General features: G+C 66.6%; 59 protein-coding genes (2 of these 59 running past the window's edge). 30 read left to right on the top strand and 29 right to left on the bottom strand.

Annotated features, from left to right (window positions below):
- From IB232_RS14310 to IB232_RS14270, 9 genes are all read left to right on the top strand, one after another.
- Positions 1-412: the 3' portion of an SCP2 domain-containing protein gene (locus IB232_RS14310; RefSeq protein WP_192399287.1), read on the top strand. Its footprint begins 203 nt before the window's first position; the window shows 412 of its 615 coding nt (coding positions 204-615); its start codon lies beyond the left edge, outside the window; its stop codon occupies positions 410-412.
- On the top strand, positions 409-2,004 hold the full coding sequence (gene ubiB / locus IB232_RS14305) for a ubiquinone biosynthesis regulatory protein kinase UbiB (protein WP_192399286.1): 1,596 nt from the start codon (positions 409-411) through the stop codon (positions 2,002-2,004). The genes IB232_RS14310 and ubiB overlap by 4 nt, the downstream gene beginning before the upstream one ends.
- A 106-nt stretch (positions 2,005-2,110) precedes the next feature.
- A complete protein-coding gene (gene hisI / locus IB232_RS14300) occupies positions 2,111-2,509 on the top strand; it encodes a phosphoribosyl-AMP cyclohydrolase (RefSeq protein ID WP_137973496.1) in 399 nt (132 codons plus the stop codon).
- Positions 2,502-2,840 (top strand): phosphoribosyl-ATP diphosphatase, encoded by a 339-nt coding sequence (locus IB232_RS14295; protein WP_137973497.1) that lies wholly within the window; start codon positions 2,502-2,504, stop codon positions 2,838-2,840. Before hisI ends, IB232_RS14295 begins: the two co-directional genes overlap by 8 nt.
- Positions 2,841-2,861: 21 nt before the next feature.
- Positions 2,862-3,113 carry a twin-arginine translocase TatA/TatE family subunit gene (locus IB232_RS14290; RefSeq protein WP_192399285.1) on the top strand — a complete coding sequence of 84 codons (252 nt, stop codon included), beginning with the start codon at positions 2,862-2,864 and terminating at the stop codon, positions 3,111-3,113.
- 3 nt (positions 3,114-3,116) lie between these two features.
- The gene (gene tatB / locus IB232_RS14285; RefSeq protein ID WP_192399284.1) at positions 3,117-3,491 is read left to right on the top strand and encodes a Sec-independent protein translocase protein TatB; all 375 of its coding nucleotides are present in this window, start codon (positions 3,117-3,119) and stop codon (positions 3,489-3,491) included.
- Positions 3,488-4,261, top strand: a complete 774-nt coding sequence (tatC, locus tag IB232_RS14280) for a twin-arginine translocase subunit TatC (protein WP_192399283.1) — start codon at positions 3,488-3,490, stop codon at positions 4,259-4,261. The genes tatB and tatC overlap by 4 nt, the downstream gene beginning before the upstream one ends.
- Positions 4,258-4,965: a 16S rRNA (uracil(1498)-N(3))-methyltransferase gene (locus tag IB232_RS14275; protein ID WP_192399282.1), complete on the top strand. Its 708-nt coding sequence runs from the start codon at positions 4,258-4,260 to the stop codon at positions 4,963-4,965. The genes tatC and IB232_RS14275 overlap by 4 nt, the downstream gene beginning before the upstream one ends.
- A 51-nt stretch (positions 4,966-5,016) precedes the next feature.
- Positions 5,017-5,433: a UPF0158 family protein gene (locus IB232_RS14270; protein ID WP_192399281.1), complete on the top strand. Its 417-nt coding sequence runs from the start codon at positions 5,017-5,019 to the stop codon at positions 5,431-5,433.
- Here IB232_RS14270 and IB232_RS14265 read toward each other — a convergent pair.
- Entirely contained in the window at positions 5,430-6,017 is a 588-nt protein-coding gene (locus IB232_RS14265; protein ID WP_192399280.1) for a TetR/AcrR family transcriptional regulator, read from the bottom strand. The two genes, IB232_RS14270 and IB232_RS14265, sit on opposite strands and share 4 nt — an antisense overlap.
- A 65-nt stretch (positions 6,018-6,082) precedes the next feature.
- Between IB232_RS14265 and IB232_RS14260 the strand changes: the two genes are divergently transcribed.
- Complete coding sequence (locus tag IB232_RS14260) at positions 6,083-6,559, top strand: DoxX family protein (protein ID WP_225592295.1); 477 nt, start codon at positions 6,083-6,085, stop codon at positions 6,557-6,559.
- Between the two features lie 2 nt (positions 6,560-6,561).
- On the opposite strand, the gene dtd is transcribed toward IB232_RS14260, so the two are convergent.
- Together dtd and pip are read right to left on the bottom strand one after the other, a co-directional pair.
- The gene (gene dtd / locus IB232_RS14255) at positions 6,562-6,999 is read right to left on the bottom strand and encodes a D-aminoacyl-tRNA deacylase (protein ID WP_192399279.1); all 438 of its coding nucleotides are present in this window, start codon (positions 6,997-6,999) and stop codon (positions 6,562-6,564) included.
- Positions 6,996-7,967, bottom strand: a complete 972-nt coding sequence (pip, locus tag IB232_RS14250; RefSeq protein WP_192399278.1) for a prolyl aminopeptidase — start codon at positions 7,965-7,967, stop codon at positions 6,996-6,998. The genes dtd and pip overlap by 4 nt, the downstream gene beginning before the upstream one ends.
- Positions 7,968-8,058: 91 nt before the next feature.
- Here pip and IB232_RS14245 point away from each other — a divergent pair, with 91 nt between their 5' ends.
- Positions 8,059-8,490 (top strand): hypothetical protein, encoded by a 432-nt coding sequence (locus IB232_RS14245; protein ID WP_192399277.1) that lies wholly within the window; start codon positions 8,059-8,061, stop codon positions 8,488-8,490.
- 43 nt (positions 8,491-8,533) lie between these two features.
- Here the strand turns inward: IB232_RS14245 and IB232_RS14240 are convergent, their stop codons facing one another.
- On the bottom strand, positions 8,534-9,088 hold the full coding sequence (locus IB232_RS14240; RefSeq protein ID WP_192399276.1) for a methyltransferase family protein: 555 nt from the start codon (positions 9,086-9,088) through the stop codon (positions 8,534-8,536).
- Between the two features lie 82 nt (positions 9,089-9,170).
- Between IB232_RS14240 and IB232_RS14235 the strand changes: the two genes are divergently transcribed.
- The 6 genes from IB232_RS14235 to IB232_RS14210 are packed head-to-tail and all read left to right on the top strand — an operon-like array spanning position 9,171 to position 13,532.
- Complete coding sequence (locus IB232_RS14235) at positions 9,171-9,578, top strand: beta-hydroxyacyl-ACP dehydratase (RefSeq protein ID WP_192399275.1); 408 nt, start codon at positions 9,171-9,173, stop codon at positions 9,576-9,578.
- Positions 9,571-10,455 (top strand): ABC transporter ATP-binding protein, encoded by an 885-nt coding sequence (locus tag IB232_RS14230; RefSeq protein WP_192399274.1) that lies wholly within the window; start codon positions 9,571-9,573, stop codon positions 10,453-10,455. Before IB232_RS14235 ends, IB232_RS14230 begins: the two co-directional genes overlap by 8 nt.
- Complete coding sequence (locus IB232_RS14225) at positions 10,452-11,636, top strand: ABC transporter permease (protein ID WP_192399273.1); 1,185 nt, start codon at positions 10,452-10,454, stop codon at positions 11,634-11,636. The genes IB232_RS14230 and IB232_RS14225 overlap by 4 nt, the downstream gene beginning before the upstream one ends.
- Positions 11,621-11,884, top strand: a complete 264-nt coding sequence (locus IB232_RS14220) for an acyl carrier protein (RefSeq protein WP_192312395.1) — start codon at positions 11,621-11,623, stop codon at positions 11,882-11,884. Before IB232_RS14225 ends, IB232_RS14220 begins: the two co-directional genes overlap by 16 nt.
- Positions 11,881-12,978 (top strand): beta-ketoacyl synthase N-terminal-like domain-containing protein, encoded by a 1,098-nt coding sequence (locus tag IB232_RS14215; RefSeq protein WP_192399272.1) that lies wholly within the window; start codon positions 11,881-11,883, stop codon positions 12,976-12,978. The genes IB232_RS14220 and IB232_RS14215 overlap by 4 nt, the downstream gene beginning before the upstream one ends.
- The gene (locus tag IB232_RS14210) at positions 12,975-13,532 is read left to right on the top strand and encodes a hypothetical protein (RefSeq protein ID WP_192399271.1); all 558 of its coding nucleotides are present in this window, start codon (positions 12,975-12,977) and stop codon (positions 13,530-13,532) included. The genes IB232_RS14215 and IB232_RS14210 overlap by 4 nt, the downstream gene beginning before the upstream one ends.
- 83 nt (positions 13,533-13,615) lie before the next feature.
- Here the strand turns inward: IB232_RS14210 and IB232_RS14205 are convergent, their stop codons facing one another.
- From IB232_RS14205 to IB232_RS14190, 4 genes are read right to left on the bottom strand one after another with little or no spacing between them, the layout of a single operon-like run.
- Positions 13,616-14,629 (bottom strand): BtrH N-terminal domain-containing protein, encoded by a 1,014-nt coding sequence (locus IB232_RS14205; protein WP_192399270.1) that lies wholly within the window; start codon positions 14,627-14,629, stop codon positions 13,616-13,618.
- Positions 14,626-15,033: a hypothetical protein gene (locus IB232_RS14200; RefSeq protein WP_043311094.1), complete on the bottom strand. Its 408-nt coding sequence runs from the start codon at positions 15,031-15,033 to the stop codon at positions 14,626-14,628. The genes IB232_RS14205 and IB232_RS14200 overlap by 4 nt, the downstream gene beginning before the upstream one ends.
- Complete coding sequence (locus IB232_RS14195; RefSeq protein ID WP_192399269.1) at positions 15,023-16,180, bottom strand: beta-ketoacyl-ACP synthase III; 1,158 nt, start codon at positions 16,178-16,180, stop codon at positions 15,023-15,025. The genes IB232_RS14200 and IB232_RS14195 overlap by 11 nt, the downstream gene beginning before the upstream one ends.
- 20 nt (positions 16,181-16,200) lie before the next feature.
- On the bottom strand, positions 16,201-17,118 hold the full coding sequence (locus tag IB232_RS14190) for a dialkylrecorsinol condensing enzyme (RefSeq protein ID WP_192399268.1): 918 nt from the start codon (positions 17,116-17,118) through the stop codon (positions 16,201-16,203).
- Between the two features lie 32 nt (positions 17,119-17,150).
- On the opposite strand from IB232_RS14190, the gene IB232_RS14185 reads away from it, so the two are divergent.
- A complete protein-coding gene (locus IB232_RS14185; protein WP_192399267.1) occupies positions 17,151-17,582 on the top strand; it encodes a DUF2141 domain-containing protein in 432 nt (143 codons plus the stop codon).
- On the opposite strand, the gene IB232_RS14180 is transcribed toward IB232_RS14185, so the two are convergent.
- From IB232_RS14180 to bioB, 17 genes are all read right to left on the bottom strand, one after another.
- The gene (locus IB232_RS14180; protein WP_192399266.1) at positions 17,579-18,118 is read right to left on the bottom strand and encodes a lipocalin family protein; all 540 of its coding nucleotides are present in this window, start codon (positions 18,116-18,118) and stop codon (positions 17,579-17,581) included. The two genes, IB232_RS14185 and IB232_RS14180, sit on opposite strands and share 4 nt — an antisense overlap.
- A gap of 73 nt (positions 18,119-18,191) precedes the next feature.
- On the bottom strand, positions 18,192-18,446 hold the full coding sequence (locus IB232_RS14175; RefSeq protein ID WP_192399265.1) for a hypothetical protein: 255 nt from the start codon (positions 18,444-18,446) through the stop codon (positions 18,192-18,194).
- 111 nt (positions 18,447-18,557) lie between these two features.
- Positions 18,558-19,160: a DUF924 family protein gene (locus tag IB232_RS14170; RefSeq protein ID WP_192399264.1), complete on the bottom strand. Its 603-nt coding sequence runs from the start codon at positions 19,158-19,160 to the stop codon at positions 18,558-18,560.
- A 3-nt stretch (positions 19,161-19,163) separates the two neighbouring features.
- Positions 19,164-20,174, bottom strand: a complete 1,011-nt coding sequence (locus IB232_RS14165; protein ID WP_192399263.1) for a class 1 fructose-bisphosphatase — start codon at positions 20,172-20,174, stop codon at positions 19,164-19,166.
- A 149-nt stretch (positions 20,175-20,323) separates the two neighbouring features.
- Entirely contained in the window at positions 20,324-22,180 is a 1,857-nt protein-coding gene (locus IB232_RS14160) for an autotransporter domain-containing SGNH/GDSL hydrolase family protein (protein ID WP_192399262.1), read from the bottom strand.
- 92 nt (positions 22,181-22,272) lie between these two features.
- The gene (locus IB232_RS14155) at positions 22,273-23,616 is read right to left on the bottom strand and encodes a DUF3999 domain-containing protein (RefSeq protein ID WP_192399261.1); all 1,344 of its coding nucleotides are present in this window, start codon (positions 23,614-23,616) and stop codon (positions 22,273-22,275) included.
- A complete protein-coding gene (locus IB232_RS14150) occupies positions 23,613-27,221 on the bottom strand; it encodes a DUF2339 domain-containing protein (protein WP_192399260.1) in 3,609 nt (1,202 codons plus the stop codon). The genes IB232_RS14155 and IB232_RS14150 overlap by 4 nt, the downstream gene beginning before the upstream one ends.
- 420 nt (positions 27,222-27,641) lie before the next feature.
- Entirely contained in the window at positions 27,642-29,420 is a 1,779-nt protein-coding gene (locus IB232_RS14145; protein WP_192399259.1) for an acyl-CoA dehydrogenase C-terminal domain-containing protein, read from the bottom strand.
- A gap of 124 nt (positions 29,421-29,544) precedes the next feature.
- Positions 29,545-30,837 carry a sensor domain-containing diguanylate cyclase gene (locus IB232_RS14140; protein ID WP_192399258.1) on the bottom strand — a complete coding sequence of 431 codons (1,293 nt, stop codon included), beginning with the start codon at positions 30,835-30,837 and terminating at the stop codon, positions 29,545-29,547.
- A 165-nt stretch (positions 30,838-31,002) separates the two neighbouring features.
- On the bottom strand, positions 31,003-32,808 hold the full coding sequence (locus IB232_RS14135) for a phenylacyl-CoA dehydrogenase (protein WP_192399257.1): 1,806 nt from the start codon (positions 32,806-32,808) through the stop codon (positions 31,003-31,005).
- Positions 32,809-32,975: 167 nt separating this feature from the next.
- Positions 32,976-33,713: a putative metalloprotease CJM1_0395 family protein gene (locus tag IB232_RS14130; protein ID WP_192399256.1), complete on the bottom strand. Its 738-nt coding sequence runs from the start codon at positions 33,711-33,713 to the stop codon at positions 32,976-32,978.
- 59 nt (positions 33,714-33,772) lie between these two features.
- Positions 33,773-34,069: a hypothetical protein gene (locus IB232_RS14125; protein ID WP_192399255.1), complete on the bottom strand. Its 297-nt coding sequence runs from the start codon at positions 34,067-34,069 to the stop codon at positions 33,773-33,775.
- A gap of 96 nt (positions 34,070-34,165) precedes the next feature.
- Entirely contained in the window at positions 34,166-34,852 is a 687-nt protein-coding gene (gene bioD, locus IB232_RS14120; protein WP_192399254.1) for a dethiobiotin synthase, read from the bottom strand.
- A 1-nt stretch (position 34,853) separates the two neighbouring features.
- Entirely contained in the window at positions 34,854-35,651 is a 798-nt protein-coding gene (gene bioC, locus IB232_RS14115; RefSeq protein WP_192399253.1) for a malonyl-ACP O-methyltransferase BioC, read from the bottom strand.
- On the bottom strand, positions 35,644-36,375 hold the full coding sequence (locus IB232_RS14110; protein WP_192399252.1) for an alpha/beta fold hydrolase: 732 nt from the start codon (positions 36,373-36,375) through the stop codon (positions 35,644-35,646). The genes bioC and IB232_RS14110 overlap by 8 nt, the downstream gene beginning before the upstream one ends.
- Positions 36,368-37,537 (bottom strand): 8-amino-7-oxononanoate synthase, encoded by a 1,170-nt coding sequence (gene bioF / locus IB232_RS14105; RefSeq protein ID WP_192399251.1) that lies wholly within the window; start codon positions 37,535-37,537, stop codon positions 36,368-36,370. Before bioF ends, IB232_RS14110 begins: the two co-directional genes overlap by 8 nt.
- Positions 37,538-37,651: 114 nt before the next feature.
- Positions 37,652-38,710, bottom strand: a complete 1,059-nt coding sequence (gene bioB, locus IB232_RS14100; RefSeq protein WP_192399250.1) for a biotin synthase BioB — start codon at positions 38,708-38,710, stop codon at positions 37,652-37,654.
- Positions 38,711-38,770: 60 nt separating this feature from the next.
- Here bioB and IB232_RS14095 point away from each other — a divergent pair, with 60 nt between their 5' ends.
- The 6 genes from IB232_RS14095 (at position 38,771) to rarD (ending at position 43,826) form a co-directional block, all read left to right on the top strand.
- Positions 38,771-39,505 (top strand): ComF family protein, encoded by a 735-nt coding sequence (locus tag IB232_RS14095; protein ID WP_192399249.1) that lies wholly within the window; start codon positions 38,771-38,773, stop codon positions 39,503-39,505.
- Between the two features lie 61 nt (positions 39,506-39,566).
- Positions 39,567-40,322 (top strand): TOBE domain-containing protein, encoded by a 756-nt coding sequence (locus tag IB232_RS14090; RefSeq protein WP_192399248.1) that lies wholly within the window; start codon positions 39,567-39,569, stop codon positions 40,320-40,322.
- Positions 40,323-40,338: 16 nt separating this feature from the next.
- The gene (gene modA / locus IB232_RS14085) at positions 40,339-41,076 is read left to right on the top strand and encodes a molybdate ABC transporter substrate-binding protein (protein ID WP_192399247.1); all 738 of its coding nucleotides are present in this window, start codon (positions 40,339-40,341) and stop codon (positions 41,074-41,076) included.
- Positions 41,063-41,752: a molybdate ABC transporter permease subunit gene (gene modB / locus IB232_RS14080; protein WP_192399246.1), complete on the top strand. Its 690-nt coding sequence runs from the start codon at positions 41,063-41,065 to the stop codon at positions 41,750-41,752. Before modA ends, modB begins: the two co-directional genes overlap by 14 nt.
- 45 nt (positions 41,753-41,797) lie before the next feature.
- Positions 41,798-42,772: a serine/threonine protein kinase gene (locus IB232_RS14075; protein WP_192399245.1), complete on the top strand. Its 975-nt coding sequence runs from the start codon at positions 41,798-41,800 to the stop codon at positions 42,770-42,772.
- Positions 42,773-42,929: 157 nt separating this feature from the next.
- Positions 42,930-43,826 carry an EamA family transporter RarD gene (rarD, locus tag IB232_RS14070; RefSeq protein ID WP_192399244.1) on the top strand — a complete coding sequence of 299 codons (897 nt, stop codon included), beginning with the start codon at positions 42,930-42,932 and terminating at the stop codon, positions 43,824-43,826.
- Between the two features lie 701 nt (positions 43,827-44,527).
- Here the strand turns inward: rarD and IB232_RS14065 are convergent.
- Positions 44,528-45,049 carry a glycine cleavage system protein R gene (locus tag IB232_RS14065; protein WP_192399243.1) on the bottom strand — a complete coding sequence of 174 codons (522 nt, stop codon included), beginning with the start codon at positions 45,047-45,049 and terminating at the stop codon, positions 44,528-44,530.
- 21 nt (positions 45,050-45,070) lie between these two features.
- Positions 45,071-45,538, bottom strand: coding sequence for a GNAT family N-acetyltransferase (locus IB232_RS14060; RefSeq protein ID WP_192399242.1), 468 nt, complete (start codon positions 45,536-45,538; stop codon positions 45,071-45,073).
- A 165-nt stretch (positions 45,539-45,703) separates the two neighbouring features.
- On the opposite strand from IB232_RS14060, the gene IB232_RS14055 reads away from it, so the two are divergent.
- The 4 genes from IB232_RS14055 to IB232_RS14040 all read left to right on the top strand — a co-directional run bounded on the left by IB232_RS14055 (position 45,704) and on the right by IB232_RS14040 (position 52,456).
- A complete protein-coding gene (locus IB232_RS14055) occupies positions 45,704-47,881 on the top strand; it encodes a malate synthase G (protein ID WP_192399241.1) in 2,178 nt (725 codons plus the stop codon).
- A gap of 332 nt (positions 47,882-48,213) precedes the next feature.
- Positions 48,214-50,028: a DUF1302 domain-containing protein gene (locus IB232_RS14050; RefSeq protein WP_192399240.1), complete on the top strand. Its 1,815-nt coding sequence runs from the start codon at positions 48,214-48,216 to the stop codon at positions 50,026-50,028.
- Positions 50,029-50,039: 11 nt separating this feature from the next.
- Positions 50,040-51,413 carry a DUF1329 domain-containing protein gene (locus IB232_RS14045; RefSeq protein WP_192399239.1) on the top strand — a complete coding sequence of 458 codons (1,374 nt, stop codon included), beginning with the start codon at positions 50,040-50,042 and terminating at the stop codon, positions 51,411-51,413.
- A gap of 131 nt (positions 51,414-51,544) precedes the next feature.
- Positions 51,545-52,456, top strand: coding sequence for a LysR family transcriptional regulator (locus IB232_RS14040; RefSeq protein WP_192399238.1), 912 nt, complete (start codon positions 51,545-51,547; stop codon positions 52,454-52,456).
- A gap of 8 nt (positions 52,457-52,464) precedes the next feature.
- Here the strand turns inward: IB232_RS14040 and IB232_RS14035 are convergent, their stop codons facing one another.
- Together IB232_RS14035 and IB232_RS14030 are read right to left on the bottom strand one after the other, a co-directional pair.
- A complete protein-coding gene (locus tag IB232_RS14035) occupies positions 52,465-52,728 on the bottom strand; it encodes a hypothetical protein (protein WP_192399237.1) in 264 nt (87 codons plus the stop codon).
- Positions 52,729-53,005: 277 nt separating this feature from the next.
- The gene (locus IB232_RS14030; RefSeq protein WP_192399236.1) at positions 53,006-53,467 is read right to left on the bottom strand and encodes an OsmC family protein; all 462 of its coding nucleotides are present in this window, start codon (positions 53,465-53,467) and stop codon (positions 53,006-53,008) included.
- 157 nt (positions 53,468-53,624) lie between these two features.
- Between IB232_RS14030 and IB232_RS23685 the strand changes: the two genes are divergently transcribed.
- Positions 53,625-53,759 carry a hypothetical protein gene (locus IB232_RS23685; protein ID WP_263863940.1) on the top strand — a complete coding sequence of 45 codons (135 nt, stop codon included), beginning with the start codon at positions 53,625-53,627 and terminating at the stop codon, positions 53,757-53,759.
- Between the two features lie 3 nt (positions 53,760-53,762).
- Positions 53,763-54,741, top strand: partial view of an MFS transporter gene (locus IB232_RS14025; protein WP_192399235.1) — the 5' portion only. It continues 320 nt past the right edge of the window; 979 of the gene's 1,299 nt are visible here — the first part of the coding sequence; the start codon lies at positions 53,763-53,765; its stop codon lies off the right edge, out of view.

The following is a 54,741-nucleotide window of genomic DNA, read 5'->3' as shown; positions in this document are numbered from 1 at the left end:
CCTTAGCGCCCCGGCCAGCAGCCTGCTGCGCCTGGCACTGGCCAAGGACAAGACCGCCATCCTGCACCGCCCGGAAGTCAGCCTGAGTGGCGACAGCGCCGTGTTGCTGGAACTGGCCGGCATCCTCCAGGACTTGGAGCTGGACTGGGAATACGAGCTGTCGCGCTGGCTCGGCCCGATCGGCAGCACATTGCTCGCCAGCCACCTGCGCAGCCGGGTGAACTGGGCCGGCGACAGCCTCGACAGCCTGCGCCAGACCCTCGCCGACTACCTGGCCGAGGAATCGCGCAGCCTGGTCGGCGAGCGCGAAGCCCAGGCCCGCTTTACCGAACTGGACGACCTCAAGCTCGCCCTCGACCGCCTCGACGCCCGCCTCGAGCGCCTCGCCAGAAGAATGAAACCCGACGCATGAAGCTGCTCGCCACCCGCCGCCTGCTGCGCATCCTGCGCGTGGTCATCCGCTACCGCCTGGACGACCTGCTACTCAACCTGCCGCTGCCCACCTGGATGCGCGCCCTGCGCTTCGCCCTGCCCTGGCGCTGGCTGCCGCGACGCCAGCTCGAACTGAGCCGCGGCGAGGCCCTGCGCCTGGCGCTGGAAGACCTCGGTCCGATCTTCATCAAGTTCGGCCAGCTGCTGTCCACCCGCCGCGATCTGCTGCCACCGGACGTGGCCGAGGAACTGGCACGCCTGCAGGACCAGGTGCCGCCGTTCGACCCGGAGCACGCCGTGGAGCGCATCGAGCAGCAGCTCGGCGCCAAGGTTGGCGAGGTGTTCGCCCGCTTCGACGTGGCCCCGCTGGCCTCCGCGTCCATCGCCCAGGTGCATGCCGCGCAGCTGAAGAGCGGCGAGGAAGTGGTGGTCAAGGTGATCCGCCCCAACCTGCGGCCGATCATTCGCTCGGACCTGGCCTGGCTGTTCCTCGCCGCGCGCATCGCCGAGAAGGCCTCGGCCGACGCCCGACGCCTGCGCCCGATGGAGGTGGTTAGCGACTACGAGAAGACCATCTACGACGAGCTCGATCTGCTGCGCGAGGCGGCCAACGCCAGCCAGCTGCGGCGCAACTTCCAGGACTCGCCGCTGCTCTACGTGCCGCAGGTGCACTGGGACTGGTGCAGGCCCAAGGTGCTGGTGATGGAACGCATCTACGGCGTGCCGGTGACCGACCTGGCGACCCTTGCCGACCAGCGCACCAACATGAAACTGCTGGCCGAGCGCGGCGTGGAGATCTTCTTCACCCAGGTGTTCCGCGACAGCTTCTTCCACGCCGACATGCACCCCGGCAACATCTTCGTCGCCACCCGCACGCCGTGGAGCCCGCAATACATCGCCATCGACTGCGGCATCGTCGGCAGCCTAACCCCCGAGGACCAGGACTACCTGGCGCGCAACCTGATCGCCTTCTTCAAGCGCGACTACCGCAAGGTCGCGCAGCTGCACATCGACTCCGGCTGGGTGCCGGCGGAAACCCGGGTCAACGACTTCGAGGCGGCCATCCGCACCGTGTGCGAGCCGATCTTCGAGAAGCCGCTGAAGGACATCTCCTTCGGCCAGCTGCTGCTGCGCCTGTTCCAGACCGCCCGCCGCTTCAACATGGAAGTGCAGCCGCAACTGGTGCTGCTGCAGAAGACCCTGCTCAACATCGAGGGCCTTGGCCGCCAGCTGTATCCGGACCTGGACCTGTGGAGTACCGCCCAGCCGTTCCTCGAACGCTGGATGCGCGAGCGCGTCAGCCCGCGCAACCTGCTGCACAACCTGCAGAGCCAGGCAGAGCAGGTGCCGCACTTCGCCAACATGGCCCGCGACCTGCTCGAACGCATGAGCCAGCCACACGCCAGCGACCCGCCACCGCCGTGGCGCGAGCAACGCGACCAGTGGCCGCTGCGCCTGCTCGGCGCGGCCCTGGTAGCCGGTGGCGTCAGCCAGGGCCTGGCTCTGGTGCCGACGGCCTGGGCCGCCTGGCTAAGCCTCGCAGCCGGGCTGGCGCTGATCCTGCGCCGATAGCCAGTATCGCGCCCGGCTGGCACACTGACTGTTTCAAGCACCAACAGGGTGCGCAACCGGCGCGACGCCGCGCCACCGAAGTGCCCGGAATCGGGCGGATTGAGAAATGACCGACTGGCTCGACGAAATTCGCTGGAACGAGGATGGCCTGGTCCCGGCCATCGCCCAGGATCACAAGACCGGCCGCGTGCTGATGATGGCCTGGATGAACCGCGAGGCCCTGACCCTCACCGCCGCCGAACAGCGCGCCATCTACTGGTCACGTTCGCGTGGCAAGCTGTGGCGCAAGGGCGAAGACTCCGGCCATGTACAGAAGCTGCATGAGCTGCGGCTGGATTGCGACGCCGACGTGATCATCCTGCTGGTCGAGCAGATCGGCGGCATCGCCTGCCACACCGGGCGTGAAAGTTGCTTTTACCGGGTCTGGGAAGATGGTGCGTGGCACAGCGTCGATCCGGTACTGAAAGACCCGCATGCCATTTACCAGGGACACAAGCATGAGTGACACCCTTACCCGCCTGGCCGAAGTGCTGGAGGCGCGCAAAGGCGCGGCGCCGGACAGCTCTTACGTGGCCAGCCTGTATCACAAGGGCCTGAACAAGATTCTGGAGAAGGTCGGCGAAGAGTCGGTCGAGACCATTCTTGCGGCCAAGGACGCGGCCATCAACGGCGATTGCAGCGACCTGATCTACGAAACCGCGGACCTCTGGTTCCACAGCCTGGTCATGCTCGCCGCCCTCGGCCAGCACCCGCAGGCCGTGCTGGACGAGCTGGACAGGCGTTTCGGTCTTTCCGGGCACGACGAGAAAGCGGCGCGCCCCACTACTTCCGACTGATCATTTTTCGAGGACTGATGCATGGGCATTTTTGACTGGAAACACTGGGTAGTCATTCTGATCGTGGTGGTGCTGGTGTTCGGCACCAAGCGCCTGAAGAACCTCGGCTCCGACCTGGGCGAGACCATCAAGGGCTTCCGCAAGGCGATGAACACCGAAGAAGACAAGCCCGCCGAACCAGCTCCAACTCCCGCGGCGAGCGAGCAGCTGCACAAGCCGCAGACCATCGACGCCCAGGCGCAGAAGGTCGAAGAGCCGGCCCGTAAGGACTGACGCGTGTTCGATATCGGCTTCTCCGAGCTGCTGCTGGTCGGGCTGGTAGCGCTCATCGTCTTCGGCCCCGAGCGCCTGCCCGGCGCGGCGCGCACCGCCGGCCTGTGGATAGGTAGGCTGAAGCGCAGCTTCGGCGCGATCAAGGCGGAAGTGGAGCGCGAGATGGGCGCCGATGAGATTCGTCGGCAGCTGCACAACGAGCAGATCCTGCAGATGGAGCGCGAGCTCAAGCAGTCGATCCAGCCACCGGCACCGCCTGTCGCCCCCGCGCAGGCGCCGCAGCTCGAGCCTGAGGTACCCGTCACCCCGACGACCAGCGCACCCGCCACTCCCCCGGCCCCTTCCTCAGCCAATCCGGAGCCGCCGCGCCAGCCATGACCGAACAGAACAGCGAGATGCCCCTGGTGGCGCACCTCACCGAGCTGCGCTCGCGCCTGCTGCGCTGCGTGATCGCCATCTTCATCGTATTCGCCGGGCTGTTCTACTTCGCCCAGGACATCTACACCTTCGTCTCGGCGCCGCTGCGCGCCTACCTGCCGGAGGGCGCGACGATGATCGCCACCGGCGTCGCCTCACCCTTCCTCACTCCGTTCAAGCTGACCGCCTGGTGCTCGCTGTTCCTAGCCGTGCCGATCATCCTGCACCAGGTGTGGGGCTTCATCGCGCCGGGGCTGTACAAGCACGAGAAGCGCATCGCCATGCCGCTGCTGGTCTCCAGCATCTTCTTGTTCTATGGCGGCATGGCCTTCGCCTACTTCCTGGTGTTCCCGCTGATGTTCCACTTCTTCGCCAGCGTGACCCCGGACGGGGTGGCGATGATGACGGACATCAACGAGTACCTGGACTTCGTCCTCACCCTGTTCTTCGCCTTCGGCGTGGCCTTCGAGATTCCGGTCGCTACGTTTCTGGTGCTGTGGGTCGGCATCGTCGACATCGACACCCTGCGCAAGAGCCGCCCCTATGTGATCGTCGGCTGCTTCGTGGTCGGCATGATCCTCACCCCGCCGGACATCTTCTCGCAGACCCTGCTGGCCGTGCCCATGTGGCTGCTGTTCGAGGTCGGCCTGTTCTTCGGCGGCCTGGTGCGCAAGCGTAGCGAGCACGAGGAAGTCGAGTCCGACGACCAGCCGCCTGCACCGCTGCAATGAACCTGCTGCTACTGGAAGACGCCGATTTCGTCGCGGCCGATCGCGCCGTGCTCGAAGGCCGGCGCCTCAAGCACCTGCACGAGGTTCACCGCGCCGAGGCCGGCGACCAGCTGCGCGTCGGCCGCCTCGGCGGCCTGATGGGCCGCGGCACCCTGCTGGCACTCGATGAGCAGCACGCCGAGCTGCAGGTGGAGCTGGACCAGCCACCGCCAGCCAAGCTGCCGCTGACCCTGCTGCTGGCCCTGCCACGCCCGAAGATGCTCAAGCGCGTGCTGCAGACCGCGGCCGCCATGGGCGTGCCGCGCGTGGTGCTGCTCAACAGCTACCGGGTGGAAAAGAGCTTCTGGCAGACGCCCTTCCTCGAACCCGAGGCCATCCGCGAGCAACTTATCCTCGGCCTGGAACAGGCGCGCGATACCGTACTGCCCGAGGTGACCATCGAAAAGCGCTTCAAGCCCTTCGTCGAGGACCGCCTGCCGGCCATCGCCGCCGGCACCCTGGGACTGGTCGGCCATCCCGGCGACTACCCCGTCTGCCCACGGGCGGTGAGCGAGGCGGTAACCCTGGCCATCGGCCCGGAGGGTGGCTGGATTCCCTACGAGGTGGAGAAGCTGCAGGAAGCCGGCCTGGCGCCAGTGCAGCTGAGCGAGCGTATCCTGCGCGTGGAAACGGCGGTCACGGCGCTGCTGGCACGCTTGTTCTGAACGCCGCACCGGCATAGCCTGGCACTCCACGCCTCGCCCGGGGAGTCCGATATGCGCCCGCTGACCATCGATATCGACCGCCTGGCTGCCGCGCTGGTCGACGACCAGGCGGACCTGCGCCTCGACCTGCTCAGCGGGCGGCTGCTGGATATCCCGCCTGCAGGCGAAGATCCGCAGATCGAGCAGCTTCTGGAAGAAGAACCCGAGCGCCTGCTGGCGCTGGAGCCGCTGAGCGCCGACGAGCGCTTGGCCCTGATGGCGGATTTTCTCTGCGAGGTGGTCGACCCTGACGCTTACGCCGCGCTCACTGCAGCCCTGGCCGAGCGCCGCCAGCAGCGTGCCTTTCTCAATGCCCTGAAGCAGTTCCCGGACGTGCGCGAGACATGGCAGCACTATGAGCAGGCACGCCTGCGTGAACTGGCGCTGGACTGGCTGGCGGACAATCAGCTGCAACCAGTTGATCGCTAGCCGCGACCGCCCAGCCCCTCGGCAAATGTGCGGGTGACCTGCTCGATCAGCGCCTCAGGGTTTTCGCCGCCGGGCACCTGACCATCCAGCAGCAACTGCGACAACCCGTGCACCAGGCTCCAGGCCGACAGGCTGGCAATGGCGGTGTCTGGCACTTTCAGGGCCGCCACCGCCAGCTCCAGTTGCCCGTGCAGGCGGGCTGCCGACTCCTGCAACTGCGGGTACCGGCCACGCTCCAAGGCACTGGCGAACATAAGACGGAACAGGCCGCGCTGCTCCAGAGCGTAGGCCACGTAGCAACGGCCCAGAGCCGCCAGGCGCTGCGCCGCTGCCAGCCCGCCCGCGGCATCCTGCATACGCACAAGCAGCTCGCTGAAACCCTGCTCCGCCAGGGCCGCCAGCAGCGCCTCGCGGTCGGCGAAATGGCGATAAGGCGCGTTATGGGAGACCTCGGCGCGGCGCGCCACTTCACGCAGGCTGATGCCCGCCTCACCGCGTTCCGCCAGCAACTCTAGCGCCGCACGCAGCAGCGCCGCGCGCAGATCACCATGATGGTAGGAACGCCCTTCTTCAGAAGTTGACACTGACAACACCTCGCCCTATGTTGACACAAGCAACATCATAGCCCGATCCCTGAAGGAGGTCAGTCATGTTCTTCGTCATCCTCTTGCTTGTGCTCTGCGTCGCCGCCTGGGGAGCGTCGCGCCTGGGCGCTCCCGCACTGGCCGACTGGCCGGCACGCATGCGCCTGGCCCTGGCGCTGGCACTGCTGTTCGCCGGCACCGACCACTGGCTGACTCCGGAGCGCTACCTGCCGATGATGCCCGGCTACCTGCCCTGGCATCTGCCGCTCGTGCTCTTTACCGGTGCCTGCGAGATCGCCGGAGCCCTCGGCCTGCTCTTCCCGAGTACACGCAGGCTGGCAGCCGCCTTGCTGGCGCTGTACTTCGTCTGTGTGTTTCCGGCCAATGTGCACAACGCCCTCAACGGGCTGACGGTCGAAGGGCTACCCCAGGCACAGTGGTATTACTGGCTGCGCCTGCCATTCCAGCCACTGATCATCCTGTGGACCCTGTATGCCGGCGGCCTGCTGCCACGGCAACGGCCTATGGCGGTAGCGGTCTGAACTCAGACTTCGAGGAGGAAGGTCACCGGCCCGTCATTGACCAGATGCACCTGCATGTCGGCGCCGAAACGGCCGGTGGCCACCTGCGGGTGCTGCTCGCGGGCCAGCGCCACCAGTTGCTCGAACATGGCCAGGCCCTGGGCTGGCGGCGCGGCAGTGGAAAAGCTCGGGCGCAGGCCGCCCCTGGTGTCGGCGGCCAGGGTGAACTGCGAGACCAGCAGCAGGCCGCCGTTCACGTCCTTGAGCGACAGGTTCATCTTGCCCTCGGCATCGCTGAACACCCGATAGGCCAGCATGCGCTGCAGGCCCTTGGCGATGCTGGCGGGATTGTCCTGCGGCTCGATGCCGACCAGCGCCAGCAGGCCCTGGTCGATGGCGCCGACGATCTCGCCCTCGACTTCGACGCGGGCACCACGCACCCGCTGGATCAATAGCTTCACGCGTCTTCCAGAGGCAGGTCGAGCAGGCGCCGGGCCATCTGGTCGGCGGCGCGCACCAGCGCATCGGCGATGCCCGGTTCGGCAGCGGCGTGGCCGGCATCGCGGATGATCTGCAGCTCGCTGTTCGGCCAGGCCTGGTGCAACGCCCAGGCGTTGTCCAGCGGGCAGATCACGTCATAGCGGCCATGCACGATCACACCCGGCAGGTGGGCAATCTTCGGCATGTCGCGCAGCAACTGGTCTTCCTCGAGGAAGGCCTTGTTGACGAAGTAATGGCACTCGATGCGCGCAATCGATAGGGCACGGTGCGGCTCGGTGAAGCGGTCGACCACCTGCGGGTTGGGACGCAGGGTGGCAGTACGCCCTTCCCAGCAAGACCAGGCCTTGGCCGCGTGCATTTGGGCGATCTGGTCCGGGCCGGTAAGGCGCTTGTAGAAGGCCTGCATCAGGTCGCCGCGCTCCTCGGCCGGGATCGGCGCCAAGTAGTCTTCCCAGTAGTCGGGGAACAGGCGGCTGGCGCCTTCCTGGTAGAACCAGTCGAACTCCTGGGGGCGGCACAGGAAGATGCCGCGCAGGATCAGCGCATGTACGCGATCGGGATGGGTCTGGGCATAGGCCAGCGAAAGGGTCGAACCCCAGGAGCCGCCGAACAGCACCCACTTGTCGATGCCCAGGTGCTCGCGGATGCGCTCCATGTCCGCCACCAGACTCCAGGTATCGTTGCCCTCGAGGCTGGCATGCGGGGTGGAGCGACCACAGCCACGCTGGTCGAAGGTGACGATGCGGTACAGGTTGGGATCGAAGTAGCGGCGGCTGGCGGCGTCGCAGCCGGCGCCCGGGCCACCGTGGACGAACACCACCGGCAGGCCGTCCGGAGTGCCACTCTCGTCCACATAGAGAACGTGCGGCTCCTCCACCGCCAGCTCATGGCGGGCGTAGGGTTTGATCTCCGGATACAAAGTCTGCATGGCGCACTCCCGAGTCTGTGCGTAAGGTCCTTGGACCGTCTGCCGACGGTCAGCCGTGCCGGGCATCATAACCATGAAAAGGACCTTGAACATGACTCGAGCGCAACTAATCCCTGCTTTTCTGCTGATCTGCGCCCTGCTCGCCGGCTGCACGCCAAGCGATCCGCAGGCCGCCCTGGAGGCTGCCGTTCAGCAGTTGCAGGACAATCTGGAAGCCAAAAACACCGGCGATGTCATGGAGCAGCTGCACCCGCAGTTCAGCGCGCAGCAGCAATACGACCGTACTTGGGCGCAGCGCACCATGGCCATGCTGTTCCTGCGCCACAAGCAGGTGCAGGTGATCGCCATCGGCACCAGTAGCGAAGTCGATCCGACCTACAGCGAAAAGGGTCACACCCGCGCCGAGGTGGCCATGACCGGCGCCGAGGGGCTGATCCCGGACAGCGCCCGGCACTACAGCGTCAAGTTGGAGTGGTGGCTTGAGGACGGTGAGTGGAAGCTGGCGCGGCTGGACTGGGAATGAACGTGCACTGCGGCGGACTGAGCGCCGCCCGGTCCACGCGCGCTCAGAACAGGTAGGGAATAAACATCCGGCTGCGCCCCATGTACGCACGGTAGTCCTCGCCGAAGTAGACCAGGCACTCCGCCTCGTCACGGCGCGCCGCCAGGTACAGCAGCACGCTGGCCACCGCGGCCAGGATCAGCGTCAGGGCGTGCAGGTCCTTCCAGGCGATGCCCCAGGTTAGCAGCAACAAGGAGCAGAACAGCGGGTGGCGGATGAAGCGGTAGATGCCGCCGGTGACCAGTTGCGAGGTGCGCTCGAAGGCGTACAGCTCGTCGTCCTGGCGCTGCTCGCTGGGTTTGCCATCACGGCGTAGCTGGTAGATGCCGCAGAACAGCACACTCAGCGAGGCGAACAGCAGTACCCAGGAAACGCGCTGGTGCAGGGCATAGCGGTCCTCGAACCACACGGGCGCATTGAGCACCAGCAGACCAAGCATCGCCTCCCAGGCGAGGAAACGGTAGAAGCCGTGGGAACGGGTGTTCTTCAGCGCGCGCCAGGAGATGCCCAGCAACACCAGTGAACCCAGCACAAACCCCGCCACCTGCAGCCACACCATCCGTCTCTCCTCCTTTTGCCGTTTCGCCAGCCCCATCCAGGCCTCTGTTACACTGCCGGCCTCTTCAGTTCCGACGTACGCAATGGACCGCACCCAACTGCACAGCCTGCTGCCGCACCAGGGCCAAGCCCTGTGGCTGGATGCCCTGCTCGGCCACGACGCCAGCCGCATCGAGGGACTGTCCGCCTGGCATCATCTGCAGGCCTTCGGTGACGACCCCTCGCCTTGCCTGCTGTTCGAGGCCGCCGCCCAGCTGTGCGCCGCGCATGGTGCCCTATATGGCGAGGATAACGCCATCGACATGGCCCTGGTCGGCAAGCTGTCGCAGTTGCAGCTGCACCATGAGCCACAGCACCGCGAAGGCCCCCTGCATGTCACCGCCACCCAGGAGGCGCTGAGCCCGGCCGGCGCGCTCTATGCCTTCAGCATCCAAACCGAGCAGCGCCTGCTGCTGGATGGCAAGCTCCTGCTGGTACTGGTCCGTGCTTGAACTGAACAACATCGTCCACCGCTATCCCGGCGCCGACACCCCGGCCCTGCAGGGCATCGACCTGCAGCTGCAGCCCGGCCAGTGCCTGGGCCTGCTCGGCAGCAACGGCGCCGGCAAGACCACCCTGCTCTCCCTGCTGGCTGGCGTATTGCCGCTGCAGCAGGGCGAGATCCGCTGGGATGGCGAGCGCAGCCTCGGCCTGGTACCGCAGCAACTGGCCTTCTACGCCGAACTCAAGGTGCGCGAGAACCTCGAGCTGTTCGCCGACCTCTATCGCCTGCACGGCGCCGAGCGCGCCCGCCGCCTGGAACTGTGCATCACCAGCACCAATCTGAAAGACAAACTGCAGCGCCGTGCCGCGCGCCTGTCCGGCGGCGAACAGCGGCGCCTGAACTTCGCCATCGGCCTGCTGCAACCGGCACGCCTGTACCTGTTCGACGAGGCCACGGTGGGCGTCGACGCCGCCAGCCGCCAGCTGCTGCTGGGCGCCGTCGAGCGCCTGACCGGCGAAGGCCACGGGGTGATCTACACCAGCCACTACCTCGACGAAATCGAGCGCGTGGCCCAGCGCATCGTCCTGCTCCACGAAGGCCGCGTGCGCCTGGACCTGGACAGCCGCCAGTTGCTCGGCGACAGCCACGGCCTGCTGCTGGAGTGGCAAGACGAAGAACCGGCTGGCTTGCGTGAGCTGCTGACGAAACTGCATCTGGACGCCGAAGCACTGCCGGGCGGTCTGCGCATCGCCGCGCTGGATGGCCCGCAGCTGCTGGAGATCACCCGCTTCCTCGCCGAGCGCCCCGAGCTGCCGCATCTGCTGCGCTTCGGTCGACCCTCGCTGGAGCAGCTCTACCTGCGCCTCAACGGAGGCCGTCTATGAGACTGCGGGCTCTGGTGCGCAAGGAATTCCTGCTGATGCTGCGCGACCCGCACGCGCTGGCCGTGCTGTTCATCATGCCCACCCTGTTCCTGGTGCTGATGGCCGGCGCCATGTCCAACTACCTGCAGGACAAGCCACCGGCCCTGCGACTGGTGCTGGAAGCCGACCCGAACGGCAGTTACGAGCAGGCATTCCGCGCCGCCCTGCAGGCCCAGCTGCCGGGCAGTGAACTGCTGCAGCAGGGAGATGCGCGCAGCGCCAGGATCAGCCTGCGCGCCAACTTCAGCGAGACTCTGCTGGACGACGAACGCCAGGGCCTGGCCCTGAGTTTCCCGCCGCAGCTGGACAAGCTGTCGCGCCAGCACCTGCGCGGCGCCGTGCGCATCGCCCTGGCGCAGACCCGCCTGCTCGCCTTCCTCGAAGACAGCGGCGACCTGGATGCCAGCCTGCCGCTGGCCGAGCGCCTGGCCCTGGTGCAGCAACGCACCCAGAGCAAGGTCGAGGAGCATGAACTGCTGGCCAGCGGCGACCTCAGCGGCCGGGCCAACGCCAGCCAGCTGAGCGTGCCGGCCTGGCTGATCTTCGGCATGTTCTTCGTCGCCCTGCCGATGGCCGGCGGCTTCCAGCGCGAGCAGCAGAGCGGCGCCCTCCTGCGTTTCCGTGCCCTCGACCTCAGCCTGGCGACCCTGGCCCTCAGCAAGCTGCTGCCCTACCTCGCCATCAACCTGGTGCAGTTCGCCCTGCTGCTGGCCATCGGCGTGCATGGCCTGCCGCTGCTCGGCCTGCAGGGCCTGAGCCTGCCCGGCAGTCCGGCGGCCTACGCCCTGCTCGCCATCAGCCTGAGTCTCGCCACCTGCGGCCTCGGCCTGCTGCTGGCCGCGCTGGCGCGCAGCGCCGAGCAGGCGTTGTTGCTCGGCGGCGGGATCAATATCATCCTCGCCGCACTGGGCGGCATCATGGTGCCGAAGAGCGTGATGCCGGCGGCCATGGGCCGGCTGGCGGAAGTCTCGCCGATGAGCTGGGCGCTGGACGCCTTCCTTACCCTGCTGGTGGGCCACGGCTCGCTCGCCGACATCGCCCCCTACTGTTTCCGCCTGCTGCTGATGGCTGCCCTGCTGGGCGGCGGTGGCTGGCTTCTGTTCCGCAGACGAGTGCAGCAAACGCAATGGACGAACGACTAGAACAACAACTCAAGCAACTGCTGATTCGTGAGTGCGACAAGGAAGACGACATCGACTGGCAGAGCATCGCCGACGATGAACCGCTGTTCGGCGCCAAGAGCCGCGTGCAGATGGACAGCCTGGACGCCCTGCAGGTGTCGCTGGCTCTGCAGCAGCACTACGGCGTGCGCATCGAGGGCGCCAAGGACGGCCGCAAGATCCTCGCCAGCATCGCCGATATCGCCGCCTTTATCCGGCAGTCGAAGTGACCCCGGTCTACCTGCAGCGCGGCGCCCTGCACAGCTCTCTGGGCGCCGACCTGAACGATGCGGCGCGCAACCTGCTGGCCGATCGCCGCCCCCAGCCGACGCCCTTCCAGCTGCACGAACTGCAGCAGCCAAGGCCCTACTTCGCTGTCGCCAATGACGAGACGCTGGACGCGCGCCTGGATCGCCTGCTGGGCGAAACCCTGGGCGACGCAGCGGCAAGCGATTGCCTGCTGATCGTCGCCAGCACCGCGCTGGATATCACCGAACTGGAAGCCCAAGTGGCCGCCGACGGCGGCTTTCGCTTCGAACACTCCACGCCGCTGGACCTGATGGCCGAACGTCTGCGCCAGCGCCACGGCTTCGCCGAGGCCTTCACCCTCAACACCGCCTGCACCAGCGCCGCCAATGGCCTGTTGTATGGCGCACGGCTGCTCGCCAGCGGTGACTACAAACAAGCACTGGTGCTGGCGTTCGAGACACCCAGCGCCATCGCCCAGCAGGGCTTCGGCGCCCTCGACCTCACCAGCCCCAGCGGCGCCTACCAGCCCTTCAATCCCGAGCGCGACGGCCTGGTGCTCGGCGAGTGCTACTGCGCCACCCTGCTCGGCCTCGAGCCAGGCCCGGCGCCACTGGCCAGGCTGCTCGGCGGCTTCAGCGCCTGCGATACCAGCAGCCTGACCACCACCCGCGAGGACGGCAGCCATATCGACTGGGTGATGCGGCGCGCGCTGGATACGGCCGGCGTCAGCGCCGGGCAGATCGGCCTGGCCAAGCTGCATGGCACCGCCACCGGCGCCAACGACCTGGCCGAGAGCGCCGGCATGCGCCTGCTCTACCCCGAGACGATGCCGCCGCTGGCCGTGCTCAAGCCCTGGCTCGGCCACACCCTGGGAGCCTGCGGCCTGAGCGAGACCCTTTTGCTGCTCGCCGCGCTGCGTCAGGGCGCGTTGCCGGCGCTGGACTATGCCGGCGAGGCGCTGCTGCCACTGCCCAGCGAGCCGACGGCAATTGCGCCCGACGCCCTGTTGCTGACCAACTTCTTCGGCTTCGGCGGCAACAATGCCAGCCTGGTGCTGCAGGGGATCGTGCAATGAAAGTTGTCGCCGCCAGCGAGGTCCAAGGCAGCGCCGCCCTCGACGACAAGGCGCTGAAGGCCGCGCTCAGCCAGTACCTGAGCAGCCCGCCGCGACGCATCGACCGCCTGATCTTCCAGGCCCTGCTCGGCGCCGCCCTGCTCAAGGAGCATGTGCGCAGCGACTGCGGCCTGTACCTAGCCTCGCGTCATCCGGCGCGGCCGACCATGGGCGCGCTGCTCGACGCCGTGTGCGTGCAACAGCGCCAGCCCAAGCCCTTCGAGTTCGTCAACAGTGTGAGCAATGCCGCCGGCTTCCACGTCGCCCAGCAGCTGGGGCTGGAAGGCCCGAACCTGTTCGTCGGCGCGGGGCCACGGGTGTGGCCGCAGCTGCAGCGACTGGCCGTGCTGGACCTGGCCGATGGCCTAGTCAGCCAGGCGCTGCTGGTGGTGGTCGAGGATCTGGGCGATTTCCGCGTGCAGGCGGCGCTGCTAGAGCGCAGAGAAGCGAACGCGCCAGCAGCAGACTTTGCGGCACTGACGGCAAGCATCAAGGTGGAGCGACTCGACCTGTAGGGTGGATGACGCTCTGCTCATCCACCATCAACCCCTCATGGTGGATCGGTAACGCGCGATCCACCTACGCAATCAGGCCTGAGTCAGCCCTTGCGCTTGCTCCAGGCGCCGAGCTCCCTCATCAGCTCCCGCTCCTGGCCGGCGATGCCGCGCAGCATCTCGGCAATGGGACGGAAGTCCGGCGCCTCGCCCTTGCTGCGGCTGGCGCGCACGCAGGCCGAGGCGAACTGGCGCCAGTCGTCGCCGATGGCGGTCAGGCGTGCCGAGGCCTCGCCCAGGCCGGCCGCGCCGATCTTCTCGCCGGCCTCCTGCAGGAAGCTGGCGTACATGAAGCGGAAGCCGGCGCCACCGGTGCCGATCTCTTCCTGCATGCGCACGATGTGGGTCAGGTACAGGCGGTTGTACTTGGTCTGCGCCGGATCGAGCTGCTCGACCTGCTTGGCCAGGTGCTGGATGCCACGGATGCCGATCCACGGCAGCGGCATGCCGTCGAGGATGCGCGTGGTGCCGAGCACGGCCTGGCGGATCAGTTTTTCCCAGTCCTGCTCCTGCGGTACATCATCCAGCCAGTACATCAGGCCCTTGGCCGCCAGCGCGCCCTTGGCAAAGCGCGCCTTCTGCAGGTCGGCGCTGGCGCAGCGCACCGGCTCCTCGAACACCGGGTCGCTGATCAGGTACTCGTCGCCGTCGCGGCCGTAGGCCAGCAGGTTGTGCGCGTTGAAGTGGAAGCGCATCTCCGGCGGGAAGTACGGCAGCCAGAACACCGAGCTCTGCAGGCCGGCCAGGCGACCCTGGTCGAGCAGCGCATCCAGCTCGCGGCGGCCCTGCTCGGGGTTGCCGAAGGTGCGGCTGTTGAGGCGCGCGCCGAGGCGCTTGCTCAGGGTCTTGATCAGGTGCTTCGGCGGCATGCGATAGGCAATCAGCGGCATACCGCTGAGCTTGACGATCGGCAGGTAGGCGAAGGCCAGGCCCGAGGCCAGGCCGAAGGCCATCGGCTCGCTCATTGGCAGGCCGGCGTGGGTCAGCAGGCTGGCCATCACCCCGCTCTCGCAGTGGGCGCTCTGGCGGTGCTGGAAATGCGGTTCGAAGCTGCTCATGCCGGGGCCTTCTGGTAGCCGATCAGTTGTTCCACCGGCAGGCCGAAGGCTTCGGCGTAACGGGCGAGGATAGACGCGCTCAGGCGCCGGTAGATGGCCGGGCGAAAGTGCCGGCGGATGCGCCACTGGAACAGCCCGGTGATCTGCGCCAGCGCCGGCTCGTCCAGGCGGTAGCGGTACATCAGGCACTTCAGCGGCGACAGCTCTCCGCGCTGCCAGGCCGCCTCGGCCTCGGCCTCCTGGGCTTCCAGCTCGGCCACGGCCAGCTGGGTGGCGTAGGCCTCGGTGTCCCAGCCGTCGCTCTGCGCGCGCTGGTAGTGGCCCTCGGCATCCACGGCGTAGACCAGCTTGCTGTGGCCGCCGTAGGTGGAGCTGTGATCCTGGGGAACCTCGTCAAGCTTCATCGCCAACCACCGTCAGATGCATGAACGCGCTGGAGAAACGCCCGCTTTCGGGCACGTAGCAGAGCAGGCGCTCGCCGCTGCGCAGGCGTCCGCCGTTGAACAGTTCCTCGAGGATGATGAAGATAGAGGCAGCGCCGGTGTTGCCCTTGCTGGTCAGGTTGGTAAACCAGCGCTCCTGGGGAATCGGCAGATCGGCCTCGGCCAGCCCCACCGCCAGCGGCTCGCGGAAGAACTCGGAGGAGTAGTGCGGCAGGAAGTGGTCGATATCGGCCACGCGCAGATCGCGCTTGTGCAGGATGCGCTTGAGCGCCTCGACCACGGTGTACTTGACGATGTTGTCGTTGAGCAGCTTGACGTCCTGCTTGATCGCCATCACCGAGCGATGGTTGCGCTCGTCGGCGTCGAAGCGACTCCAGCCGGCCAGGCCGCCGTCCGTCATCTCCGCCCCGGCATACATGCACGGCGGCATCTGGTCGGCAAAGGAGAGGATGTCGATCCAGTCGATGCGCAGGCTCAGGCCGCGGGCGTTGGGCTGGCCCTGCAGCCACACGGCACCGGCGCCGTCGGAGAGCATCCAGCGCAGGAAGTCCTTCTCAAAGGCGATCTCCGGATGGGTCTCCAACTCGGCGGCGCGGCGCTCGTACTCGGCGTCGAAGTTGTGCGCCTGCATCAGCGCGGAAGCCACCTCCGACCCGCAGGCCACGGCGTTGCGGCTCTCGCCGCTGGCGACGCTGAGGTAGGCGTACTTCAGTGCCGTCATGCCGCACAGGCAGATGCCAGCGGTGGTCACCACCTCGCCGGGCGGGCTGCCCAGCTCGCCGTGCACCATCACCGCGTGGCCGGGCATGGTCTGGTCCGGCGACGAGGTGCTGGCCACCAGGCAATCCAGCTCATTCAGATCGAAGCCCGGGGCCTGCAGGTTGCGGATAGCCGCGGCGCTGATCTGCGCGTTGCTCATGGCCGCCAGGCCGCTGGCGGGGTCGATCACGTAGTGGCGGCTCTGGATGCCGTTACGTTTGAGCACCAGGCGCCGCGCCCGCGACGGCTGGCCGCCGACCAGGCCGAGGCGTTCCTCCATCTGCTCGTTGTCGACCGGGTCGAACGGCAGGTAGGCGCTGATGCGGTTGATGAAGACGGGATTGGCCACGTTGAATTCCTCGGGTCACTTCACTCGCCGGACGGGCCGGCGAAGTAGGCCTTTTCACGCAACGTCCGTTCCCTGGACAGCGGAGCCAGCAATTTCTTGAGCAGGGCGCCGAGCGGCACCACGGTAACGATCAGGCACAGCAGGAAGACGATGTAGACCACCAGGCCGGCGCCACGGCGCCGGCTTTGCTGCGGGCCGAGGGCGGAGAGCAGGCGGCTCCACAACTGGAAGCTGCGGTTGCCGACCTTCTCGCTGCCGATCAGCTTCTCGTCGATGCGCACGGCGCCGAGGCCCTTGAGCATGGGCTCGGTAATGGGTTGCGTGTCGCGGGTCAGGCGCTGCGCCATGGCCTCGCCGAAGCGGCTGGCGGCGACGATCTCACCCTCTTCGATGCCGGCGCGCGGCACCCAGGAATAGGGCTTCTGCCGGCCGGTGAACATCCACAGCGGGGTAGCCAGGAAGCTGGCGGCGGTGCCGCAGGCATCGGTCAAGGCGATGTTGTCGACCAGGCGCGCGCCCAGCTCGGCCAGCTTGGACTTGACCTTCTCCTGGGCCATCAGCCACATGTTGCGGCAGCCGATCAGGGTCACCACCGGGGTGTCCTTGAGCAGGCGGGCCGCTTCGGGCGAGGCGAGGAAACTGGTCAGCGGCAGCGACGGCGAGAGGAACCAGACCTGGTAAGCCAGAATCACAAGGTCGTAGCGCTTGTCGGCATCCACCTGCAGCGGCAACAGCGGCAGCGGGCGCATCAGCACGGTTTCGGGGAAGATGCGGAAGAAACCGAGGAACGGCCAGGGGAAGGGAAAAGGCTGGGCCGGCTGCAGTGCCAGATGGTCGACCTGCACACCATCGGCTTTCTCCAGCGGAGCGCATACCGACTGGGTCAGACGCCCCAACTGACCGGTTTGTGAAAAATGGACCACTAAAACCTGACGCATCCCTTGCCTATTCCCTGCAGAATGGCCGGATTATGCCACAGCGATTTCTTCAAACCGTAACCTGGCCATGCCTGCTGGCGCTGCTGTTCGTCAGTTCACAGACGGTCGCCGGCGACATTCTGGTCAGGGTCGAGGGCAAACAGGCCAATGCGCCCGTGCACCTGGCCCTGCTCTCCGCCGATCAGCCCGATTGGAACGGCTCCATCCTGCGCCAGATCCAGAGCGAGGACGGCGAACTGCGCCTGCGCGAACTTCCTCCGGGACGCTACGCCGTGCAGTTGTTCCAGGACCTGGACGGTGATGGCACGCTGGCCCTCAGCCCACGAGGGATACCGCGGGAGCCGGTGGGATTTTCGACCAATCCGTCGCTGTTCAAAGGCAAACCGACGCCCGCACAGTGCCTGTTCGAGCACGGTAGCGGCAATACCCTGGTCACGGTGAAGCTGCGCAGCAAGAAGCGCTAGTCGGCGCGCCAGATCAGCTCGCCAGTGTCGTAGCCGCGGGCGCGCGCCTCGGCCAGCAGGCGCTCGCGGACTTCGTTGCTGACTTGCGGCGTGCGCGACAGCAGCCACAGGTACTCGCGATTCGGATGGCCGACCAGCGCGACGCTGTAATCATCCTCGAGATAGAGCACCCAGTAGTCGCCCTTGCTCAGGCCGGGGAAGAGCTTGCTGAACCAGTTGTCGAAACGCACCCACAGCTTGTCGGTGTGCCCCTCCTGCTGCAGCTCGGCCTGACCTTTCGCCTCCTGCCACTCGCCATCTTCGGTACGGCAACGGTTGGTCACCGCCACGCGACCGTCGTCCTGCAGGCGGTAATGGGCCTCGGAGGCGACGCAGTGGCGCTGGAAGAACATCGGCAGGCGGGCCAGCTCGTACCAGGTGCCTTGGTAGCGCTGCAGGTCGACCTGGCCGGCGGTCTGCGGCGGATCGTCCTGTTCGCCGGAACCGGCGCAGCCGATCAGGGTGAGCAGCAGCAGGGAAAGCAGGATGGGGCGCATGGCGGTGTCTCATTCGGGCCTGTGCGCTTCGACCGCGAGCCGGGCCGAAGGAGCGAGTTATCTCGATCAGGGGTTACTTGAGGCCCTGACCGGAGAACATCATCACCTTGTCGCCGGCGAACTGGACGCTGATGAAGGTCTTCTCGTCGCCCCAGGTGCAGCTGGTCAGGCCGATGGCGCCGGAACATTCGGTGGGGCTGCCGAGCAGGCTCTCCACCTCGGTCTTGGGCATGCCGGCCTTGAGCTTGGAATAGTTGTCCTGGTTGATCTTGCTGCAGGCGGTGAGCAGGACACAGGCGGTTAGGATGGCGAGGTTGCGCAGCGACATGGGGAACTCCAGAGGAAGGAAAACTGCGAGAGAGCTTGGCACAGGACGCGCCCGATTGCGCCTCTCCGACCCTCGAACTCGCGCACAGTTCGCAGGCCTCGGTGGCGCCTGCTAGAAACGCGAACCCGGTTGCGCGAGAAACACCAGCTCCTCGGCGGTGGAAGAGCGGCCGAGGCTTGCGTTGCGATGCGGGAAACGGCCGAAGCGGCGAATCACCTGGCGATGGCGCTCGGCGTAATCCAGATAGCCATCGAACGGCGCGCGCTGCTCGGCAGCAATCTGCTCGCGCAATGCGGCGAAACGCGCGACCGCCTCGTCCTGCTGAGCGAGGTCTTCGGCGTGCTCCAGCACCAGATAGGGAAATACCCGGCAGATCGCCGGCAGCCGGCTATCCAGCCCTGACTCCAGGCCCTGGCGCACCAGCGCCTGCGCGCGGACATCGCCGGAGAAGGCTTGCGGGGCACCGCGATGGATCATGCGCGGCAGCTGGTCCAGCAGCAGGATCAGCGCCAGCCAGCCTTGCGGCTGTTCGGTCCAGTCCTGCAGGTCGCCAGCGAGGGCGGCGGCGCAGAGCTCGCCGAACAGGCGGCGCGCCTCGTCGTCCTGTTCGGCGAGGTAGCCGAACCACAGCCTCTGGCGGTTGGCAGCCACGGCACTGGCGGCGGCTTCGATGTCGCCGAACCACCAGTCCAGCAGCCGCTGCCAGGGGTTCAAGGCTCAGGCCTTGTGGTAGCCGGTGACGCGCTCGACTTCTTCCTTCGAGCCGAGGAAGACCGCCACGCGCTGGTGCAGGGACTCCGGCTGGATGTCGAGAATGCGCTGGGTGCCGTTGGTGGCGGCACCGCCGGCCTGCTCGATGAGCATCGACATCGGGTTGGCCTCGTACATCAGGCGCAGCTTGCCCGGCTTCTCCGGCTCGCGGGCATCGCGCGGGTACATGAACAGGCCACCACGGGTGAGGATGCGGTGCACGTCGGCCACCATGGAGGCGATCCAGCGCATGTTGTAGTTCTTGCCCAGCGGGCCTTCCTTGCCGGCCAGCAGCTCGGAGACATAGCCCTGCACCGGGGCTTCCCAGTGACGCTGGTTGGACATGTTGATGGCGAACTCGGCGGTGCTCTCCGGCACGCGGATAATGTCGTGGGTGAGCACGAAGCTGCCCATCTCGCGGTCCAGAGTGAAGCCCATCACGCCGTCGCCGAGGGTCAGCATCAGCATGGTCTGCGGGCCATAGATGGCGTAGCCGGCGCAGACCTGCTGGGTGCCTGGCTGGAGGAAGGCCTTCTCGTCCAGAGTATCGTTCTGGCTCAGGTACTGGTCCGGGCAACGCAGCACGGAGAAGATGGTGCCGACCGAAACGTTGACGTCGATGTTGCTAGAGCCGTCCAGCGGGTCAAAGACCAGCAGGTAGGCGCCCTTCGGGTACTTGCCGGGGATCTGGTAGGCGTTGTCCATCTCTTCGGAGGCCATGCCGGCCAGGTGGCCGCCCCACTCGTTGGCCTCCAGCAGGATCTCGTTGGAGATCACGTCGAGCTTCTTCTGCACCTCGCCCTGGACGTTCTCGGTGCCCATGCTACCGAGCACACCACCGAGGGCGCCCTTGGACACGGCATGGCTGATTTCCTTGCACGCGCGCGCGACCACCTCGATGAGGAAACGCAGGTCGGCCGGGGTGTTGTGACTGCGGGTCTGTTCGATCAGGTAGCGGCTGAGGGTGACGCGCGACATGGAGGGCTCCGGAAACTGGGAAAAATCGGTGGCAGTTTAACCGTTTGCGCGCGCGGGCGCCTCTGCCGAACCGGACAGCAGATGAGAGGATGGCGACACGGGGGAAGTTCAAAAGCGTGGCCCCGTTGCGGGGCCACGTCGTGGGGCGCTTACAGATCCCAGGACAGGGACAGGTTGATGCCGTGCTGATCGCTGTCGTCGGCGGCGCGGTAGGTATAGGCACCGCGTACGGCCATGCCCGGAGCGAGCTTGTGGCTGACACCGAAGCTGGCGCGCCAGGTCTTGTCGTCCGGGGTGTAGCCATCGAGGGTGTAGCCGATGGTCGGCAGGCTGCGCAGGGACATGTCCACTTCGGTGGCGTCGTCCTCGTACTCGCGCTCCATCGCCACTTCACCGAACAGACGGGTCTGCTGGCTCAGATCGAACAGGCCTTGCAGGCCGACTCCCAGACGTTTGGAGTTGCGCTTCTGGTCGTCGTAGTTGAGTGCAGTGGCGCTCTGGCTATCCTCGGAATAGCCATCCACCTCGACCCGCGCATAGTCGGCGCTGACGAAGGGGCTCAGGTGCCACTGGCTGTCCGGGCTCTGAGCGATGTCGTAGCCGACACGGCCGCTCAGGCTCCACAGGTCGCCATCGGTGTCACCCTTCTCGCTGCGGGTGGTCGGACCCATATCGAACTTGCGCTTGAGGTCGTGGTAGTCCAGATAGCCGACGCTGGCGGCCACCTCACCCCACCAGCGGTTCTGCTGGTACTGGGCAAAGGCTGTGGTCAGGTAGCTGCGCAAGTCGTAGTCGGATTCGGCCTCACCGGCCTCCAGGTCCTGTTCGTACAGACCGGCCGCCAGGCCGACGCGCCAGGCCTCGTTGAGACGATAGCTGCCGCCGAAATTGAGGCTGTAACCGTTGCCATCGGCATCGCTCTCGTAGATGTCATAGGTCAGACGCTGGCCACCACCGTTGACGAACGAACGCCACTGACCGACTGCCTGCCAGGCCTCAAAGTCCGCCTGCCATTGGGCGCGCAGCTGATCCTGGTGCGAGCGCAGGGTGCCATGCGCCATTTCCGGCAGCAGGCTGATTTCCCACGGCGCAGCCAACAGCGAGTAGGCGTAGTCGGCGATCAGGGTCTGGCCCGCAATGGTCGGGTGCACGCCATCGTTGAACAGCAGCTTGGTCGGGTCGGGATTGGTGCCGTTGATGCCGTAGACCGGGTTCTGCACGGTGCAATCATCGAAGCAGGTGCTGATCAGTTCGTCAGCGCTTAGGTCCCCCAAACCATAGCGGCCGGGGGCAGCCAGCACCTCTGAGAGCATCAGCGGAACGTTCAGCGGAATGATTTCGGCATCGATAGTCGCCAGTTGGCGTACCAACTCCGTGTTGAAATCCTGACCCAGGGCGGAAATGGTCGGGGCGTAGGGCGACAGAATGGGAGAGCCCTGAATGGCTGGGGTATTACCTACATTGGGCAACAACCAGACCATGATATAGCGAGCCCCTGCTCCTTGAAGCGCTCTCACACTGTCGGCCAAACGTCCTGCCCCATCTCGCGCCTGCTGGGTGGCTACAGCTGGAGGCGCCAATGGATTGATACGCAACTGTAGAAAGTCGTTTCCTCCGCCGGTCAGGTAATACAGTGCCTTGGGATCGGCACGGAAACCATTGCCGGCCAGGTACTGATCATTGACCGTATCGAGGATCTGGTCGGTGCGATAACCGCCCACCGCCCAGTTGCTACCGCCAGAGTTCGCGGCGGCCAGGCCGTCTTCGCCGAGCCCCAACTGGCTTCCCAGCAGCATGGGGGCCACCGGACCATAGGCCTCGCCCGGCAGGTAGCCCGGCCCGACCCGGTTGGTAAAGCGCACGGGACCGTCGGCATCGGTGAACCAGCCGGCGTCGCTCAGGCTGTCGCCGAACACGACCAGGGAGGAGTAGGGCGACGCGTGCAGCGAAAGAGAAGTACCGGCCAACAGGCAGGCGGCTGCCAGGGGAGTCAGTAAGCGCTTCATCGGAGTGTCCTTATGATTGTTATTGGACCGTTTGGCACCTGCGACTCTAACGTGATTTCCGTCTCAATTCACCAAGCGCTTGCTTCCGAGCACTAGTGTTCACTGGCTTGGGGCTTGCGCAGCAGGCTGACGGCCATGCCGCCGAGCAGAGCGACACCAGCCAACAGCACCACCCATAGGCCGACGCGTTTCCAGTCCGCCGCCGACTGAGCCGCATCGGCCGCCTCGCGCACCACCTCCGGTACCTTCTCGGGTGCGATGGCGCGACCGAGGCTGGCCAGGCGCTTGGGCTCGTAGCCGGGAATCAGGGTGGACAACGGCAACGCCGCGGAGCGGGCCGAGGCGTCGCCGACGGCCAGTCGATAAGGCGCCGAACCGCGCGCCAGGAACACCACCTGGGTACCGCGCACCGCCACCCGCAGACTTGGAGCTTCCTTGCCGAGGCCACCGCCGCGGGCATCGACGCGCAGACGCAGCTGCTGTACCGGCGTACCGTACAGCTCGATCTCATCCTGCAGCACTTCCTTACCGTCCTGCGGCAGGCGATAGAGTAGGCCGCTGGTCAGTGGCTGCCATTCCAGCTTGCCGGCACCGCGGGAGGACAGGCTGACCGGCGCCAGCACATTGCCCGGCGGCAGCTGCACGCGGACTTTCTCCAGGGGCAGCGTCAGGGGCAGCTCCCAGCTGTACTCACCGGCCTTGCTCGAAGTCGACGCCAGCGGCGCGGACCAGGCCAGCGGCGGCGCCAGGTCCTGGCTCTCGACGCTCACCAGGCGCGCAGCCAGCAATGCCGGGGCCTGTTGCGGCGCCTGCCAGAGCAGACGCAGGTAGCGCGCCTCGGCACCCGGCAGCTCCACCTCGCGCTGCTCGACGCGTTCGTCGGCGAAGCTCAGACGAGCGATCTGCCCGTCTTCCCAGCGCTGCCAGTGCTGCAGGTCGTCGCTGGCCTCGATGGTGAAACGCTGGAAGCCTTCCTGATCGGAGCTCCAGTCCAGCTGCAGGCGGTGCAACGGCTGGTCGAAGGCACTGGCATCCAGCAGCCAGCCGCGCAGGATCTGCTCGCCCTGCCCCACCGGCTCCGGCGCCACTTCCACCAGGGTACCGCCGGTACCACGTTGCACGCGGATAGCCGGCGCCGCCTGGGCATCCGCCGCGCCACGCAGCGGGAACCACTTCACCGCGGCCTCCCGACGCTTTTCCTCGGGCTGGGCACTGCCCAGGGTCAGGGCATAGGCCAGCTCCTCGCCCTCGGCATTGAACACACGCAGGTCGCGCAGGTCGCCATGCTCGGCGGCCATCTGCACACCGAGCGGCAGTTCCAGGCGATACCAGGGGCCCTCGCCCTCCAGCGTCAGCGGCACCTGACTGGAATACTCGGCCTGCACCAGCGGCGCGGCGAGCAGCGCCACGAGGGCGATCGACAAGCACTTGTTCATGCGTTCACCTGTGCAGATTCGGGTTTGCGTGGCGGTAGTGGGGCGAAGTAACCGACCACCAGCAACAGTACGCCGACGCCGATAAAGGAAATGATGCGCTCCAGGCCACCGCGGTTGCCCAGTTCGACGAAGAACAACTTGGCCACCACCACGGCGATCAGCGCCGCGCCCAGCAGCCACAGCTCGCGCCGGGCACGCAGGTGGCCGACGATCATCAGCGGCAAGGCGATCAGGGTCCAGACGATGGACAGGCCTGCCTGTACCAGCATCGAGTCGAGCAGCATATCCAGCTCGTACGGCACCCCGCCCCAGTGGTGAGCAGCGCGGAACACCGTGGCGGTGAGCACGACGAACAGCGTGGCGCCGGCGACTACCTGCGCGATGCGCTCGCTGTGCGCCGCCAGCCCCAGCTGCGGCAGACCCGCACGCAGCCAGGCGTAGATCGCCAGCAGCACAAGCAGCATGCCCAGCTCCAGCGGATTGAGCAGCGGCAGGTAGGGCAGCGGATCGGCGCTGCCGTCACTGGCGATGTTGGCCAGCCACAGCCAGCCGAGCATCAGCATCGCCAGCGGCGCCGCGGCCAGTACCCGGTATTCGCGCGGGTAGGCTGCTACCGGCCAGGGCCAGGCACGCGGGGCGGCCATGGCCAGGAGGAAGGCGCTCGGCAACACGGCCCAGCCCAGCCAACGCCAGGCGTCGTAGTGCTCGGCCAGCAGCATCAGCAGGTAGCGCAGCTCCAAGGCCAGTACACCGAGAATCAGCCAGCAGCCCAGCACATGGGCAGCGCTGCGCACGCCGGCTGGCAACAAATCGGCCAGGCGCTTGAGTGACAACAGGTGCACGGCGAACAGCAGGCCCCAGCCAAGCCAGCCGAAACCTGCCGCCGGATGGTAGGTGCGTTCACCCAGGTGCAGCAGGATCACCAGGCCGGCCGGCACCAGCAGGCTGCACAGCAGTGCCAGCGACCGCCAGCGCAGGCGCGCGGCCAGCCAGCTCCACAGCGCCACGCTGAGCGCAGCCAGGGCCAGCAGCGTGGCGCCCTGCAGCTCGACGGCGACGAAGCGCAGTACCTCGCTGCTCAGGGCCAGCGCCCACCAGGCGGCGCCCCAGGCCAGCAATAGCTGCGACAGGCGCTGCAGGCTCAGGCTGCCCAGGTTGCCCGCCTGCTGGCGCAACAGCACATGGCGCAAGCGCCAGGCACCGACCTGTGCGGCCAGGGCCAGCACCAGTGGTGCCCAGAAGCCGGCATGCACCAGCGGACGCAATCCCTCGCTGGGCAGATAGCCGAGCAGCAACGGGCTGGCGGCGAGGAAAGCAATACCGCCGACCACCTGCAGCAACAGGCCGAACAGGAAGCTGGCGCGCAGCTGCAGACGCAAGCTGAGCCAGATGATCAGCAGGCCCGTACCGGCCCACACCGCCGAGGCACTCTGCCAGGGCAACACGAACAGCACCGCCAGGTTGACGAACAGCAGGCCGACCAGCATCACCAGCGACAGCCCGCGCATTAGGCCGCGGTCCTCACTGACCAGCTTGTCGCGCACCGCGATCAGCATGCCGGCCACCAGCGCCAGGCCGATCAGTGAGCAGACCATCAGACCGCGCCAGCCGGAGTCGAGCACGCCCGCGCCATCCGCATCGGCGCCGCGCAGCCGCGCGAGGAACAGCACGCCACCGAGCAACTGGATGGCGAATGCGCTGAACAGGAAGGTACGCGACTGCAGGCGCAGGCCGGCGAACAGGATCGCCAGGCCGGCCAGCGCCCAGGAAATGGCCGTGCCTTCCGGGCCCAGGCACAGCGGGGCGATCAGATAGAGGAAGCCCAGACCGACCGCGGCCAGCAGCGGCAGACCGCGGCGCTCCCAGGTCCGGCTGACGTCAGCCGGCGCCTGGCGCAGTTGCCAGAAGCTGAACAGCAGCGCCACCCCGAGCATCAGCGCGCCCAGCGGCGCGCCGTCGAGCACCGTGTCGCTGGGGATGGAGAAATCGATCCCGCCGAGGAAGGCCAGCGCCGCCGCGAACTGCAGGAACAAGGCGAAGCTGCGCGCCAGCGGCCGCGCTTGGCGCAGGCCCAGCCAGTAGATGCCGGCGCCCTCCACAGCCCAGGCGGCGGAGGTCCAGCGCGCGTCCAGGCCCAGCGGGATAGCCAGGGTGGCAAACACCACGCCCAGCGCCAGGCAGGTCTCCATCAGCAGCAATACGTTGCGCCCGCGTAGCAGGCGCGCCAGGACCATATAGAACAGACCCAGGCCGAGGGCACTGAAGGCGGCGGCGAATTCGAGGTGCTGGACGATGGCGTACTGTAGGCCGAAGCCCACCAGTGGCGGGCCGAACAGCACGGTGCCATCGACATAGTCGGCGCGCCCACGGGCCCAGCGCAGCTGCTCATCACGTCCTTCTGGAGCACCTTCGGCCTCGCGCAGCTTGCGCCGGGCGAACAGCAGGCCGATGGCCACGTACATCAGGAAGAACAGCACCAGGAACGGCTCGGTGCTCCACAGCAGCTCCGGGGTGTAGGAGCGAATGCCCCAGGCGAAGCCGATGCCGAAGGTGCCGACGAAGCCGACCAGGTTGAGCAGGCGCCAGGCCTTGAACCAGGCGATGGCGAAGATGCCGGCGTTGAGCAGGATGAAGTAGGAGAACAGCGCCACATGGTTGCCGCTGCCGGTGGAGGTGAGGATCGGTGCGGCGAAGCCGCCGAGCGCCGCCGCCACCGCCAGGCCCAGGGCGTTCTGTGCCACGGCGAGGATGGCCGAGAAGGCCGTGACCAGCACCAGCAGGCCGAGGGCCAGCTTGGGGTCGAGCAGCGGGTGCAGACGCATGGCGGCGAACACCGTCAGGTACAGCACGGCGATGCCGGTGCCCTGCAGCATCAGGCCGTAGTTGGGGTTGCGTCGGCGCAGCCACCAGCCCAGCCCGAGCAGAGCGATGGCACTGGCCGCCACGCCGGCATAGCGCAGCTCCACCGGCACCACCATGCCCTCGGTGGCGTAGCGCAGGAGGAAGGCCAGGCCGAGGAACAGCAGCACCACGCCGACTCGCAGCACGGTGTTGCCACCCAGCAGCCAGGCCTTGGCCAGGGCAAAGCCACGCTCGATCGGTGACGGCTCGCGGGGCGCAGCCGGGCGACGCGGCTCGCCGGGGCGCGGCGGCAGATGCGGCAAGGGCGTGATCGACGCTGGCGCGGAACGCGAAGCCTCCGCGCCCACTTGGGGCTCGGGACTGAGCTGCTCCGGCAGCTCCCAGACCAGCTCGGAAGATTCAGACTCGGATTCGGATGCGGCCATCGGTGCTGCCTCAGGCAGCGGCGCAGCGGCAACCGGCTCTGCAGGTACGGGCTGTTCCGCCAGCGGCGTGGCAGCCGCGCCAGGCGGCGCGCTCTCCAGCTTGACCAGGCGCTCGTATAGCGCCGTGGTGCCATGCTCGAAGCGCTCGGCGAAGCCTTTCAGCTCCTTGCGCAGCCGCGCGTTATCCGCCGCCAGCTGTTGCAGGCGCAACGCCTGGCCCAGGCCCAACCCCAGCAAGCCGCCCAGCAAGGCCGAGGTTATCGATTCACCGGCCAGTGCACCGAGCACCAGGCCGACCAGCATGAAGATCCATTGCATGCAGTAATTCCCGAGCCGTTGAGGCGAAGTCCCTTCCCCGTACGCCTGACCGAGGACGGCCGAGTATATCGGCGCAGCGGGGTCACTACCTGAAGACGTTGGCCAACTGGTGCACAGACACAACGCTTCGCTTGCTCACGTTTCTCTAGGTACAAAGAGCTCCGCCCGAGACACGCAGGCAAGAATCGAGACGAGGAGCTCGCCAGCAACCTAGGGTGGATCGCGCTTTACCGTTCCACCGGGTGGCGATCCACCGACTGAAGCCATTGGTGGATGAGCAGAGCGTCATCCACCCTACCGGGGCGATACCCACGCCGTCGGCAGTGCAGTCTTCAATCGCTTGCCTGGCATATCCACCATGCCCATCACAGCCATAAAAAAGCCCCGCCGAAGCGGGGCTCTTTCAGTAACTCAACCGACTCAGAACTGAGCGGCGTCCAGCAGGTACAGCGACTCGCTACCGGCCTTGACCGAAGCGGTCAGCGAGTGGATACGCGGCAGCAGGCGGGCGAAGAAGAAGCGCGCGGTGCCCAGCTTGCTCACGTAGAACTCGTCGTCGCCCTGCTTGGCCAGTGCGGCACGAGCCATCAGCGCCCAGACGTAGGCGTAGGCGGTGTAGCCGAACACCTGCAAGTACTCGACGGACGCGGCGCCGATCTCGTTCGGATTGGTCTTGGCCTGCGCGATGACCCAGGCGGTCAGCTCGTCGAGGTTGGCGATGGCGGCCTTCAGCGGCTCGGTGAATTCGGCCAGCGAGGCATCGGCGCTGCCGATGAAGGCCTTCACTTCATCGCTGAAGTGCTTGTAGAAGCTGCCGCCGCTGCCGACGATCTTGCGGCCCATCAGGTCCAGCGACTGGATGCCGTTGGTGCCTTCGTAGATCTGGGTGATGCGGCAGTCGCGGATCAGCTGCTCCTGGCCCCACTCACGGACGAAGCCGTGGCCGCCGAAGATCTGCTGGCCATGGATGGTGGTTTCCAGGCCCATGTCGGTGAGGAAAGCCTTGGCCACCGGGGTCAGCAGGGCGACCAGTTCTTCAGCGCGCTTGCGGGTGTCCTTGTCTTCGCTGTACTTGGCGGTGTCCAGCTGCATGGCGACGTAGCTGGAGAAGGCGCGGCCGCCCTCGTTCAGCGCCTTCATGGTCAGCAGCATGCGACGCACGTCCGGATGCACGATGATCGGGTCGGCAGCCTTGTCCTTGTTCACCGGGCCGGTCGGCGCGCGGCTCTGGATACGGTCACGGGCGTACTCGATCGCGCTCTGGTAGGAACGCTCGCCCAGAGCCAGGCCCTGGATGCCGACGCCCAGGCGCTCGTAGTTCATCATGGTGAACATGGCGTTGAGGCCCTTGTTCGGCTCGTCGACGATCCAGCCGGTGGCGCCGTCGAAGTTCATCACGCAGGTGGCCGAGGCCTTGATGCCCATCTTGTGCTCGATCGAGCCGCAGGACAGCGAGTTCTTCTCACCCAGCGAACCGTCGGCATTGACCATGACCTTGGGCACTAGGAACAGCGAGATGCCTTTCGGACCGGCCGGGGCGTCCGGCAACTTGGCCAGAACCAGGTGGACGATGTTCTCGGTCAGATCGTGCTCGCCACCGGTGATAAAGATCTTGGTGCCGGAAATCTTGTAGCTGCCGTCGGCCTGCGGTTCGGCCTTGGTGCGGATGATGCCCAGGTCGGTACCGGCGTGCGGCTCGGTCAGGCACATGGAGCCAGCCCAGACGCCGGCGTACATGTTCGGCAGGTACTGCTGCTTCAGCTCTTCGCTGGCGTGGTTGAGGATCGACAGGCAGGCACCGGCGGTCAGCATCGGGTACAGGCCGAAGGACAGGTTGGCAGAGTTGACCATTTCCTCGACCTGGGCGCCGATCACTTTCGGCATGCCCATGCCGCCGAACTCCGGCGCGCCACCGACACCGACCCAGCCGCCTTCGGCGTAGGTCTGGTAGGCCTCGGGGAAGCCGGCCGGGGTTTTCACCACGCCGTTGGTCCAGGAGCAGCCTTCTTCGTCGCCGCTGCGGTTCAGCGGGGCGATCACGCCACCGGTGACCTTGCCGGCTTCTTCGAGGATCGCGGCAGCGGTGTCTTCGTCGACCACTTCGGCCAGACCGGGCAGCTGGGCCCAAAGCTTGGAGACTTCGAAGACTTCATTGAGAACGAAGCGCATGTCGCGCAGGGGAGCTTTGTAATCGGCCATGGTGCGATCCTCGGGAGCAACGAAACGGCCGACGATCCGGCCGATCCAACATGCTCCGGAGTCTATCTGAACACCAATTTAGGACATAGGTTCTAGTTGTGAACCATGGGTCACGCCAGCTTGCTCACTCGGTCGCGGTCTTGACCCGCACCGCGCCGCGGCGATTCTCGCCTTGGGCGACCACGCAGTTGCGCCCGGCCCTCTTGGCCGCGTACAGGGCCTTGTCGGCGCAGCGGATCACCTCGTCGGCCGTACGCTGCTGCAGCTCCCGCTCGGCCACGCCGATGCTGATGGTCACCGACACGCTGGCCGCGCCACTCGCGCGTCGGCGCTGGCGGCCTTCCTTGTTGTCCTTCGGCCGCTGCTGCTTGTCGCGCAGCTGCAGCGGGTAGTTCTCCACCGCCAGACGCACGGCCTCCAGGTGCTGGCGGCAGTCCTCGATGGACTTGCCGGGGAACACCAGGGTGAACTCCTCGCCACCGTAGCGATAGGCCTTGCCACCGCCACCCACCTTGCGCAGCTGGCTGGCAACCAGGCGCAGCACCTGGTCGCCGACGTCGTGGCCATGGGTGTCGTTGAATTTCTTGAAGTGGTCGACGTCGGCCATGGCGATCACATAGCTGCGCCCCAGACGCCCCAGGCGATCGTTCAGCGCGCGCCGCCCGGGCAGGCCGGTGAGCTCGTCGCGGTAGGCCATCTGGTAGGCCTCGTGAACCACCGCGGCGACCAGCATCAGCATCACCAGGCTGCTCATCACCTGCAGTGCGTGCGGCAGGATGAAGGTGTTGGGCAGCATCCACAGCAGGCCTAACAAGCCCAGCAGCACCGCGGCATGCAGCGGACGAGGCTGGCGCAGGTACTGCACCAGCAGCAGCACACCAGCAATCAGGAACAGCGGGTAGGACAGCTGGATCAGGCTCATCCACTGGCCATGCCAGAGCGGCCAGTGGATCTCCGCCAGCCAGGCCTGCAGGCCCTGGGGGAAGCGCCGTGCCAGGGCCAGGGCGGTGCCGCCGAGGGCCAGCAGCACGGCGGCACGGGCGACCATGTCCTGCAGCAGGTGGCTGCGCTCGCGCCACGCGCCGTACAGGCCATACAGCAGCGGCAGCAGCAGGCTGCACAGGTGGAACATCAGCGCCGCGTCTTCGCGCACCTTGCCGTGCTCGCGGAAGTGATCAGTCTGGGTGTCCAGCAGGAAATAGCCGAGGTAGACCACCACCAGCAACGACAACTCGCGCTGGCGACCGTAGACCACGCAGAAGGCACCACCGAGCAGCAGGAGCAGGGTCGGCAGCACATTGAACAGCGAGAGGAAGAACTCGTTGAGTTCGCCCATGCGCGCGACCAGCAGCCCGGCGACCAGCAGCGGCAGCGCGGTCAGCAGATGATCGGGGCGGTAGGCGGCAAGACGCGACACTTCAGATTCTCCAGCCCGCAAAGCAGGAGCGGGACGCGGCATTTTGCCTGTATCGCGAGCAAAGGGCAGCGGCAATCGTTCGCATTCTGTCGACTCGCCTTTTTCCAGGCAAAAAAAACCGCGACCCGAGGGCCGCGGCTTTTCTGACCTGAGGTCGGAGCGGACTTAGTAGCCCAGAGCGAAGTGCTCTTCGTCCATTTCCATCAGGTTGCTGGCGCCGGACAGCATGGTGGCGACGTGAGTACGGGTACGCGGCAGGATGCGCTCGAAGTAGAAGCGCGCGGTCTGCAGCTTGGCCTTGTAGAAGGCTTCGTCCTCGGTGCCGGCAGCGATCTTCTCGGCAGCCAGGCGCGCCATGTCGGCCCAGAAGTAGGCCAGGCAGGCGTAACCGGAGTACATCAGGTAGTCCACCGAGGCGGCACCGACTTCTTCGCGGTCTTTCATCGCGGCCATGCCCACTTTCATGGTCAGGTCGCCCCATTCCTTGTTCAGCTGGGCCAGCGGTGCGACCAGGCCTTTGATGGCCTCATTGCCTTCGTTGGCTTGGCAGAACTTGTGCACGATCTTGGTGAAGCCTTTCAGGGCTTCGCCTTGGGTCATCAGCACTTTACGGCCGAGCAGGTCGAGAGCCTGAACACCGGTGGTGCCTTCGTACAGGCAGGAGATGCGGCTGTCGCGTACGTTCTGCTCCATGCCCCACTCGGCGATGAAGCCGTGGCCACCGTAGATCTGCACGCCGTGGTTGGCGGCTTCGAAGCCGACTTCGGTCATGAAGGCCTTGGCGATCGGAGTCAGGAAGGCCAGCATCGCGTCGGCGGCTTTCTTCTCTTCTTCGTTCTGGCTGTACTTGACGATGTCGACCTGCTTGGCGGTGAAGTACACCATCGCGCGGTTGCCTTCGGCGAAGGCCTTCATGGTCAGCAGCATGCGACGCACGTCCGGGTGGACGATGATCGGGTCGGCAGCCTTGTCCGGAGCTTTCGGGCCGGTCAGGGAGCGCATCTGCAGACGCTCGCGGGCGTACTTGATGCCACCCTGGAAGGCGATTTCGGCGTGAGCCAGGCCCTGCAGAGCAGTACCCAGGCGAGCAGTGTTCATGAAGGTGAACATGCAGTTCAGGCCTTTGTTGGCCGGGCCGATCAGGTAGCCGGTGGCGCCGTCGAAGTTCATCACGCAGGTGGCGTTGCCGTGGATGCCCATCTTGTGCTCCAGGGAGCCACAGGAAACGGCGTTACGCGAACCAACGCTGCCATCGGCGTTCACGTTGAACTTCGGCACGATGAACAGGGAGATGCCCTTGGTGCCTTGCGGGGCGTCGGGCAGGCGGGCCAGCACGATGTGGACGATGTTATCGACCATGTCGTGTTCGCCGGCGGAGATGAAGATCTTGGTGCCGGACACTTTGTAGGAACCGTCAGCCTGAGGCTCGGCCTTGGTGCGCAGCATGCCCAGGTCGGTACCGCAGTGCGGCTCGGTCAGGCACATGGTGCCGGTCCACTCGCCGGATACCAGCTTGGTCAGGTAGGTGTGCTTCTGCTCGTCGGTGCCGTGGGCTTCGATGGTGTTCATCGCGCCGTGGGACAGGCCGGGGTACATGCCCCAGGACCAGTTGGCTTCGCCGACCATCTCGCTCAGGGCCAGGCCCAGGGACTCCGGCAGGCCTTGGCCGCCGTGGTCAACGTTGTGCGCCAGGCTCGGCCAGCCGCCTTCGACGAACTGCTGGTAGGCTTCCTTGAAGCCGGTCGGGGTCTTCACACCGGACTCGGACCAGGTGCAGCCCTCGAGGTCACCAACTCGGTTCAGCGGAGCGATGACTTGCTCACAGAACTTGGCGCCTTCTTCCAGAATGGCGCTAACCATGTCCGGGGTGGCGTCTTGGCAGCCAGGCAGGCTCTGATAGTGCGCTTCGTAGCCGAGCAGTTCGTCGCGAACGAAGCGGATATCACGCAAGGGGGCCTTGTACTCAGGCATAGCGGTAAACCTCTACGGTGGATTCCTTAGTGTTAGGGTGACCGTCTAGAGCGGTCGTTCGCGGGATTTCTCCCGGCACCCGGCAGGCGCAAACCGGCCCGGCACTCAAACAAGCGTTTGAAACATACGTTTACGCCCTACCCTTGTCAAGCACCCCCAGAAGCACTTCAGACCTGCAGATCGACCGCCGGGAGCGGAGCCTGCAGTTGGGCCATACGTAGATACAAATCCAGTCTAGGCGGGGTCGCCGCCTGCTGCGGCTTTTCCTCTTCCTCACTGGCGGCCTTCTCTTCCTCTTCGGCCAACTGCTCCTCACGCCGAGTGGCACGCTCTTCGGCGGCGGCAACTGCCTCCTCGCGACGCAACTCGGCCAGCTCGGCGCGGGCCTGGGTGGCCTGCGCCGCGGCCTCGGCGGCGACGCGCAGATCCTGGGCGGAGGGTTCGGCGGGCGCCAGGGCGGCGCGCTGGACCAGCTCCATCTTGCGCAACGTGGCTTCCGGATCACCGGGGATGGGGCTGGTATCGATGCTGACTTCGCCGCCAACGGCGTAGCTCTTGCCGTCCGGGCCGCGCTTGAAGGTGTAGGTGGGTGCGCCGGCATAAGAGCCGCCAACCGAGGCATGCGCCTGCTCGTGGGCGCGCACTTCGCGGTCGCGGCTGGCCAGCTCGGCGATCTCCAGCTGCTCCTGGCGCAGCTGCTGGGTTTCGCGCGGGGATTCTTCCTCACCTTCGGCATCGGTGCGCGCCGGGCTGTGCGCCTCTTCGCGCAGCTCGGGCGACTCGGCACTGGCTTCCAGTGGTTTGGCGGTGGGATCGACGGAACGGGAAAGCTCGGACGAAGGAGCCCTGGCCGCCTGGGACGACGGCAGGGGCGCAGCGTAGGTCATAGCGCTGCCGATCTGCATCACACCCCTCCTCGCCCGACCGGGCGAGCCCTCTGATTACTGCGGCGCCGACAGCCCTGTCAGGCGCGGGTATCGATCAGCGTGCCGAGCACTTCGTCGGCGGTTTCCACCACCCGGGCGCTGGCTTGCACTTCGTTGCGGCCCTGAGTCAGGCCCACCAGGCTCTCGGCCAGGTCCGGCTGACGATTGGCGAGCGCCTCCGGATTGGGCTCGACCTGCTGGGTCGGCGGAGTCTCGCTAGGCTGCCGCACCGGCAGGGTATTACTGGCGATCTCGGTGGCGGCCTGATCGACACGGCGCTGCCCGGCCTGGATGCCACTGAGGCCAGCACTGAAGGCGTTACCGGAGATTTGCATGCTTGTGACTCCCTGACGGGGACAGACTCGTGCGAGCAATTGAAGCAGAAAACGCTCAAAAAACGTACAAGCAAAGCGCTATGGCCGATCAGCGGCTTATAGCGCGGCACTCAACGGCAGATCGAGATACACGGACACCGCCGCGGGGGTCGCGGCCGCCAGACGCGGCACCCGTCCCAGGCAGGGCGCCGGCAGGCGCTCGGCGAGGGTCGCCAGGTTCTCTTCGAGTCGCGAGGTCTGTGGGTCGACGATATTGGCCACCCAGCCGGCCAGGCGCAGGCCGTCGCGCTCTATGGCTTCGACACTGAGCAGCGCATGATTGATGCAGCCCAGGCGCACGCCAACCACCAGGATCACCGGCAGGCCGAGCGCAACGGCCAGGTCGGACAGATTCTCGCGCCCTGCCAGCGGCACCCTCCAACCACCTGCACCCTCGACCAGGGAGAAGTCCGCGCCTTTATCCAGCACCCGCCGTACCGCGGGCAGCAGCCGCGCCACGCTCAGTTCGACACCCGCCTCGCGCGCCGCCAGATGCGGAGCGATGGCGGGCTCGAAGGCAAAGGGATTGACCTCGTCGTAGCCCAGCGCCAGCGAGCACTGGCCGAGCAGGGCCAGGGCGTCGTCATTGCGCAGGCCATCGGTGGTCCGCACGCAGCCGGAAGCCACCGGCTTGGCCGCAGCCGTGCTCAGCCCCGCCAGGCGCGCTGCGTGCAGCAAGCCGGCGGCGATGGTGGTCTTGCCAACCTCAGTATCGGTACCGGTAACGAAATAGGCCTGGCTCATATCAATCCTTGCGCAGCACCCCGTACACCACCTGATAGGTGGCCGGCAGGCCCTGGGGCTGGCGGAAATGTTCGTAAGCCTCGACCAGGGCGCGCACCCGCGCCCGCCCGGTGAGGCCGCCCGGGCGCCCGGGATTGAGGTTGTGCGCGCCGAGCGCCTTGAGTTCGTGGGTCAGGGCGCGCAGATCGGGGAAGTGCAGCGTTCTGGCCTGGCGCTCCAGCGTCAATAATTGCAGGCCGCTGGCCGCGCACAGCGCCTGGTAATCGTCGAAACGACGGAAACGATTGACGTGGACGAAGCCGTCCACCGCCTGCCAGCTGTCGCGCAGCTCCTGCAGGGTGCCGACGCACAGGCTGCTGAAGGCCAGCACACCGCCGGGGCGCAATACCCGCTGCGCCTCCGCCAGCACGGCAGCGAAGTCGCCACACCACTGCACGGCCAGGCTGGAATAGATCAGATCGAGGCGGCCATCGCGCAGCGGCAGACGCTCGGCATCGCCGGCGACGAAGTGCTGGGCGCCGCCCTGCGGCCGAGCGTGGCGCAGCATGCCCTCGGCCAGGTCCAGGGCCAGCCCGCTGCCCTGCGGGTAGCGCGCAGCCAGGCCACGGCTGAAGTAGCCAGTGCCGCAGCCCAGGTCCAGCCAGCGGGCAGGGGTCAGCGCCGGCAGACGTGCCAGCAGCTCGTTGCCGACATCGCGCTGCAGCGCGGCGACGCCGTCGTAGCTCTGTGCCGCTCGCGAGAAGGAGGCCGCGACTTGGCGCTTGCCCGGCAGGTCGCCCTGCTGCTGTGGCTCAGACATCGCCAGCCTCGCCGAGGAAGGCCAGTATCGCCGCCGCTATCTCGTGCGGACGCTCCAGCGGGAAGGCGTGGCTGACTTCCTCGATCAGCCCCACCTCGATATCCGGCTGCAGCATCAGCAGTTCGCCCGCTACCTCGGCCGGCACCAGGGCGTCGGCGCCGGCCAGCAGGTGCAGTTGCGGCCCGGCAAAGCGCTGCACGGCACTGCGTCCGTCGAAGTTGCCCAGCACCTCCAGCCCCGCCAGTAGCACCTCGGCAGCCGCATGCGGCGCGGCGGCCTGCAGCTGGCGCGCCAGGCCACGCGCCTCGAGCGAGCCTTGGGTGCAGAGCAGACTGAAGCGCTTGAGAGTGGCGGCGGGATCGGCGCGACAACCATCGACGAAGGCATTGAAGGTGGCTTCATCCATCCCGAACGGCCAGTCGGGGCCGGCGACGAAACAGGGGTTGCTGGCCAGGGTCAGCAGGCCGCGGCAGCGTTCACCGCGCAAGGCCGCCAATTCGCTGGCGAGCATGCCGCCAAGCGACCAGCCGCCCAGCCAGGTATGCGGCGGCAGGCGCTCGTCCAGCTCCAGCAGCCAGTCGCGCGGCTCGCCACGGGTCAGTTCGGGTAGCGGCTCGATCTCCACCTTGAGCGTCGGAGCGAGGCCGCGCAGGGCCTCGGCCAGGACTTCCAGCGGCAGGCTGCCCAGGCCCCAGCCCGGCAGCAGGATCAGATGATTACGCATCGCGATTTACCTGCGGCCAGCATTCGGCCAGGGCGTCGAGCAGGCGTTCCAGCTGCGCCTCGCTGTGCAGCGCGGAGAAGGTCACCCGCAGGCGCGCACCGCCGGCGGGCACGGTGGGCGGACGAATCGCACCGACCAGCAGGCCGCGCTCCTTCAGCAGTGCAGAGAGTTGCAGTGCGCGCTCGCTGTCGCCAACCAGAAGCGGCTGGATCGGCGTTGGGCTGTCCATCAGGCTCAGGCCGATCTCGGCGGCGCCGGCACGGAATCGGCCAATCAGCTTGTTCAGGTGGTCGCGGCGCCAGCTTTCCGTGCGCAGCAGCTCGAGGCTCCTCAGCGTGGCGCAGGCCACGGCGGGCGGCTGGCTGGTGGTGTAGATGTAGGGCCGGGCAAACTGGATCAGCGTCTCGATCAGCTCCTCGCTGCCGGCCACGAAGGCGCCGGCGGTACCGAAGGCCTTGCCCAGGGTGCCGACCAACACCGGCACGTCATCCAGGCCCATGCCGAAGTGCTCGACTATGCCGCCACCGGTGGCGCCCAGCGGGCCGAATCCGTGGGCATCGTCGACCATCATCCAGGCACCCTTGCTGCGCGCCTCGGCGCACAGGGTCGGCAGGTCGGCCAGGTCACCGTCCATGCTGAACACGCCGTCGCTCACCACCAGGGTATTGCCCTCGGCGCGCTCCAGGCGCTTGCTCAGGCTCACCGCATCGTTGTGCAGGTAGCGCGAGAAACGCGCGCCGGAAAGCAGGCCGGCATCCAGCAGCGAGGCGTGATTGAGACGGTCCTCCAGCACCGTGTCGCCCTGCCCTACCAGTGCGGTGACAGCTGCGAGATTGGCCATATAGCCGGTGGAAAACAGCAGGGCTCGCGGGCGGCCAGTGAACTCGGCCAGCGCCTCTTCCAGCTCGTGGTGCGGCGTGCTGTGGCCAATCACCAGGTGCGAGGCGCCGCCGCCCACGCCCCAGCGCCCGGCGCCGGCGCGCATGGCCGCGATCACCTCGGGGTGATTGGCCAGGCCCAGATAGTCGTTGGAACAGAAGGCCAGCAGCGCCTGGCCATCGACCACCACCTCCGACCCTTGCGGGCCTTCCAGCAACGGGCGCTGGCGATAGAGGTGAGCGGCGCGGCGCTCGGCGAGACGGGTGGCAAGATCGAAGGTCATGGGCGCGAATACCGGCAATCGGTGGATAACCGCAAGCGGGTTATCCACCCTACGAAGAGGTCAGGTTCAGCGTAGGGTGGATCGGAGCGCGCAGCTCATCCACCAAACAGGCCATTAGGCCGAAGCGGCGTCGTAGAACAGCTTGCCGTCGCGCTGCTCGACCAGGGCCTGCTCGATGGCAGCCTGGTGCACCTCGTCGGCGTGCTCTTCGCGCTCTTCCGGCTTGATGCCAAGGCGGGCGAACAGCTGCATGTCCTTGTCGGCCTGCGGGTTCTTGGTGGTCAGCAGCTTCTCGCCGTAGAAGATCGAGTTGGCACCCGCCATAAAGGCCAGGGCCTGCATCTGCTCGTTCATCGCCTCACGACCGGCGGACAGGCGCACGTGGGATTTCGGCATAATGATCCGCGCCACGGCGAGCATGCGGATGAAGTCGAACGGGTCGACGTCCTTCTCACCGGCCAGCGGCGTGCCCTCGACCTTGACCAGCATGTTGATCGGCACCGACTCCGGATGCTCGGGCAGGTTGGCCAGCTGGATAAGCAGGCCGGCGCGATCGTCCAGCGATTCGCCCATGCCGAGGATGCCGCCGGAGCAGATCTTCATCCCCGCATCGCGCACGTAGGTCAGGGTCTGCAGGCGCTCGGCGTAGGTGCGGGTGGTGATGATGTTGCCGTAGAACTCCGGCGAGGTGTCGAGGTTGTGGTTGTAGTAGTCGAGGCCGGCCTCGGCCAGGGCGCGGGTCTGCTCCTGGTCGAGCTTGCCGAGGGTCATGCAGGTTTCCAGGCCGAGCTTCTTCACGCCCTCGACCATCTTCAGCACGTAGGGCATGTCCTTCGCCGACGGGTGCTTCCACGCCGCGCCCATGCAGAAACGGGTGGACCCGATGGCCTTGGCCTCGGCGGCCGCCTCCAGCACCTTCTGCACTTCCATCAATTTTTGCTTGTCCAGGCCGGTGTTGTAGTGGCCGGACTGCGGGCAGTATTTGCAGTCTTCCGGGCAGGCGCCGGTCTTGATCGACAGCAGGGTGGAGACCTGCACGCGGTTCGGGTCGAAGTGCGCGCGGTGGACGGTCTGGGCCTGGAACAGCAGGTCGTTGAACGGCTGCTCGAACAGCGCCTTCACCTCGGCGAGGGACCAATCATGACGGGTGACGGAAGCGATACTGGCGCTCATGGGGTATTCCTTGTTCTAGGCTGTGCGACACGGCTGCGAGGCATAGTCAAAGGAAGGACCATGCGCTGTCAACCATTCACCGATGGCCAGGTTTACATCTGGACGAAAAATAAACAAACGTGCTTGTTGTGCGCCGAAGCGGCGGACACCGAGCATCCGCTGTGCAGTGCCTGCGAGGGCGAACTGCCGTGGCTGAGCGGCCACTGCAACGTCTGCGCCCTGCCCCTGCCGGCCACCGGCCTGACCTGCGGCACCTGCCTTAAGCGACCACCGAGCTTCACCCGGGTGGAAGCAGCCTGGCGCTACGCCTTTCCGGTCGACAGCCTGATCACCCGCTTCAAGCACCAGGCGCAGTGGCCAATGGGACGTCTGCTGGCCGAGCTTCTGTCACAGAAGCTGCAACACGCCTTCGCCGAGGGCCTGCCGCGCCCCGATCTGCTGCTGCCCGTGCCGCTGGGGCGCAAGCGCCTGCGCAGCCGCGGCTTCAACCAGGCCGCAATGCTCGCCGGCTGGCTGGGCAAGAGCCTGCAGCTGCCGGTGCAGGAACGCTGGCTGCTGCGTCCGCAGGAAGGTGCGCATCAGCAGGAGCTGGACGCGGCCGCGCGCAAACGCAACCTGCGCCAGGCATTCGCCCTCGACGAATGCGCCGAGGTGCACGGCCGACATATCGCGCTGGTCGATGACGTACTCACCACCGGCGCCACAGCCGAGGCGCTGGCGCGCCTGCTGCTGAAAGCCGGCGCGGCGCGCGTGGATACCTACTGCCTGGCCCGCACGCCCAAGCCGGGAGATTGACCGCAGTCTCTGGATCGCGCATCGTGCACCGCTATATACAAAACTATATTGCGCCTGAGCCATGACGCTGCTGACCGCCCTTGCCCAGCACATTGCCCGCCGCCCGCAACGCATCGCCCTGCTCCAGCAGGTGGCGGAACAGGGCTCGATCACCCGTGCAGCCAAAGCCGCCGGACTCAGCTACAAGGCAGCCTGGGACGCTATAGACGAGCTGAACAACCTGGCCGGCCAGGCGCTGGTCGAGCGCAGCGTCGGTGGCAAGGGCGGCGGCGGCGCGCGCCTGTCGGCCACTGGCGAACGCCTGCTGCAGCTGTATCGCCGTTTCGAACAGCTGCAGGCGCAGCTGTTCGACGCCGCCGAACAGGATGCCGACCTGGCCCTGCTCGGCCGCCTGATGCTGCGCACCAGTGCGCGCAACCAGCTCAGCGGCCGGGTCAGCGCCATCCAGCCGCAGGGCCGCAACGACCTGATCGAAATCACCCTGGGCGACGACAACCGCCTGCTGGCGCAGATCACCCACGACAGCACCCTGCACCTGGAGCTGGTCATCGGCAGCACCGTGGTCGCGCTGTTCAAGGCCGGCTGCCTGGAGCTGCTGCCGAGCGAACCGCCAGCCGCAGGCGCGCTGCGCGGCGAGGTCGAGGGCGTGCTCGATGAGGGCGACGGCCCCTGCGAAGTACGCATTGCCCTACCCGGCGGACAGCGCCTGTGCGCCCTGCTCGATGCCCAGCAATTGCCGGCTCTCAACCTGGCCGTCGGCCGACCGATCCAGGCCTGCGTTGCCCCCGGCCAGGTCCTGCTGGGCATCGCCACCTGAAGACGAGGAGTCCACCATGCGTCGCCTGCTACTCTCCCTCGTCCTGCTCGGTGTCACCCAGGCCCAGGCCGCCGAGCCGGTGCGCATCGCCGTGGCCGCCAACCTGCTGCCGGTGATGGAGCAGATCGCCAAGGACTACCAGCAACAGACTGGCGCCCAGGTGCAGCTGGCCGGTGGCTCCAGCGGCGCCTTCTTCGAGCAGATCCAGCGCGGCGCGCCCTTCGACCTGTTCTATTCGGCCGACGCGGTGCGCCCGGACAAACTGGCCGCCGCCGGTACGGGCGCAGCAGCGCGCACCTACGCCTGCGGCCGCCTGGCCCTGTGGGTACCGCTGGCCGCACCCAAGCTCGACGCCCTGCCCGCCGGCAAGATCGCCATCGCCCAGCCGGACACCGCCCCCTACGGCAAGGCCGCCCTGCAAACTCTCGAGCGCAGCGGCCAACTGGACGCACTCAAGCCGCGCCTGGTGTACGCCCAGGACATCGGCCAGACCTTCCAGTTCGTCACCACCGGCCACGCGCCGAGCGGCTTCGTCGCGCTCAGCCAGCTGACCGCGGCCAAGACTCCGACCGCGCAGTACGTGCAGGTCGACGCCAAACTCTACGACCCGCTAGTACAGAAGCGCGTGCTGCTGGCCAAGGGCGAGCGCCAGGCGGCCGCCGAGGCCTTTCTGGCGTTCTTCGACGCCCAGCACGAAACCCTGAGAGCAGCAGGCTACGCACTGCCCGGCGAGGTCGACTGTGCTGCTGACTGACAGCGACTGGCAGGCACTGTCGATCACCCTGCAGCTGGCGGCGCTGTCCACCGCCCTGCTGCTGGTGATCGGCCTGCCGCTGGCAGCCTGGCGCGTGCGCAAGCAGACGGCGCTGCGGCGCATCCTCGACGCCGTGCTGGCCCTGCCCCTGGTGCTGCCGCCGACCGTGCTGGGCTTCTATCTGCTGGTGCTGTTCGCCCCCACCACGCCGCTCGGCCAGGCCTGGCACTGGCTGACCGGCCAGGGCCTGGCCTTCAGCTTCGCCGGACTGGTTCTGGGCTCGGTGCTCTATTCGCTGCCGTTCGTGGTGCAGCCGCTGACCGTGGCCATGCGCGAGATTCCGCAGAGCCTGCTGGAGGCCGCCGCCAGCCTCGGCGCCAACCGCTGGGAGCGCCTGCTGCGGGTGGTGTTGCCGCTGCTGCGGCGCGGCATCCTGGTCGCCGGCACGCTCGGCTTCGCCCATACCCTGGGCGAGTTCGGCGTGGTGCTGATGCTCGGCGGCAGCATCCCCGGCGAGACCCAGGTGGTGTCCATCGCCCTGTTCCAGCATGTCGAGGCCCTGCGCTACGGCGAAGCACACCGCCTGGCCGCCTGCCTGCTGGGCCTGTCGTTCCTGCTCCTGCTGCTGGTCTACGGCCTGGGCGATACGAGGCGCGCCGCACCGATGCGCAGTTGAGAGGCTGCTTTAGAGATAGACTGGGCGCCCTGACTGGAGCCCGCCATGAGCCACCCCTTCGCCACCCTTACACCTGATCTGGTGCTCGACGCCGTGGAGAGCATCGGCCATCTCAGCGACGCCCGCGTGCTGGCGCTGAACAGCTACGAAAACCGCGTCTACCAGGTAGGCATCGAAGACAGCCAGCCGCTGATCGCCAAGTTCTACCGCCCCGACCGCTGGAGCGATGCGGCGATCCGCGAGGAACACAGCTTCAGCTTTGAGCTGGCCGAATGCGAGGTGCCGGTGGTAGCACCGCTGCAGCAGGACGGCGAGAGCCTGTTCGAGCACGCCGGCTTCCGCTTCGCCCTGTTCCCTCGCCGTGGCGGCCGCGCGCCGGAGCCGGGCAACCTGGATCAGCTCTATAGCCTCGGCCAGCTGCTCGGCCGCCTGCATGCGGTCGGCGCCAGCCGCCCGTTCGCCCACCGCGAGACACTGGCGGTGGATAACTTCGGCCACGCCTCGCTGGCCACCTTGCTGGAAGGTGACTTCGTCCCGCGCAGCCTGCTGCCCGCCTACGAGTCGGTAGCCCGCGACCTGCTCAAGCGCCTGGACGAATTGTTTGGCCGGGTGCGCTACACCCCGGTCCGTCTGCACGGCGACTGCCACCCGGGCAACCTGCTGCACCGCGACGACGCCTTCCATGTCGTCGACCTCGACGACTGCCGCATGGGCCCTGCCGTACAGGACCTGTGGATGATGCTGGCCGGCGACCGCCAGGAGCGCCTCGGCCAGCTCTCCGAGCTGATCGATGGCTATCAGGAATTCCACGACTTCGACTCCCGCGAACTGCCACTGATCGAAGGCCTGCGCGCGCTGCGCCTGATGCACCACAGCGCCTGGATCGCCCGCCGCTGGGACGATCCCGCCTTCCCGCTGGCGTTCCCCTGGTTCGCCAACGAACGCTACTGGGGCGACCAGATCCTGGCCCTGCGCGAGCAACTGGCGGCGCTGGACGAGGAGCCGTTGCGGCTGTTCTGATCACGCGCAGAAGCCCGAAGCCAGCCCCCGCCGTAAAGCCTTTCTTACGCTATTTTCTAATCGGCAGCGCGCGCCAAAGCTGATCACACAGACAAGCTCCATCGACGGGCACTAGAATCAGGCCTCTTACTTAGCTGCCTATCCACCAAGGACGCCCATGTCTTCCGCCAACCCCAGCCGCGGCTATGCCCTCGGCATTGCCGCCTATCTGATCTGGGGCCTGTTCCCGCTCTACTTCAAGGCCATCCAGGCCGTGCCGGCCATGGAGATCATTGCCCACCGGGCGATCTGGTCGGCATTGTTCGGCGCGGCGCTGCTGGCGCTTTGGAAACACCCCGGCTGGTGGCGCGAGCTGCGCGACAACCCCAGGCGGCTGGCGGTGCTCACCGGCAGCGGACTACTGATCGCCAGCAACTGGCTGGTGTATGTGTGGGCGGTGAACAACGGCCGCATGCTCGAGGCGAGCTTGGGGTACTACATCAACCCGCTGATCAACGTGCTGCTGGGCATGCTGCTGCTCGGCGAGCGTTTGCGCCGCCTGCAATGGGTGGCCGTGGCGCTAGCGGCGCTGGGCGTGCTGCAGCAGGTGTGGCAGGTCGGCAGCATTCCCTGGGTTTCGCTGGTACTGGCGCTGACCTTCGGCTTCTACGGTCTGATCCGCAAACAGGCGCCGGTTGCCGCCCTGCCCGGCCTGGTGGTGGAAACCTGGCTGCTGCTGCCGCTCGCCCTCGGCTGGCTGTTGCTACACCCGGCAGCAATGAGTACCCAGTCGGCGTTCTGGAGCAGCAGCGAGGCGCTCTGGCTGATCGCCGCCGGCCCCATCACCCTGGTGCCGCTGCTGTGCTTCAACGCCGCCGCGCGCCACCTGCCCTACACCACCCTGGGCTTCCTGCAGTACCTGGCGCCGACCCTGGTGCTGCTGCAGGCGGTGCTGCTGTTTGGCGAAACGCTGGAGTCGAGCAAGCTGCTGTCCTTCGTGTGCATCTGGGCGGCGCTGTTCATCTACAGTCTGGACATCTGGGTGGGCATGCGTCGTCGCGGCCAGGCTGGCTAGAAAACAGCCAGCCGGCGCAGAAGCGCGGCGCGGCTGGGCTGAGGCGGTTATTCCCAACCTTTTCCACAACTCCATCCCCAGGCTTTGTGCACAAACTCGGCGGGCCTGCTCAGTTCCTGATCGATTGGCTGCAAGCCCCGCCATCCCTGGCCTGCAGCCCTGGCTCCCCAGGCTATCCACAGGACTGCCCACGGCGAACGGGGATAGCCCGGCGCAGCGCCGCGGCGCGCGTTATCCACTGCGTCCAGAAGACCAGGCACTGCACAAATATCAACCAGCGTGCTGCGAGCCGCGCCAGCCGTGAAGCGCAGCGCTACATCCCCGCCTTATCCACAGAACGATCCCCGGCCTTTGTGCACAAGCCATTGATACTGCTGGTTTTCTGAGCGAAGCGCGGGAAGCCGCGAAGTGCCTGGCGTGCAGCGGCCATCCCCCAGGCTGCCCACACCTTCATCCACAGCTTTCGGGGATATCCACGCGCCACGCCGGGCTGGACGAAATTCGCCCAGCGGCCTGCAGACCGCGCCAGCCGTGAGCTGCACGAGATGATCCCCGCACTATCCACAGCTCCATCCCCGGACTTTGTGCACAAGCCACTGAATATGAAGGTTTTTTGACCAGGCAAAGAAAAGCCCCGGGGCACTAGGCAGTGCGCCGGGGCTCCCCAGACTATCCACAGCTTCACCCACGCAAACTGGGGATCACTCCTCGGCAGTGCGCAGGTTCAGCTCCACCATCATGTCGTCGGCCAGGCTTTCCAGCTTGTCGCGCAGCAGGTCCAGCGACAGGGTCAGCGGCACGGCCAGCACCGCGTCGGCGTGAAACAGCGGCTCGCTGCTCATCGGTGCCGGCGCCACCTCGGTGGTCAGGCTCTCCACGTTGACACCGTGCTCGGCCAGCAGACGGGTGATATCGCGGACGATGCCGGGGCGGTCGTTCCCGACCAGGTCCAGGTGGATCGGCTTCCAGGTGCAGGACGGTTCGATGCCGCTCTCCGCCACCAGCACGCGAATGCCATGGGCATTGAGGCCTTGCAGGCCGTCCACCAGCTCGTCATAGCCTTCGGCGGGTACAGCCACGCGCAGGATGCCGGCGAACTGCCCGGCCATGCGCGACATGCGGCTCTCCAGCCAGTTGCCGCCGTGGGCGGCGATGCACTGGGCGATGCGTTCGACCAGGCCCGGTTGGTCCGGGGCGATGACGGTGAGTACCAGATGATCCACGTGCGACTCCTCGTTCAGGTTTCAGGCCGGGGCGTTGAGGCCGAGCCAGTAGGTATAGAACACCTCATCGCGCACATAGCCAAGCTTTTCGTAGAGTGCCTGGCCGGCGAAATTGTCCTTCGCCGTCTCCAGCTGCAGGCCGCAGGCGCCGCTCTGCTCGGCATGGGCGCGAGCGGCATTCATCAGCGTCTCGGCCAGGCCCTGGCGGCGCCCGGCCGGGCTGACGTACAGATCGCTGAGCAGGAAAGCCGGCTTCAGCTGCAGCGAGGCGAAGAACGGGTACAGCTGGACGAAGCCCAGCGCCGTGCCGGCAGCGTCGCGCGCCAGCAACACGACCGACTCGCTGGCGGCCAGGCGCGCGGCGAGAAAGGCCTCGATTTCGCCAATCGGGCGCGGCACCCGGTAGAAGTCCAGATAGCCGGCAAAAAGCTCGACCAGCTCGGGCAGAACGGTGGGTAAATCGGCAGGAAGAACGCGGCTGACCGGCATGGCAACTCCACAGGCGAAAAAGTGCCCGCAGTATAGCCAGCGCCTGCGCCGCCGCCCGGCAGACGGGCACAGTTTGTGACTGATTTTTCCGAATGAGTCATGTAGTATCCGCCGACTCTTACTACATGGCCTTCCGGCCCTGTCTAGCATCAAGTGAGGCAAGCAATGACTGAGCGCGTTCAAGTAGGTGGTCTGCAGGTCGCCAAGGCCCTTTACGACTTCATCAACAACGAAGCCATCCCCGGCACCGGCATCGCTGCCGACAAGTTCTGGGCCGGCGCCGAAGCCGTGATCAACGATCTGGCTCCGAAGAACCGCGCTCTGCTGGCCAAACGTGACGAGTTCCAGGCCAAGATCGACGCCTGGCACCAGGCTCGTAAAGGTCAGGCGCATGACGCCGCCGCGTACAAGGCCTTCCTCCAGGAAATCGGCTACCTGCTGCCGGAACCGGCCGACTTCCAGGCCACCACCCAGAACGTCGACGAAGAAATCGCCCGCCTGGCCGGCCCGCAGCTGGTCGTGCCAGTGATGAACGCGCGCTTCGCCCTGAACGCCTCCAACGCCCGCTGGGGTTCGCTGTACGACGCCCTGTACGGCACCGACGCGATCAGCGAAGAAGGTGGCGCCGAGAAAGGCAAGGGCTACAACAAGGTCCGTGGTGACAAGGTCATCGCCTTCGCCCGCGCCTTCCTCGACGAAGCCGCCCCGCTGGAAGGCGCTTCCCACGTCGACGCCACCGCCTACGTGGTGAAGAACGGCCAACTGGCTGTGGCCCTGAAGAACGGCAGCGAAGCCAGCCTGAAGAACGCCGCCCAGTTCATCGCCTTCCAGGGCGACGCCGCCGCGCCGATCGCCGTGCTGCTCAAGCACAACGGCCTGCACTTCGAGATCCAGATCGACGCTTCCAGCCCGATCGGCCAGACCGATGCCGCCGGCGTCAAGGACGTGCTGATGGAAGCCGCCCTGACCACCATCATGGACTGCGAAGACTCGGTCGCCGCCGTCGATGCCGATGACAAGGTCATCGTCTACCGCAACTGGCTCGGCCTGATGAAGGGCGACCTGGCCGAAGAGGTCAGCAAGGGCGGCACTACCTTCACCCGTACCATGAACCCGGACCGCGTCTACACCAAGGCCGACGGCTCCGAGCTGACCCTGCACGGCCGCAGCCTGCTGTTCGTGCGTAACGTCGGCCACCTGATGACCAACCCGGCGATCCTCGATGCCCAGGGCAACGAAATTCCGGAAGGCATCCAGGACGGTCTGTTCACCAGCCTGATCGCCATCCACAACCTGAATGGCAACACCAGCCGCAAGAACACCCGCACCGGTTCGGTCTACATCGTGAAGCCGAAGATGCACGGCCCGGAAGAAGTCGCCTTCACCGGCGAAATCTTCAGCCGCGTCGAAGACGTGCTCGGCCTGCCGCGCAACACCCTGAAAGTCGGCATCATGGACGAAGAGCGCCGCACCACCGTCAACCTGAAAGCCTGTATCAAAGCGGCTTCGGAGCGCGTGGTATTTATCAACACCGGCTTCCTCGACCGTACCGGTGATGAAATCCACACCTCCATGGAAGCCGGCGCCGTAGTGCGCAAGGCCGCCATGAAAGCCGAGAAGTGGATCAGCGCCTACGAGAACTGGAACGTCGACATCGGCCTGGCCACCGGCCTGCAGGGTCGCGCCCAGATCGGCAAAGGCATGTGGGCCATGCCCGACCTGATGGCCGGCATGCTCGAGCAGAAGATCGCCCACCCGCTGGCCGGTGCCAACACCGCCTGGGTACCGTCGCCGACCGCCGCCGCGCTGCACGCCCTGCACTACCACAAGGTCGACGTGTTCGCCCGCCAGGCCGAACTGGCCAAGCGCGAGCGCGCCTCCATCGACGACATCCTGAGCATCCCGCTGGCCAAGGACACCAACTGGTCGGCCGAGGAAATCCAGAACGAACTGGACAACAACTCCCAGGGCATCCTCGGTTACGTGGTGCGCTGGATCGACCAGGGCGTCGGCTGCTCCAAGGTGCCGGACATCAACGACGTCGGCCTGATGGAAGACCGCGCCACCCTGCGTATCTCCAGCCAGCTGCTGGCCAACTGGCTGCGCCACGGCATCGTCACCGAAGAGCAGGTGGTCGCCAGCCTCAAGCGCATGGCGCCGGTGGTTGACCGCCAGAACGCCGCCGACCCGCTGTACCGTCCGCTGGCGCCGAACTTCGACAGCAACATCGCCTTCCAGGCTGCCCTGGAGCTGGTGGTCGAAGGCACCAAGCAGCCGAACGGCTACACCGAGCCGGTCCTGCACCGCCGCCGCCGCGAGTTCAAGGCCGCCAACGGCCTGTAATTCTCAGCAGCAGTGAAAGAACCGCCCTCCGGGGCGGTTTTTTTATGCCCGCTAACAGGGCAGCGGCGCAGGGCTGCTTATCGGGATAACCCCGGGTTATGCGCACCACCCGCGCACTGGGCCAGCAACCATGCGCCTCGCGGGCCTTTGCCTGGAGACCCGCCGCGATGGCGGGCGCGCCGACCTCACCTTTGGCTATGGGCATAAGGATTATTCAGAAGTCAGGGGCGCCGGGCTTACCTAGGATGCCCCGGCACCTGTCATCAGGCTGCAAAGAAGCGATGCGCCGCGCGGCGTTGCCGCAGGCCTTCTTTGATCAGCAGGAGAGCCACATGAGAAGAACAACAACAGGCGCGGGGGCCATGTATCCCCACGCCCTGGCCCTGGCCGTAGCACTGGCAACTGCGCTACCGGCCCAGGCCGCCAGCTTCAACATCGGGGAAATCGAAGGGCGGCTCGACTCCTCCCTGTCCATCGGCGCCAGCTGGGCGCTGGACGATGCCGACGCCAAGTTCATCGGCAAGGCCAATGGCGGCAGCGCCTCCACCCGCACCAGCGACGATGGCCGGCTGAACTTCAAGAAGGGCGAGACCTTCTCGAAGATCTTCAAGGGCGTACACGACCTGCAACTGAGCTACGGCGAGAGCGGCGTGTTCCTGCGCGGCAAATACTGGTACGACTTCGAGCTGAAGGACGAGCACCGCCTGCTCTACGACATCGATGACAGCGGCCGCGACAACGCCGCCCAGTCCTCCGGCTTCGAACTGCTGGACGCCTTCGTCTACCACAACTACCTGATCGGCGATCTGCCCGGCAGCGTGCGCGCCGGCAAGCAGGTGGTGAGCTGGGGCGAGAGCACCTTCATCGGCAACAGCATCAACGCCATCAACCCGGCCGACGTCGCTTCCCTGCGCCGTCCCGGCTCGGAGATCAAGGAAGGCCTGATCCCGGTGAACATGCTGTATGTCACCCAGGGCCTGACCGAAAACCTGTCCGCCGAGGCTTTCTACCAGATCGAGTGGGAGAAGACCGTCCTCGACAACTGCGGCACCTTCTTCAGCACCGACACCGCGGCCAAGGGTTGCGACAACGGCATGACCACCTTCGGCAGCGACTATGACCGCGATCCGTCGGTGTATGGCTGGGTGCCGCGCGGCGACGACCGCGAGGCCCGCGACAGCGGCCAGTTCGGCGTGGCCCTGCGCTGGCTGGTGCCGGAGCTGAACGACACCGAGTTCGGCTTCTACGCCATGAATTACCACAGCCGCACCCCGGAGAGCATGTGGACGGTGGGCCGCGCCAGCCTCAGCGCCGTCACCGGCGCGCCCGGCCCGGCCAGTGCCAGCTACTACCTGGAATACCCCGAAGACATCCGCCTGTACGGCATCAGCTTCGCCACCACCACCCCGGACGGCACCGCGCTGTCGGGCGAGATCAGCTACCGGCCGAACATGCCGCTGTCGCTCAACGGCACCGACGTGTCCACCGCCGCCAGCGTCGGCGGCCTGGTCAGCATGCTGGGCATCGATGGTCTGGCGATCTTCGACAGCGGCTGGGCCGATACCGAGTTCGGCAGCCTGGTGCAGGGCTACAAGCGCATGCCCTTCAGCCAGGCCCAGGTCAGCGCCGTGCACACCTTCGACCAGGTACTCGGCGGCGACCGCCTGACCCTGATCGGCGAAGTCGGCTACAGCCATATCGGCGACCTCGGCTCCAGTGACGGCTCCGACCTGCGCTTCGGCCGCAGCAGCGTGTTCGGCAACGGTGTACTGCCGGGCAACGCCGCGGCGCTGGGCATGACCGGCAACGGCCTGTGCAGCGCGCTGCTCAACACGGCCAATCCGGACCAGTGCACCAGCAAGGGCTTCTACACCCAGAACTCCTGGGGCTACCGCCTGCGCACCCAGCTGGAGTTCAACGACGCCCTCGCCGGGGTCAACCTCAAGCCCAACCTGGCCTTCGCCCATGACGTCGAGGGCTACGGCCCGACCTTCACCGAAGGCAACAAGTCGGTGAGCCTCGGCCTGGATGCCGACTACCTGTCCACCTACACCGCCAGCCTGAGTTACACCAACTACTTCGGCGGCGACTTCAACACCAACACCGACCGCGACTTCCTCGCCTTCAGCGTCGGCATGAGTTTCTGAGGTCTGAGCACATGAAGCTTTCCACTCTCCACACCCAACTCCTGCGCGCCGGCGGCCTGAGCCTCGGCCTGCTCGCCGGCCAGGCCCTGGCCGGCGTGCCGGCCGAGCAGATCGCCCGCCTGGACAAGGACCTGACCCCGATCGGCGCCGAGCGCGCCGGCAACGCCGACGGCAGCATCCCGGCCTGGACCGGTGGCCTGGCCAAGGACGCCGGCAGCCGCGATGCCGCCGGTTTCCTCAGCGACCCGTTCGCCGCCGACCAGCCGCTGTTCACCATCACCGCGCAGAACGCCGGGCAGTACCAGGACAAGCTGACCCCCGGCCAGCTCGCCCTGTTCAAGCGCTACCCGCAGACCTACCGCATCCCGGTCTACCCGACCCGTCGCTCGGTGACCATGCCCAAGGCCTACCTGGACACCAGCCGCCTGAACGCCGCCGACACCCAGCTCGCCGAAGGCGGCAACGGCCTGCACAACTACCGCAGCGGCGGCCTGCCGTTCGCCATCCCGCAGAACGGCCTGGAAGTGATCTGGAACCACATCGGCCGGTACCGGGGCCTGGCCTTCCAGCGCATGGTGGTGCAGGCCTCGCCGCAGGCCAACGGCGCCTTCACCCCGAGCCTGATCAAGCAGCAGCTGGCCTACCCGGTGGGCCTCAGCGACTACGCCGCGCAGGATATGGCCAACGTGCTCTACCTCTACCGCGAGGAGTTCCTCGCCCCCGCGCGCCTGGCCGGCGGCGTGCTGCTGGTCCATGAGACCATCAACCAGGTCAAGGAACCGCGCATGGCCTGGCAGTACAACGCCGGTCAGCGCCGAGTGCGCCGCGCCCCGCAGATCGCCTACGACAGTCCGGGTGCCGAAGGCATGCGCACCATGGACGACTTCGACATGTTCAACGGCGCGCCGGACCGCTTCGACTGGAAGCTGGTAGGCAAGAAGGAGATGTACATCCCCTACAACAGCTACAAGCTGAGCTCGCCCACGCTGAAGTACACCGACATCATCAAGCCCGGCCACCTCAACCCCGAGCACACCCGCTACGAGCTGCACCGCGTGTGGCACCTCACCGCCACCCTCAAGCCAGGCCAGCGCCACGTCTACTCGCGGCGCGACATCTTCCTCGACGAGGACAGCTGGCAGGCCGCCGAGGCCGATGCCTACGATGGCCGCGGCCAGCTGTGGCGCGTATCCGAAGGCCACGGCACGTTCTTCTACGACCAGCAGGTACCGCAGTTCAGCGCCGAGACCCACTACGACGTGCTGTCCGGTCGCTACGCCGTCGGCGCGCTGTTCAACGAAGAGAAGAACGCCTACCAGTTCGACGTCAAGTACAGCCGCAAGCAGTTCACCCCCAGCGCCCTGCGCGCCTCGGGGATCCGTTGATCTCCACGCACCACTCCATCCTTGGCGGCCTCCGGGCCGCCGTTTTTTATCTGCCGTTACACCAGCGAACGTCCGAGGCCCGCGTTTTGCTTTAAATTCACCCCCTGTCCTCCGAAACACCGACCTTGCCCATGAAGTTGCATCAGCTCCGCGCCCTTGTCGCCATCTGTGAAAGCGGCAGCATTCAGGAAGCTTCACGCCTGTTGCACATCTCCCAGCCGGCCCTGTCCAAAGGCATCAAGGAACTGGAGGCCGAGCTCGGCGTGTCCCTGCTGGTCCGTTCCAACCGTGGCATCACCGCCACCGAATTCGGCGAGCGCCTGGTGCGCCGCGCCCGCCTGATCCTCGAGGAAGTGCGCCGCGCCCGCGAGGAAATCGACACACTCAAGGGCGTGATGGATGGCCGCCTGTCGATCGGCGTATCGCCGGTCACCCCCGGCGCCCAGTTCATCGCCAGCCTCAATCGCTACCGCAAGCGCTTCCCCAAGGTGCAGGTGCAGATCCACGAACTGCGGCCGTCCAAACTGATGGAAGGCCTGCGCGAAGGTCAGCTCGACCTGGTGCTGACCTCGCTGCCGGAATCGCGCAGCGCCGACGGCTTCCACTGGACCGAACTCTACGAGCAACCCTCCGTGCTCGCAGTGCGCAAGGGCCACCCACTGCGTGGCGCCTGCTCGCTGCGCGAACTGCTCGGTGAGGAGTGGCTGCTGCAGGACTCCCTGGAGCAGTCCAAGGTCGGCATGATGTTCTTCGATCACCACATCGAATACCCGCAGAACGTCACCGAGTGCGCCTCGGTGGTGCTGTTCACCGAGCTGGCGATGAACACCGACGCGGTCAGCTACTGGTCGCAGCGCCTGCTGGAACGCGTGCAGGCCCTCGGCCAGGAACTCGAAGTGCTCGACATCGCCGAGAAGGTACCGCCGATGAACATCTCCCTGGTCTGCCGCGACCAGGAACTGATGACCCGCGAGGCCAAGGCCCTGGCCGACGAGCTGGTGTACGCCTACAAGAGCCCGCACGCGCCGAAGCTGGGCGATTAGCCCAGGCCTCAGCTCGCGCTCAGGCGTGTCTGATGGTCGAGGAACAGCACCAGGTCGCGCACGCTGGTCACCCGGTCGAACCAGGGATTGTCAGCGGTCCGCTCCAGCGAGCGACCACTGAGCCGGGCCATCTCCTCCAGCAGGTCGAGATCCAGATCGTCGTCATCCAGGCGCAGATCCTGCTTCAGCCGGTCATCGGCACGAATCGGCAGGCGTCCGCCAAGATAGCCGTGCAACGACTCGTACACGGCGCGGAGCACCCAGGTGTCCACCTGCCTCCGCGGGAAAGCACGGGCTAACTGGCAGATGGACTCACCCCGGCGTTGGGCGGCCAAGTGAGCCAGATGACGGCGCTCATGCCATGCAATCCCCAGCCCCGGCAAGGTCAGCCCCGCAACAATCCAAAGCAACTGCGGCTGTAACCAGACTGCCAGGAGCAACCCCGACCAAAAGAGCCAGACCGCCACGCGCCGAGCGGGTGAGACGGCAGCAACAGGCACCTCGGCATCGTGCATTCGTCTGGATGGCATAGGCATTCCGTTCACCTCATCAATAGACCGGCTCGCAGCGCACCTCGGTCTTCACCGAGCTGGCGATAAAGCACTCCTCATGCGCCTGGTGGTGCAGCGCATCGAGCTGCTCGCGGCTGGGGGCCGCGCCATCGAAGGTGACGCTAGGGCGCAGGGTGACGCGGGTCATGGCCAGGCGACCCTCGGCGTTGCGGCCCATCCGGCCTTCGGCTTGGTCGCGGTAGTCGTCCACCCGCCAGCCATCGCGCGCGGCCAGCGACAGGAACCAGAGCATATGGCAGCTGGACAGCGAGGCGACGAAGGCCTCTTCCGGGTCCACCGCATCCTCGCGCGAGCCGGGCAGCGGCACCACCTGCGGCGAGGACGAGGCCGGCACCTCCACGCCGCCGTCGAAGCGCCACAGATGGCCACGGCTGTAGCGGTTGTCGAGGAAGTCCTGATCGCCACGCGACCAGAGGATTTCGGCGGAGTAGATCGCCATCGCAATGCTCCCGAACGGGCCTGGCGGGCCAGCATAACCAAGCCGCCGGACGCTGCACATAACCAAAGCCGATACACATGCGCAGAGGTGATTATCCGCGGCCTGCCCGCCTGCGGCATGCTGCGCATCAACCTGGACGGAACGACAAGGACACCCCATGCCGCTGATCCCGCAGATCCTCGCCTGGCAGGATGAATTCGCGCGATTGTGCCAGCAGACTCACCCGCATCCCGAACTGGCTTCGAGAGCACACACCAATCGCCTGCTCGCAACCCATCTGAACGAGGCCTGATCCATGCAGTCCCCCTCCACCCAGCGACGCGGCCTGATCGTCGCCATGCTGCTGGCCGTGATGGTCATCAGCGTGCTGGACAAGACCATCTTCGCCTTCGCCGGCCCGCAGATCATCGACGAGCTCAAGCTCACCCCCGAGCAGTTCGGCTTCATCGGCAGCGCCTTCTTCTTCCTCTACTCGGTGTCCGGCGTACTGGTCGGCTTCCTCGCCAACCGCGTGGCCAGCCGCTGGATTCTCTGCGGCATGTCGGTGGTGTGGATGGGCGCGCAGATCCTCACCGCGATCTCCACCAGCTTCTACGCCCTGGTCGCCAGCCGCATGCTGCTGGGCGCCGGTTGCGGCCCGGGCACCGCGGTGACCCAGCACGCCGCGTTCAAGTGGTACGCCCCGCGTGACCGCGTGCTGCCGGGCGCCTGGATTCATATCGCGATCATGGTCGGCGCCATCCTCGGCGCGCTGTCGCTGCCCCTGCTGATCCAGCACCTGGGCTGGCGCGTCGGCTACCTGATCCTCGCCGGAATCGGCCTGCTGTGGCTGGTGGTCTGGCTGTTCGTCGGCCGCGAGGGCCAGCATGACGATGCCCCCGAGATCGGCGGCGGCACCGCCAGTTATCGCCACCTGCTGCTCAACCGCACCTTCATCTTCATCACCCTGCTGGGCTTCTGCAGCTACCTGCCCAACGCACTGATCTACAGCTGGGTGCCGACCTACCTGCAGAAGGGCCTGGGCATGAGCCCGATGCAGTCCGGCTATGTGGTGATGGCCGCCACCATTGGCGTGATCGCTCTCAACCTGGTGGTTTCCAGCCTGTCCCAACGCGCCCTAAAGCGCGGTGCCAGCGTGCGCCTGGCCATGGTCTTCCCACCGGCCATCGCCTGCGTGGTCGGCGGCATCGCCATGGCCCTGATGGGCTTCGTCGAGCAGGGCGTGGCCATGACCATCACCCTGTACCTGATCGGCGGCATCGTGGTGAACCTGG

This window comes from Pseudomonas sp. PDM15, from assembly GCF_014851565.1.
In the GTDB taxonomy this organism is placed as follows: Bacteria; Pseudomonadota; Gammaproteobacteria; order Pseudomonadales; family Pseudomonadaceae; genus Aquipseudomonas.
Note: the sequence above shows the minus strand (reverse complement) of the source record. Positions and strands in the feature narration are given on the sequence as shown.

Coding starts and splice junctions, on each gene's coding strand:
- IB232_RS14050 (WP_192399240.1), top strand. CDS start 48,214: ATGAGAAGAACAACAACAGGCGCGGGGGCCATGTATCCCCACGCCCTG.
- IB232_RS14045 (WP_192399239.1), top strand. CDS start 50,040: ATGAAGCTTTCCACTCTCCACACCCAACTCCTGCGCGCCGGCGGCCTG.
- IB232_RS14180 (WP_192399266.1), bottom strand. CDS start 18,118: ATGCGCCCCATCCTGCTTTCCCTGCTGCTGCTCACCCTGATCGGCTGC.
- modA (WP_192399247.1), top strand. CDS start 40,339: ATGCGTCGCCTGCTACTCTCCCTCGTCCTGCTCGGTGTCACCCAGGCC.
- IB232_RS14030 (WP_192399236.1), bottom strand. CDS start 53,467: ATGGCGATCTACTCCGCCGAAATCCTCTGGTCGCGTGGCGATCAGGAC.
- rarD (WP_192399244.1), top strand. CDS start 42,930: ATGTCTTCCGCCAACCCCAGCCGCGGCTATGCCCTCGGCATTGCCGCC.
- bioB (WP_192399250.1), bottom strand. CDS start 38,710: ATGAGCGCCAGTATCGCTTCCGTCACCCGTCATGATTGGTCCCTCGCC.
- IB232_RS14075 (WP_192399245.1), top strand. CDS start 41,798: ATGAGCCACCCCTTCGCCACCCTTACACCTGATCTGGTGCTCGACGCC.
- IB232_RS14150 (WP_192399260.1), bottom strand. CDS start 27,221: ATGCAATGGATCTTCATGCTGGTCGGCCTGGTGCTCGGTGCACTGGCC.
- hisI (WP_137973496.1), top strand. CDS start 2,111: ATGACCGACTGGCTCGACGAAATTCGCTGGAACGAGGATGGCCTGGTC.
- IB232_RS14060 (WP_192399242.1), bottom strand. CDS start 45,538: ATGCCGGTCAGCCGCGTTCTTCCTGCCGATTTACCCACCGTTCTGCCC.
- IB232_RS14040 (WP_192399238.1), top strand. CDS start 51,545: ATGAAGTTGCATCAGCTCCGCGCCCTTGTCGCCATCTGTGAAAGCGGC.
- IB232_RS14155 (WP_192399261.1), bottom strand. CDS start 23,616: ATGAACAAGTGCTTGTCGATCGCCCTCGTGGCGCTGCTCGCCGCGCCG.
- IB232_RS14095 (WP_192399249.1), top strand. CDS start 38,771: ATGCGCTGTCAACCATTCACCGATGGCCAGGTTTACATCTGGACGAAA.
- IB232_RS23685 (WP_263863940.1), top strand. CDS start 53,625: ATGCCGCTGATCCCGCAGATCCTCGCCTGGCAGGATGAATTCGCGCGA.
- IB232_RS14190 (WP_192399268.1), bottom strand. CDS start 17,118: ATGCGTCAGGTTTTAGTGGTCCATTTTTCACAAACCGGTCAGTTGGGG.
- IB232_RS14055 (WP_192399241.1), top strand. CDS start 45,704: ATGACTGAGCGCGTTCAAGTAGGTGGTCTGCAGGTCGCCAAGGCCCTT.
- bioF (WP_192399251.1), bottom strand. CDS start 37,537: ATGACCTTCGATCTTGCCACCCGTCTCGCCGAGCGCCGCGCCGCTCAC.
- IB232_RS14220 (WP_192312395.1), top strand. CDS start 11,621: ATGGACGAACGACTAGAACAACAACTCAAGCAACTGCTGATTCGTGAG.
- IB232_RS14125 (WP_192399255.1), bottom strand. CDS start 34,069: ATGCAAATCTCCGGTAACGCCTTCAGTGCTGGCCTCAGTGGCATCCAG.
- IB232_RS14290 (WP_192399285.1), top strand. CDS start 2,862: ATGGGCATTTTTGACTGGAAACACTGGGTAGTCATTCTGATCGTGGTG.
- IB232_RS14165 (WP_192399263.1), bottom strand. CDS start 20,174: ATGTCGCGCGTCACCCTCAGCCGCTACCTGATCGAACAGACCCGCAGT.
- IB232_RS14205 (WP_192399270.1), bottom strand. CDS start 14,629: ATGAGCAGCTTCGAACCGCATTTCCAGCACCGCCAGAGCGCCCACTGC.
- bioC (WP_192399253.1), bottom strand. CDS start 35,651: ATGTCTGAGCCACAGCAGCAGGGCGACCTGCCGGGCAAGCGCCAAGTC.
- IB232_RS14175 (WP_192399265.1), bottom strand. CDS start 18,446: ATGTCGCTGCGCAACCTCGCCATCCTAACCGCCTGTGTCCTGCTCACC.
- IB232_RS14130 (WP_192399256.1), bottom strand. CDS start 33,713: ATGCAGATCGGCAGCGCTATGACCTACGCTGCGCCCCTGCCGTCGTCC.
- IB232_RS14135 (WP_192399257.1), bottom strand. CDS start 32,808: ATGCCTGAGTACAAGGCCCCCTTGCGTGATATCCGCTTCGTTCGCGAC.
- IB232_RS14200 (WP_043311094.1), bottom strand. CDS start 15,033: ATGAAGCTTGACGAGGTTCCCCAGGATCACAGCTCCACCTACGGCGGC.
- IB232_RS14270 (WP_192399281.1), top strand. CDS start 5,017: ATGCGCCCGCTGACCATCGATATCGACCGCCTGGCTGCCGCGCTGGTC.
- IB232_RS14260 (WP_225592295.1), top strand. CDS start 6,083: ATGTTCTTCGTCATCCTCTTGCTTGTGCTCTGCGTCGCCGCCTGGGGA.
- bioD (WP_192399254.1), bottom strand. CDS start 34,852: ATGAGCCAGGCCTATTTCGTTACCGGTACCGATACTGAGGTTGGCAAG.
- IB232_RS14245 (WP_192399277.1), top strand. CDS start 8,059: ATGACTCGAGCGCAACTAATCCCTGCTTTTCTGCTGATCTGCGCCCTG.
- tatC (WP_192399283.1), top strand. CDS start 3,488: ATGACCGAACAGAACAGCGAGATGCCCCTGGTGGCGCACCTCACCGAG.
- IB232_RS14210 (WP_192399271.1), top strand. CDS start 12,975: ATGAAAGTTGTCGCCGCCAGCGAGGTCCAAGGCAGCGCCGCCCTCGAC.
- IB232_RS14295 (WP_137973497.1), top strand. CDS start 2,502: ATGAGTGACACCCTTACCCGCCTGGCCGAAGTGCTGGAGGCGCGCAAA.
- IB232_RS14225 (WP_192399273.1), top strand. CDS start 10,452: ATGAGACTGCGGGCTCTGGTGCGCAAGGAATTCCTGCTGATGCTGCGC.
- pip (WP_192399278.1), bottom strand. CDS start 7,967: ATGCAGACTTTGTATCCGGAGATCAAACCCTACGCCCGCCATGAGCTG.
- ubiB (WP_192399286.1), top strand. CDS start 409: ATGAAGCTGCTCGCCACCCGCCGCCTGCTGCGCATCCTGCGCGTGGTC.
- IB232_RS14275 (WP_192399282.1), top strand. CDS start 4,258: ATGAACCTGCTGCTACTGGAAGACGCCGATTTCGTCGCGGCCGATCGC.
- IB232_RS14160 (WP_192399262.1), bottom strand. CDS start 22,180: ATGAAGCGCTTACTGACTCCCCTGGCAGCCGCCTGCCTGTTGGCCGGT.
- IB232_RS14110 (WP_192399252.1), bottom strand. CDS start 36,375: ATGCGTAATCATCTGATCCTGCTGCCGGGCTGGGGCCTGGGCAGCCTG.
- IB232_RS14185 (WP_192399267.1), top strand. CDS start 17,151: ATGCCACAGCGATTTCTTCAAACCGTAACCTGGCCATGCCTGCTGGCG.
- IB232_RS14240 (WP_192399276.1), bottom strand. CDS start 9,088: ATGGTGTGGCTGCAGGTGGCGGGGTTTGTGCTGGGTTCACTGGTGTTG.
- IB232_RS14235 (WP_192399275.1), top strand. CDS start 9,171: ATGGACCGCACCCAACTGCACAGCCTGCTGCCGCACCAGGGCCAAGCC.
- IB232_RS14145 (WP_192399259.1), bottom strand. CDS start 29,420: ATGGCCGATTACAAAGCTCCCCTGCGCGACATGCGCTTCGTTCTCAAT.
- IB232_RS14090 (WP_192399248.1), top strand. CDS start 39,567: ATGACGCTGCTGACCGCCCTTGCCCAGCACATTGCCCGCCGCCCGCAA.